We start from the raw sequence: 56,328 nt of genomic DNA on the forward strand, positions 1-56,328 counted from the left end.
TAGGGGTGCGCGGGGCGTTTCATCACGACCGATGCGGGTCCGGCTTCGACGATCTCGCCGAGATACATCACCACGACGCGGTCGGCGATGGCGCGGACGACTCCGAGGTCATGGGATATGAACAGGTAGGAGAGCTGCCGGGAGTGCTGGATCTCTTTCATCACCTTGAGCACCTGGGCTCGCACTGACACGTCGAGTGCCGACACGGCCTCATCAGCGATGATGAACCGCGGCTCCGAGGCCAGCGCACGGGCGATGGACACGCGCTGACGCTGACCGCCGGAAAGTTCGAGGGGGCTGCGATGCATGAATGTTCCCGGGGGTAGCCCGACGGTCTCCAGGAGCTCCCCGACCCGTCCCTGCACGGCCCGGCGGTCCAGACCGAGGTTGTACCGCAACGGCATCGCCACCGAGTCGCCGATGCTTCGGCGAGGGTTCAGCGACGAGCCGGTGTCCTGGAAGACCACCTGGACCTCGCGGCGGAATCGCCGCCACTGCGCCCTGTCGAGGGACCCGACGTCCTGGCCCCCGTACACGATCCGCCCCGTCGTGGGCTCGTCCAGCCCCAGCATCATGCGGCCCAGGGTCGACTTACCCGACCCCGACTCCCCGACCAGGGCGACCGTCTCGGCCGGTCCGATGCTGAGGGAGACGCCGTTGACCGCGGTCAGCAGTGCCCTGCGTCGGCCCTTGGCGTTGACCTTGAACGTGCGGAACACGTCCTCGGCCGCGAGCTGTGTGCCGGTCTCGTTACCGCTCATCGTTCGCCTCCACTTCTTCCGCGGCATCCTCGATCGGCAGCAGGTCCTCTTCGGGCAGTCGCCATGTCTCGGGCAGGCGGGGGTCGTCGTACCGCCAGCAGGCACTGAACCCCGTGGCGAGCGGCATTTCCGGGGGTTGCTGCTCACGGCACTGTGCGACCGCGAGCGGGCACCTCGGGTGGAACCGGCAGCCCTCGGGCATCGCCCGCGGGTCGGGCACCCTCCCAGGGATCGCGAAAAGCTCTTGCTCCTCCAGCTCGGGGGAGAGGGTGCCTGCGAGCAGACCGAGGGTGTACGGGTGCCGGGGGTCGTCGAAGATTTCCTGAACATCCCGCGCCTCGACGACTCTGCCGGCGTACATGACATAGACGCGATCGCACATCTGGGCCACGACGCCAAGGTCGTGGGTGATCATGAGGATGCTCAGTCCGAGTCGGTCGCGCAGGTCACGCAGCAGCACGAGGATCTCGGCCTGGACCGTGACGTCGAGCGCGGTGGACGGCTCGTCGGCGATGAGGAGGTCCGGTTCACCGGCGAGCGCGGCGGCGATGAGCACGCGTTGCCGCTGCCCGCCGGAGAGCTCGTGCGGGTAGCGTGTGGCGAGCTGAGCCGCATCCGGTAGCCCCATGAGGCCCAGCAGCTCCACGATGCGGGCCTGGTGATCGCCCCGGTACCCGTGCATCTGGAGTGCCTCGCCCACCTGACGCCCGACCGTCATCAGGGGGTCGAGGTAGGTTGAGGGGTCCTGAAAGACCATGCCGATACGAGCTCCGCGGACCTTGCGGAACTGACGGTCGCTGAGGTCGGTGAGGTCACCGGTGCCGTCCAGGAGCACCTCACCGCCGGAGATGTAGGCCGCAGTCGTGGGGAATAGGCGGCCGATGGCCGCTGCGGTCATCGACTTGCCGCATCCGGACTCGCCGACGAGCCCGATGATCTCGCCCTCGCCGATCTTCAGTGAGACGCGGTCTACCAGGGTGATGGGGCCACGACGAGATCTGACCGCGACGGACAGGTCACGCAGCTCGAGCAAGTTGACACCGTTCTCGCTCATCAGCCCTTGTCCTTCAGTCGTGGGTTGAGCGCATCGTTGAGTCCGTCACCGAGCACGTTGAAGGCGAGCACCACCAGCGCGATCGCCACACCCGGAAAGACGGCCATCCACCATGCGGATCGCAGGTACTGCTGGGCCTGTTGGAGCATGCCGCCCCACGAGACGACGTTCGGGTCACCGAGACCGAAGAAGCTCAGCGACGCCTCGGTGAGGATCGCGGTCGCGACGTCCAACGACGCGACGACCACCACCGGGGCCAGGACGTTGGGCAGAATCTCTCTGGCGATGATGCGCCAGGCGGGGACTCCACTCACGCGTGCGGCGTCGACGAAGGCGGCCGACCGTAAGGTCCGGAAACCCGACCGCACGACGCGCGCGGTCTGGGGCCAGGAGAGGATCGCGATGACGATGATGAGCTTGGTCAGTCCGCTGCCGAAGAGCGCCACGATGATCAGGGCGAGCACCAGCCGCGGCAGGGTCTGGAAGAACTCCGTCACCCGCATGAGGACGTTGTCCACCCACGACCCGTAGTAGCCGGCGACCGCGCCGATGACGACGCCGATCAGCGTTGCCGCAGCAGCCACGACGAACCCGACCAGCAGCGACACCCTCGCCCCGTGGATCACCTGCGAGAGCATGTCCCGGCCCAAGTGGTCGGTACCCAGGGGGTGATCCGGCGAGAAGGGGGGCAGCTGAGCAGGTCCGACACCGCTCATCGGGTCGTAGGGCGAGATCCACGTGGCCAGCGTCGCAACAATGATCGTCCCCACGACGAAGGCGAGGCAGATCACTGCCGCCTTGTTCCGCGAGAACCGGTACCAGAACTCGCCGAAGGGGTTCTCGCGCTTGGCCATCCCCGCCGTGTCGGCGCTCGAGTGGGCCTCGTACAGGGTCGGCGCGCTCATGTTCTCTCCAGCCGCGGGTCGAGGAGGGCGTGCACGATGTCGGTGAGGACATTCGCGATCACGACGGTCACGGAGATCACGAGGAGGATCGCCGTCATGACCGGATAGTCGCGGGCCGTGATGGACTCGTACAGCAGCCGCCCGATCCCGGGCCAGCCGAAGACGGTCTCCACCATGACCGAACCCGCGAGGATGAAGCCGAAGTTGTAGCCGATCACCGTGACTACCGGAGGCGCGGCGTTCTTCAGCGTGTGCCAGCGCAGGATGAGGGATTCGGACAGTCCGCGGGAACGAGCGGCCGTCACGAAGTCAGCACTGTTCACCTCGAGCAGGCTCGAACGGGTCATGCGGGCGATGAGGGCGACGTACCGGAACGAGAGTGCGATCGCCGGGAGCGCCAGGTAGTCGAGGTTCCACGGGACACCGCCGTCCCCACGGACCGGCGCGTCCCCGCCCAGGGGCAGCCAGCCGAGGGTGACCGCGAATAGCAGGATGAGGATCTGCCCCAGCCAGAACTCCGGCACCGAGAAACCCAGCAGCGTGGTCACCTGCGCCGACGTGTCGGGAGCACGGCCCCGGTAGTGCGCGGCGACTACACCGAGGATGACGCCGACGATCATGGCGAGGAGCATCGCGCTGAGCGTGAGCTTCAGCGTCGCCGGCGCCCGCTCGAGGAGCAGGGTGAGTACATCCTGACGCTTGGAGAAGGACATCCCGAGGTTGCCCTGGAGGACCTGGCTCAGGTAGGTCACCAGCTGCTCGAAGACCGATTTGTCCAACCCGTACTCGGCTCGGATCCGCTCGAGGTACTCCTCGGGCACGGGGAAGTCACCGACGAGGACGGTCGCCGGGTCACCCGGTGCGAGCTGGATGAGGAGGAAGTTGATGATGATGACGCCGAGCACGAGCGGGATTGCGTACAGCAACCTCTTCGCGGTGAAGAGTGGGATCCACCCAAGGCGCATGTGAAAACCTCTCGAAAAGTCAGCTGGGCGCAGCGGCGGGTTGGCCGGCTGGTGAACCGAGCCGGCCAACCCGCCGGCCGGACTAGTCGGTTACGGACACCTCACCCCAGCGGTCCACGGGGTTGACGCCGGCGAACAGCCCTTCCAACCGCGTGCTCATGGCATCGGCCTGCAGCTCGTCGTAGAGGATGAGCGTGGGGACGTCCTCGTTGAGGATGGCTTGCGCCTGCTTGTAGAACTCACCGCGTTCCTCAAGGTCGCTCACGGTCTCGGCCTGCGCGAGGAGCTCGTCGACCTCGGCGTTCGAGTAGCCCGTGGCGTTGACGTTCGGGTCGTTCGTGTCGTTCGTCCGGTAGATCCGGTGATAGCCGATCGCCGGGTCACCACTTGACGTGAACGACTGCAACGCCATGTCGAAGTCACGCTGGGCGTAGACGACGTCCCGGTACACCGACGTCTCGAACGGTTCGATGATCACCTCGATGCCCAGGGCACTCAGGTCGTCCCGGATGATCTGTGACGCGGCCTGGAACTGCGGCTTAGCGGCGTCGTAGGTGAGGCGGAACGTCGTGCCCTCGGGGACGCCGGCCGCGTCAAGCCGCTCCTTCGCCGCAGTCGGGTCCAGGGGGTAGAGGGAGTCGTAGGAGACATCCTCGTTGACCAGCCACGGGAAGCCTTCGCCGAAGGAGCCCACGGCCGGCAGGCCGAGTCCCGACATCGCTTGTTCGACGATGCGGGGCCGGTCGATCGCCTGCGCGATCGCCTGGCGGACCTCGACGTTCCCGAGGTACTCGTTCTCATGGTTGAACTGCACGAAGTGCAACGAAGGAATCGTGGTCTGCCGGCGGACCTCGACGCTGTCGAGGGAATCGAGACGTTCGACGTCCGCGCGGGGCAGGTAGAAGGCTCCGACGAAGTCGTACTCACCGGTCTCGAGTCCTGCAGAACGGTTCGCCGCGTCCGGGACGATCTGGTAGATCAGCTCTGACAGCTGGGGCTTGCCGTCGTCCCAGTAGTCCTCGTTCGCCACCAGTGTCAGAGAGCGCCCCGGGTCCCAGCTGGAGAACTGGAACGGCCCGGTCCCGACGGGCTCGCGGTTCGCGTCATGGTTCGCCAGGTCCCCGCCCTCGAAGACGTGCTTCGGCAGGATCGGCAGGTCGAAGACCTTGAGCTGCTGGAGGAGCGGCGCGTAGGGCTCGTTGAGCGTGATGACGACCTCGTCGTCCGCCGGTGCCTCCACCGACGCGATCTGCTCGATGACACCCTGAGCGCGGGAGTTGTTCGGCATGCCCTCCTCGATAGTCCACTTGACGTCCGCGGAGGTGAACGGCTCACCGTCATGCCAGGTCACGTCGTCACGCAAGGTGAAGGTGTAGACGAGCTCGTCATCGGAGACCTGCCAGTCCTCGGCGAGCAGTGGCTGTGGCTGGCCGTCGGGGTCGATCCAGATCAGTGCCTCGAAGATCTTCGCCGAAACGTCGAGCGTCTGGTTCGACGTCGTCATGCCCGGGTTGAGCGTCTCCGGGTCGGCGTCGGTGACGATGACGGCTACGCCATCACCTCCCGCCCCCTCCGCCTCGGGATCCGTCTCGCCTTCGGTGTCGCCGTCGGAGCTACACGCTGCGAGGGCCATTGCGGCCACCGCGGCGACTCCCACCAGTCGTCCGCGACGACGGCCCCCACGCCATCCGGCGCGGATTATTGACTTCGGCACAATCGCTCCTTAGTGATTGGGATCGAGACGACTCCTATGACGTCCCTCGCCTCGGCCGCCCTGCCGCCGGCAGCTACCCCGCGGGCGCACACCGCTGACACTCACGACCGTTCGGTTCTCAGTACCCGACGACTCGGGCAGGGGCCCACGTCCTCGTGTGCTGCAGTCGGCCGCCGTGTCGGAGCGCTCCGACCGCGCCGGCCAACTAGATCTTAAATTCAATTTGGATAGTGTGCAAGGTCACTGCGACGTCCACGGGCGAAGGAGCTCTGCGGTGCGCGCGAATCGACCGAGAGTGAGGACCAGATGGGCAGCGAAGGGCGGCGGTGGGTCTCGCTGGCCGTCTGCCTCACGGCTAGCTTCATGTCGCTCCTCGACGCCAACATCGTCAATGTCGCGCTGCCATCTATCGAAACCGGGCTCGGAGCCACGCAGGCGCACCTGCAGTGGATAGTCGCCGGCTACTCCCTCGCACTGGGCCTCGTCCTGATACCGAGCGGGCGCATCGGCGACATCTATGGGCGCCGGACCATGTTCATCGTCGGGGTGGGCATTTTCACCGCCGGGAGCATCCTGGCCGGCTTCGCGACCAGTGCCGGGGCTCTCGTGCTGGCACGCCTCTTCCAGGGGGTCGGGGGCGGCGTGCTCAATCCGCAGGTCTCAGGCATCATCCAGGACCTGTTCCGCGGTCGTGCCCGCGGTCGTGCCTTTGGGCTTCTCGGCACGGTGATCGCGGTCTCGAGCGCTATCGGGCCACTCGTCGGCGGCCTCATCCTGCAGGCGGCACCCGGCCCTCAGGGGTGGCGATGGGTCTTCTTCGTCAACGCGCCCATCGGTATCACCGCCATGCTCCTGGCGATCCGCCTGCTCCCCGAAGGGCGTCGTCGGCGCAACGCCGACCGGGGGCAGGACCCGTGGGGGATCCTCCTGCTCGGTCTGGCGACGTTGGCCATGCTCTTCCCGCTCGTCCAGCTGCGGCAGCTCGCGACCCCCGTACTCACCCTTCTGTTCGTCCTCGGCGCCATGTTCGCGGCGGCGTTCTTGTTGTGGGAACAGCGTCTTGCCCGTCGTGGTGGTCCAGTGCTGCTGGACCTCGCGCTCTTCCGCCTCCCCGGTTACGGCGTCGGCGTTCTGTTGGCGTTCCTGTTCTTCGTGGGGTCAACCGGCTTCATCTTCACCCTGACGCTCTACCTGCAGAACGGGTTGGGCCACTCCCCACTCGTCGCCGGCGTCATTCTCAGCCCGCTGGCGATCGGCGCGGCCGTCGCCTCGCCCATCGGTGGCACCGCGGTGCACCGCTTCGGCAACCGTGTAGTCCTCACAGGATTTGCTGCCATCCTGCTCGGCTTGGCGGGGATCGCCTCGCTCCTGACGGCGGACATCACAGCCGCCGGGGAGTGGCGTCTCGCTCTCTTCCTCCTGATCGTGGGGGTCGGGAACGGCTTGGTGGTCTCTCCCAACCAGGTCCAGACCCTGTCGAACGTCCCGGGATGGCGAGCGGGGATCGGCGGGGCCGTCATCACCACGGGCCAACGGGTGGGGGCCGCCCTGGGCGTGGCCATCACGGGCAGTGTCTACTTCACCATGCTCAGCACTGGCGCGGGGCAGGGTAGGGCCGTTCTGGTCGGCATGAGCACGACGCTGATCGCTGCGAGCCTCGCGCTGACGATTGGCACCATCACTGCGCGGCGGCGGCCTTGAGGGGTCTACCCCTTACCTCGCTCCGCGATCCTCGCCGACGGCAGCGCTCGGCCGGAAGCAGAGCCGCGAGGTCGTCGAGCTCCGGACCGCTCCCGCCCCACGAGCGGGGGAGCGCCGTCGTGCCGGTCCCACGCCCACGACGTGCTGACCCACTGCGACCGGGCGGTGGAGATGGTCGATAGCCGGCTCTCCGCGGCGTAGCGACCTCGGCGCTGGGCTCCCGGTTCTCCTCCGAGACCCTCGGTCCAACAGTGCTGAGTGAGGAGAACCGGGGAGGTCATGGAGCACGATCGGGGAGGAGAGCTCGCCGGGCTCGGCGCTGAGGCCCCTTTTTTCCACGGCCCAGCCGAGGGCGGGACAATGGCCTGCACCTCCGGATGTCCGCATCACGAGACGGGCGTCTCTCTGACTGGACGGGACCGCCTCGCGCCCGGACCCTTGTCAGTGGTCCACCGCGAGCACACCCCGCGAGCCGTGCGCCGCCACCAGACCCAGGAGGCCCGTTGATCGACCTTGAGGACGTGTCGAAGACCTTCCGCACCTCACGCGGCGAGGTCCATGCGCTCGACCACGTGAACCTCCGCGTCGAGCCGGGGGAGATCTTCGGGATCGTGGGCCAGTCGGGCGCGGGCAAGTCGACGCTCATCCGGACCGTCAACGCCCTGGAGAAGCCGGACTCCGGCACGGTGACGGTCGACGGCCGCACCATCTCCGAGCTGCGCGGCCGGGAGCTGCGCGAGGCCCGCCGTCGGGCCGGGATGATCTTCCAGCACTTCAACCTCCTCAGCTCGCGCACCGCTCAGGGCAACGTCGAGCTCGCCCTGGAGATCACCGGCGCGGGCCGCGCCGCCCGCCGTCAGCGCGCGCAGGAGATCCTCGACCTCGTGGGCCTCGCCGACCGCGCCGGCGCCTACCCGGCCCAGCTCTCCGGCGGGCAGAAGCAGCGCGTCGGCATCGCGCGCGCCCTCGCCGACAGCCCCGGCGTCCTGCTCTCCGACGAGGCCACCTCGGCGCTCGACCCCGAGACCACCCGCTCGGTCCTCGACCTCATCCGCAGGCTCAGTCGCGAGCTGGGCCTCACGGTCCTGCTCATCACCCACGAGATGGACGTCATCAAGCGCATCTGCGACTCCGCCGCCCTCATGGAGAACGGCCGGATCCTTGAGCGCGGCGAGATGGAGGAGCTGCTCACCACCCCGCGCTCGCGGCTGGCCGCCGAGCTGTTCCAGCTGGGGGAGCTGCCGCCCGAGCGGGGCACCCGCATCGTCGACATCACCTTTACCAAGCAGACGTCCTCCGAGCCCGTCATCGCCCGCCTCTCCCGTGAGCACGGCCTGGACGTCGCCATCCTCGGTGCCGCGATCGAGACGATCCATGACGGCACCCAGACCGGCCGCACGCGCCTGGAGATCCCGGGCACGGGCGAGCAGGTCGAGACGGCCCTCGGCTACCTGCGCTCGCAGGGGCTCTTCGTGGAGGTGGTCCGGTGATCGACCGCAACGACCCGGACTTCTGGTCCGACCTCATCGCCATCGTCACCGAGGCGACGTGGGAGACGCTCTACATGGTCTTCGCGTCGCTCGCGATCGTCGTCGTCGTCGGCATCGCCATCGGGCTGCTGCTCGTGACGACGGAGGCGGGCGGCCTGTACGCCAAGCCGTTCGGCTCGCGGGCGCTGGGCAGGGTGCTCAACCGGGTGCTGGACGTCGTCGTCAACATCGGGCGCTCGATCCCGTTCATCATCCTCATGTTCCTGCTCATCCCGTTCACCCGTTTCGTCGTCGGGTCCTTCATCGGCCCGACGGCGTCGATCGTGCCGCTGACGATCGCCGGCATCCCGTTCTTCGCGCGCCTCGTCGAGATCGCCATCCGCGAGGTGCCGCGCGGGGTCGTCGACGCTGCCGTCTCCCTCGGGGCGACGAAGCGCACGATCATGTTCAAGGTGCTCCTCGCCGAGGCCGTGCCCGCGCTGACCCTGGGCCTGTCGACCACCGTCGTCGGCCTCATCGGCTACTCCGCGATGGTCGGCGCCGTCGGTGGCGGCGGGCTCGGCGACGTGGCCTTCCGCTACGGGTACCAGCGCTACAGCCTCGAGTACATGCTCGTCGTCGTCGTGCTCCTCGTCCTCCTCGTCCAGATCCTCCAGTCCATCGGGAACCACGTCGCCCGACGCGCCTCCCACCGCTAGAAGGAAGTTCCATGCGCATCACCCGCACCCTGCCCATCGCCGTCGTCACGGCCCTCGCCCTCGCTGCCTGCGGCGGGGGAGGGGACGACGACGGCGCGACCTCCGGCGCCGACTCCGACACCATCCGCGTGGGAGCCCTGGCGGTCCCCGCGGGCGACATGCTCCGGTTCGTGTCCGAGGAGCTCGCCGCCGAGGAGGGGCTGACCGTCGAGTTCGTCGAGTTCAGCGACTACAACACGCCGAACCCCGCGCTCACCGACGGTGACATCGACGCCAACCTCTTCCAGAACACGACGTTCATGGAGACCTACAACGAGGCGAGCGGGGAGGACCTCATCTCCGTCGGCGAGGTCTACCTGCCGCGCATGGGCCTGTACTCCAACGACTACGCCTCGCTGGACGACCTGCCCGACGGCGCCTCGATCGCCATCCCGAACGACCCGACGAACGAGGGCAGGGCCCTCAAGCTGCTCGCCGCGCACGGCCTCATCGAGGTCACCGAGGAGCCGATCACCATCGGCGACATCACCGACAACCCGCGCGACATCGAGTTCGTCGAGATCGAGAACGCCACCCTCCCGCAGGCCGTCGACGACCAGGACGCCGCCATCGTCACCGCCGCGTTCGCGCTGCCCGCCGGGCTGAGCGAGGACAAGATGATCCTCGCCGAGGAGAGCGACAGCGAGTACTACAACGTGCTGTCCACCCGCGCCGAGCTGGCCGACGACCCGCGCGTCGCGACGCTCTACGAGCTCCTCACCTCCGACGAGATGGACCAGTTCATCGAGGAGGAGTACCAGGGCGTCATCATCCCCGTCGAGTGACCCGCAACAACTCCGCTCTCGGCGAGAAGGGGGGACGCGCGCGTCGCCCCTCCCTCTCCCGCCGAGAGCGGAGTTGTTGCGCGGCGCCGCCCGTTTATCCGTTGACGGGATGCCTACCTCCGGCGGGAGGATGACGACGACGTCGAGCCCGGCGTCGTGGTCCACCTCTGGAGAATTCATGACCGACCCGAAGGACACGCTCCACCTCTACCTCCGCGAGGCCCGCGAGGCCGTGCTGTGGAAGGTGCAGGGCCTGTCCGAGCGTGACCTGCGCTGGCCGCACACGCCCACCGGTACCAACCTCCTCGGCCTTGTCAAGCACCTCGCCGGGATCGAGTTCGACTACTTCGGGGAGACCTTCGGTCGGCCGCGTCCCGTCGACCTGCCGTGGATGGCGGAGGACGCCGAGGACAACGCGGACATGTGGGCGACCGAGGAGGAGTCCGCCGAGTCGATCATCGAGCTCTACCGCCAGGCCTGCGCGCACGCGGACGAGACGATCACCGCGCTCGACCTCGAGGCGCCGGGGCACGTGCCGTGGTGGGGCAACGGCGACGTGACGCTGCAGCGCATCCTCGTCCACGTCCTCGCGGAGACCTCCCGCCACGCGGGGCACGCCGACATCGTCCGCGAGCAGATCGACGGCGCGGCCGGGCTGCGGGTCGGCGCGACGAACCTGCCCGGCGGTGGCGAGCAGTGGTGGGCGGACTACGTCGCCAAGCTGCGCCGGGTGGCCGAGGCCGCGGGCTGAGGGAGTCGTCGTGACGCGACCGGACGTCGGGGACGTCGCGGACCTCCTGGCCCGCGACGACTCGGCGCGGCGGGCGCTGCAGAAGCGCGTGCTGACGGTCGTCGTCGTCAGCCAGGTGCTGGGCGGGGCGGGGCTCGCCGCGGGGATCACCGTGGGTGCCCTGCTCGCGGAGGAGATGCTCGGCACCAGCAGCCTGGCCGGCCTGCCGGTCGGCCTGTTCACCCTGGGCTCGGCGCTCTCCGCCTTCCTCGTCGGGCGGCTGTCCCAGCGGGCCGGTCGCCGCGTCGGGCTGGGCGCCGGGTTCGCCGCGGGCGGGCTCGGTGCGGCCGGGGTGGTGCTCGCCGCCGTGACCGCGAACGTCGTGCTGCTGTTCGCGTCCCTGTTCGTCTACGGCGCCGGGACGGCCACCAACCTGCAGGCGCGCTACGCGGGCACCGACCTGGCGCTGCCCGCGGAGCGGGGCAAGGCCATCAGCGTCGCGCTGGTCTCCACGACGTTCGGTGCGGTCGCCGGGCCGAACCTCGTCGAGCCGCTCGGCCGCTTCGCCACCACCCTCGGCATCCCACCGCTGGCCGGACCGTTCCTCCTCGCCGGGGCGGCCTTCCTCGCGGCCGGGGCCGTGCTCGTCGCGCTGCTGCGACCCGACCCGTTCCTCGTCGCCCGTCACCTGGCCGCGACGACGACGGCGCCCGAGTCCGAGCCCCCACGGGGCACCGGCGCCGGCGTTGCCGTCGGGGCGACGGTGATGCTGCTGACCCAGGTGGCCATGGTCGCGATCATGACGATGACGCCGGTGCACATGCGCGCCCACGGGCACGCCCTCGGGGCGGTGGGCCTGGTCATCGGCGTCCACGTCGGCGCGATGTTCCTGCCCTCGCCCCTCACCGGCGCGCTGGTCGACAAGGTCGGCCGGGTGCCCATGGCCGTGGCCTCCGGCGTCATCCTGCTGCTCGCCGGTGTGACGGCAGCGGTCGCGCCCGGCGACTCGCTCGGCCTCCTCATCCTCGCGCTGGCGCTGCTCGGGCTCGGCTGGAACGTCGGCGTCATCACCGGGACGGCGCTCGTCGTCGACGCCACAGTCCCGGAGAACCGCGCCCGCACCCAGGGCGCCGTCGACGTGCTCATCGCGCTCGGCGGGGCGGGCGGCGGCGCCATGTCCGGCGTCGTCGTCGCCGGTACGAGCTTCGCGGGGCTCGCCCTGGCCGGCGGGGTCCTCGCGCTCCTGCTCGTGCCCGCGGTGGTCGTCCACCGCCGGGCCGCGGCCCGACCCGCTCCTCTCCAGGCTGGCCCATCATGACCTTCGGGACCACCGACGACGGCGGAGCCACGCGCCTGGGCCTGGGCACCGGCCCGCTCGGGAACCTGTTCACCGCGGTCCCGGAGGAGCAGGCGCTCGCGACCGTCCGCGCGGCCTGGGAGCTGGGCATCCGCCACGTCGACACGGCCCCGCACTACGGGCTGGGCCTGGCGGAGGAGCGCCTGGGCCGGGCCCTGCGCGAGATCGGCGCGGCGCGCGACGAGCTCACCGTCTCGACCAAGGTCGGGCGCGTCCTGGAACCCAACTCCGGATACCGTCACGGGCAGCTGGATGACGCGTTCGCCGTGCCCGCCACGCTGCGCCGTCGGTGGGACCCGAGCGACGCCGGCGTCCGCCGCAGCCTGGAGGACTCGCTCGAGCGGCTCGGCCTCGACCACGTGGACACCCTGTACCTGCACGACCCCGAGGCCTACGACGTGGACGAGGGCATCGCCCGCGCGCTGCCCGCCCTCGTCCGGCTCCGTGAGGAGGGCCTGGTGCGGCGGGTCGGTGTGGGGTCGGGCGACCTCGACGTCCTGGTGCGGTGCGTGCGCGAGGCGGACCTGGACGAGGTCATCTGCGCCAACCGCTACACCCTCCTGGAGCAGCCGGCGGCCGAGCACCTCCTCCCGCTGTGCCTCGGGCGAGGAGTGGACGTCGTCGCCGCCGGGGTCTACAACTCCGGTGCGCTCGCGTCGGCCACCATGCCCGACGACGTCGTGTACGAGTACGCGCCCGCCCCCGACTCCGTGGTGGCACGGGTGCGCCGGCTCTACGACATCTGCCGGGCCCACGGTGTCGCCGTTCCCGCGGCCGCCGTCCAGTTCGCCGCCGGGCATCCCGCCGTCACCACCGTCCTCGTCGGTGCGCGTCACCCGGACGAGGTCACCGCCGCCGTCGCGCACGCGTCGGCCGAGATCCCGGACGCCCTGTGGACCGACCTGCTCGAGCAGGGCCTCATCGCCGCCGTCCCGCAGGGTCGCTGACGCGGGACGGGAACCGGGAACGGTGACGGCCACGGCGCGGAGGGTGCGACGTCGTCCTCCTCGCTCAGACGGCGACGGCGAGGAGGGCTGCTGCGGGCAGCACCGAGGAGGCGATGGTCCCCCTGATGCTTCCCCCACGCGGTAACCAGTAGCCGAGGGCGTCGGCCAGGGCCATGAACAGCGAGGAGAGCAGGAGGTAGACCAGGCACGCGACGACGAGCACGGTTCCCGCCGCCCGGTCGCCGAAGTTCACCATCGCCAGCCCGGCGAGCGTGCCCACGCCCACGAGCGCGTTGCGCGCGCCGATGCAGAACGACCACAGGTGGACGTTGGCGATGCCCTCCGACTCGATGCCGAGGAAACGTTGCACCCGCGGACGGTGGATGAGGAAGACCTCCGCCGGGGAGACGGCGATGACAATGACCGCGGCCAGCGCGGCGCAGATCTGGGCGAACGTGTTCATCGGTTCCTGCCTGGGACGGCTTCGACGAGCGAGACGCTCGAGATGGTGGGGATGACTCGCGTGGTGCGGAACCCGGCGTCGGCCAGGAGGGCGCGCCACTGCGGCTCGGTGCGCTCGCGTCCCCCGACGAACAGCATCATGTCGAGGTCGAGTGCCTTGGCGAAGTGCGGCGTGTTGCCAGGAGGGACGACGCCCTCGAGGACGAGCAAAGTCGCGTGCTCCGGCATGTGGCGGCGCAGGGTGGCCAGGACTGCGGCTGCCTGGTCGTCGTCGTAGTCGTGGAGCACGCGGCGCAGGACGTAGAGGTCCCCGTCCACGGGCGCCGTGTCGAAGAAGGAGCCGGCCTCGAACCGGCAGCGGTCGAGCACGCCGGCGTCGCCGAGCAGGCGCGTGGCACCGTCGGCCATCGCCGTGCGCTCGAGGAGTACGCCTACGGCCGACGGGGAAGCGGCGAGCATGAGGGCGAGGAGCTGCCCGTGCCCGCCACCGACGTCGACGATCCGGGAGAACCGGGTGAAGTCATAGACGGCGGCGACGGCCGGCCAGTCGAGGGCGGACAGACGGGTCATCGCGTCGTCGAACACCGCGCCGAACTCCCGGTCCTCCGCGAGGAGGTCCCACATGGACCGGCCGAGCGCCCGCTCGACGCCCGGATCACCGGTCCGCACGGTCTCGGCGAGCTCGCCCCACACCCGCTGGTAATCCGGGTCGCCGAGCATGAGCACGACGGGGCGCATGGAGTCGCGGGTGCCCGAGCTCAGCCGGTCGGCGAGGGGCGTCAGGGCGAAACGGCCGTCCGGGTCCTCGCGAAAGACGCCCCACGTCGCGCAGGCCCGGAGGAGGCGGTGCGTCGCGTCGGCGTCGAGCTCGAGCTCGGTGGCGATGTCGGCGGGGGAGCGGGGGCCGGCCACGAGCGTGTCCGGGATGCCGAGCCGTGTGGCGGCGTAGACGGCGTGCGTCGTCATGAAGCCGGAGGTCAGTTCGAGCACGCCGATCTCGGGCGGGACCATGCGCCGGACGAGCTTCTGGACGATGCTCCGGGCCGCGGAGCCGGCCCGCGCGACGCGCACGGGAGGGAGCCTGTTCATGGTGACCCCTATATGATCGTCAGTAATACTGACTAGTTTCCTCCGAGTCGGACCGCTGTCAAGGGGTGGATGCCATGGATCTTGCGACGCTGATGTTCATCTCCTACCGAGCGATGGACGAGCGGGTCGTCACAGCGATGCAGGACGCCGGGTTCGACATCACCCCGGCCCAGGCCCGGCTGGCCCAGCGCATCAGCGACGGCGGTTCCCGGCTTACGGACCTGGCTCGCCAGGCGCAGGTGACCAAGCAGACAGCGAGCGTGCTTGTCGCCGCGCTGGAGGTCAAGGGAGTGGTCGAGCGGGTGCCCGACCCGCAGGACGGGCGTGCCCGGCTCATCCGGTTCACGCCGGCCGGTCGAGCCGCGGCCCGGCGTGCGCAGGTGATCGTCGCGCGCGTCGAGCGGGAGTGGGCGGAGCACCTCGGGCCTGAGCTGACGGCGGGGCTCCGCGAGGCGCTGACCGTGCTGCGCGAGGTCACCGATCCTTACCGGTGAACGACCCGGCACGGACGAGCAGCGGCACCGCTCGGCGGACGAGCGTCCGACGTAGGACGGCGTGGTGACCCGGATCCTGCCCGACGCGCTGCACCTGAAGCGTCCGGCACTCCGACCAATCGCCCGGTCGCGCGCGCGTTGGTGGGAGCGCAGGCAGCGACCGTCGTCGTCGTCCACCCGAAGGCTCTATAGGCTGGGACTCATCATGACCGAGACCTCCTCCGCCCCCGCCCTTGCCGACGACGGCGCCCGCTCCGGCGCCGTCCGCGTCCGTTTCTGCCCCTCGCCGACGGGGACGCCGCACGTCGGGCTCATCCGCACCGCCCTGTTCAACTGGGCCTACGCGCGCCACGTCGGTGGGACCTTCGTGTTCCGCATCGAGGACACCGACGCCGCCCGCGACTCCGAGGAGAGCTACCAGCAGCTCCTCGACGCGATGCGCTGGCTCGGGCTCGACTGGGACGAGGGCGTGGAGGTCGGCGGCCCGCACGAGCCGTACCGGCAGTCGCAGCGGATGGAGCTGTACGCGGACGTGGCCAGGCGGCTGCTCGAGGCCGGCCACGCGTACGAGTCCTTCTCCACGCCGGAGGAGATCGAGGCACGCCACCGCGCCGCCGGGCGCGACCCCAAGCTGGGCTACGACGGCCACGACCGCACCCTGACCGAGGAGCAGAAGGCCGCCTACCGGGCCGAGGGCCGCCAGCCGGTGCTGCGCATCCGCATGCCCGAGGAGGACGTCTCCTTCGACGACCTCGTCCGCGGCGAGGTCACCTTCAAGGGCGGCTCGGTGCCGGACTTCGTCATCGTCCGCGGCAACGGCCAGCCGCTGTACACGCTGGTCAACCCGGTCGACGACGCCCTGATGAACATCACCCACGTGCTGCGCGGGGAGGACCTCCTCTCGAGCACCCCGCGCCAGGTGGTGCTCTACCGGGCGCTGCTCGACATCGGCGTCGCCTCCGTCATGCCGGTGTTCGGCCACCTGCCGTACGTCATGGGGGAGGGCAACAAGAAGCTCTCCAAGCGCGACCCGGAGTCCAACCTCTTCCTCCACCGCCAGCGCGGGTTCATCCCCGAGGGGCTGCTCAACTACCTCGCGCTGCTCGGCTGGGCCATCTCCCCGGACAACGACATCTTCAGCCGCGAGGAGATGGTCGCGGCCTTCGACGTCGCCGACGTCAACCCCAACCCGGCGAAGTTCGACCTCAAGAAGGCCGAGGCGATCAACGCCGCGCACCTGCGGCTGCTCGCCCCGGAGGACTTCCGGGCGCGGCTGGTGCCCTACCTCCACGACGCCGGCGTGCTGCCGGCAGCGTCCTTCGCGGACCTCTCGCCGGAGCACCAGGCGCTGCTGACCGCCGCGGCGCCGCTGGTCCAGGAGCGGATGACGCTGCTGGGTGAGGCGCCAGGGATGCTCGGGTTCCTGTTCGTGCGCGACGAGGACGTCGTGGTCGAGGAGGACGCGGCCTCGGCCCTGCGCCCCGAGGCCGCCGAGGTGCTCGACCGGTCGATCGATGTGCTCGACGGCCTGAGCGACTTCTCGCCGGAGGCCCAGCAGGAGGCCCTGCGGGCGGTGCTCGTCGAGGACATGGGCATCAAGCCGCGCTTCGCGTTCGCGCCGCTGCGGGTGGCCGTGACCGGCCGCCGCGTGTCCCCGCCGCTGTTCGAGTCGATGGAGATCCTCGGCAAGGACGCCTCGCTCGTGCGGCTGCGGAAGCTGCGCGCCTCGCTCCAGTAGGCGAGGAACTCCAGCTGTCGGCGCAGGAATCACCCGCGCCGACGAGGGGCCCGGGCGGGGGCCCCGGCGTGAAGGGTTCGGTTCTCATGGAGAACCGAACCCTTCACGTTGTTCCGGCACGTGGCGCACGATCTGGTCTCTCGCCGGAAGACGGACCGGCCCGGGGCCGCCTCGAGAACCACGCCGGGAACAACGTGTGGGGTTCGGGTCTCCAGGGGGCTCGAACCTCACACGTTGTTCCGGCACGTCCGCCGCCGGCGGCGGTGGTCAGCCCGTCGCGCCGGGCGCGGTCATCCCGCGGCGCCGGACCGCCAGCGCCGTTCCACCGCCCGCGAGCCCCACGGCGAGCAGCACCGCGCCGCCCACGGCTGCGCCCGTCGAGGCGAGCCCGCGGCCACCCGCGTCACTCCCGTTCCCGGGCCCGTTCCCGGGCCCGCTCCCCGGTCCGTCGCCCGGCACCGTCGGGGACCCCGACGGCGTCTCACCCGGCACCGTGGTCGGCCCCGGTGTCGTGGTCGGCCCCGGTGTCGTCGTCGGCTCGGGCCCGTCGGTCGGCCCGTCGGTCGGCTCAGCGGTCGGCGTCGGCTCCGGGTCGGTCGTCGGTTCCGGCTCGGTCGGCTCCTCGCCGCTGTCGGCGACGAGTTGCATGACGAACACGTCACCGGCACCAGCGTTCGTCGCCCCCGCCGGCGCCCCGAAGGTGAGCCCGGTGAGCCACGGCCCGTCGGTCCCGGCGGCGACCATGAGGTTCGCCTCGTCCCACTCGTCGGCGCCGTCACGCTCGCGGGAGCCGAGCTGCACGGCCTCGCCCGCCACACCGTCGGCAGTGAACGGCAGGGCGACGACGTCGACCCCGCCGTGCGCCTCACCCATGGCCCCGTACGTGGTCCCGACGACGATCGCGCCGCCGTCGGCGGTCGCCACGCCGGTGGCGCCGCGGTCGTCCGTCGACGTCCCGGCGCGCGTGGTCCACAGCTCCTCGCCGTCGGCCGCGAACGCCCGCACGACGATGTCGTTGTCCCCGAGCCCGGCACTCCCGAGCTCGCCCTTGCTGTGCCCGACCGCCAGCACCGTCCCGTCCTCGAGCGGCACGAGCCCGCTCACGAGGTCGTTCTCGGTGGAGGCGACCGACCGGACCCACTGCTGCTCGCCGTCGGCGGTGTACCGCGCGACCCAGCCGTCCCCGGAGCCCAGGTGCTCGGTCCCGGGAAGACCGGCGCCGGTCGTGCCACCGACGACGACGTCACCGTCGGCCGTCAGCGCGACCGTCATCGCCTTGTCCTCACCCGGGCCGCCGACCTGCACGCTCCACAGCAGCTCACCGTCGGACGACACGCGTGCGAGCACGGCGTCCTTGTCCCCGGCGCTCGGCGTGCCCGCGAAGCTGCCGCTGGTGTACCCGGCGACGTACGCGCCGCTCTCGCCGTCCGGTGCGACGCCGTAGAAGCGGTCGGCGGCGGCCGGGTCGCCGACCTCCAGCGTCCACGCCCGCTCGCCCGCGGCGTCGACGCCGACGACGAACCCGTCGTCCTGCGTGTCCGCCTCACCCGTCGCGAGCGTGCCGCGCGTGTACCCGCCGACGACGAGGCCGCCGTCGGCCCCGGTCACGACGCCGTAGGCGCGGTCGTTGGCGGCCGTCGCGACGGCGTGCCGCCACGTCTCCGTCCCGTCCGCGGCGCGCCGCAGCACGACGGCGTCCATCCCGCCCGCGGGCTCGTACCCGTCCCACGCCCCGGCGAGATTGACGACGACGGCGGTCCCGCCGTCGTCGGTCCCGACGATCCCTCCGGCGCGGTCGTCACCCGCTGACCCGATGAGCTCGGCGTCCCACGGGGTGACCGGCTCGGTGCGCAGCCGCTGCCCGACGTCGAGGATCGCCTCGCGGAAGGCGGGCTGCCACACGTCCCAGTCGTGGCCGCCGTCGAGGACCCGCAGCTCGGCGGTCACGCCGGGCACCCGCCGGGCGGTGTTGTACAGCTGCGCGGACTCGAAGTCGATGTCGTGGCGCGCGTCGGCGGGGTCCGGGTTGGGCCACTCGTCGTCGCCGACGGCGACGAACAGGTGGACCGGCAGCGCCGGGTCGAGCCCGGCCAGCGCCGTCGGGTAGGAGAGCGCGGTGTACCGGTCGGTGTCGTACAGCGCGTCCCCGACGCCGTAGGCGCCGTAGTCCCGGACCGAGGAGTCGGCCGGTGGCTCGGGCACGTACGACGCGGGGCTGAGCACGATGCCCGCGGAGAAGTCCTCCTGGTGCGCGAGGGAGAAGCGCAGCGCCCCGGCCCCGCCCATGGAGTAGCCGCCGACGGCGCGCGCCTCGCGGTGCGCGACCGTCCGGTAGGTGGCGTCGACGTGGTCGACGAGGTCCTCGGCCAGCGCGGTCTCCACGGCCACTCCGGGACCGGATGCCGCGTCGCCGGTGTAGCGGGAGTCGGTGTACCAGCTGCCGCGCTCGTTCCACGGGGCGTCGGGCATGACGGCGATGAGCGGCTGGAGCTCGCCGGAGCCGATGAGCTCGTCGAGGTCCCCGGCCACGCGCTGCCAGGCGGCCTGCGTGTCGCCACGTCCGTGGAGCAGGTAGACGGTGGGGTAGCGCTGCTCGGCCGCGGCGTCGTAGCCGGGTGGCAGGTAGACGGTGTAGTCCACCGGGCCGGCGGCGGTGTCCGCGGCCTGCCCGGGCACCAGCGTGCCGCTCTCGGCGGCGAGCGCCGGGAGCGAGAGGGACACTCCGACGGCGGCGGTCACGGCGATGGTCGCCGTCACCGCCGCTCGCCGGAGGAGGCGTCGTTGCGTCATCGTTCTCCTTCGGTTGTGACCGCGGGCGTCGTCGCCCGCAGTGACCGGCACGACGTGCCGGAGCTCGTGTGCTCAGCCGCCCCCGTGCAGCTCGGCCAGCGCGATCGTCGCCCGCGCCCGCTCGACCATCGCGACGTCGAGGAAGGTCCCGTCGGGCAGCGCGAGCGCGCCGGTCCCGGCGGCGACGGCCTCGCCGACCCGCTCGACGACGGTCCGCGCCTGCTCGACCTCGCCGGCCGACGGCAGGAACGCCTCACGGATCGGGCCGAGCTGTGCCGGGTGGATCGCCGCTCGACCGACGAACCCGAGCGCCCGTCCGGCCCGGCAGGACGCGGCCAGGCCGGCGAGGTCGCGGACGTCGGGGTAGACCGACATCGCGGGGGAGGGCAGTCCTGCGGCGCGGGCCGCGACCACGACGCGGCTGCGCGCCCAGCCGAGGCCGGCGTCGTCGTCGACACGCAGGTCCGAGCGCAGGTCCGCCTCCCCGAGCCCGAGGGACGCCACCCCGGGGGCGGCGCCGGCCAGCTCGAAGGCTCGCTCCACCCCGAGCGCGGACTCGACGAGCAGGTGGAGCGCGCGTCCGCCGAGCCGGGTGGACACCGCCCGCACCGTCTCCACGTCCTCGGCCTTGGGTAGCCGCACCCCGGCCGCCCCGGGGAGGGCGGAGGCCATGGCGAGGTCCTCGTCGTGCCACGGCGTCCCGACGGCGTTGACGCGCACCTGGACGACCCGCTCCTCGGCGTGGGCGGCCAGCATGAGCTCCGTCGTCGTGCGCGCCGCGTCCTTGCTCGCCGGGGCGACGGCGTCCTCGAGGTCGACGATGACGACGTCGGCGGACGAGGCCAGCGCCTTCTCCACCCGGTCGGGGCGGTCGGCCGGGACGTAGAGGAGCGTGAGGGGCGGGACGGTGCTCATACCGCGCCGTCCTCGCGCAGCCGGGCGACGTCCTCGGCGGTGTAGCCGAGCTCGCCGAGCACCTCCTCGGTGTCCGCGCCGTGCGGACGGCCGGTGAAGCGGATGACGCCGTCGGCGCCGGAGAGCCGGAACAGCGGGCCCTGCATGAGCATCGGCCCCAGCTCCTCGTCCTCGATCTCGTGGAGCGTGCCCAGGGCCTGGAACTGCGGGTCGGCGACGATGTCCTCGGCGTCGTAGACGGGCGCGACGGCGGCCTGGGCCTCCTCGAACGCGGCGACGACCTCGTCTCGGGTGTGCCGGGCGATCCAGCCGCCCACGGCGTCGTCGAGCACGTCGGCGTGCCGTGCCCGGTCGGCGCCGCGCGCGAACCACGGCTCGGCGATGAGCTCGGGGCGGCCGACGAGCCGCATCACCCGCTCGGCGATGGACTGCGCGGACGTGGAGACCGCCACCCACTGCCCGTCACCGGTCCGGTAGGTGTTGCGTGGGGCGTTGTTCGCCGAGCGGTTGCCGGTGCGCGGCTGCACCGTGCGCAGCTGGTCCCACCGGGTGATCTGCGGGCCGAGCATCGCGAGGATCGGCTCGATGATCGCCAGGTCGACCACCTGCCCGGCGCCGGTGCGCTCGCGGGCCTGCAGCGCGACCATGACGGCGAAGGCGGTGGCGAGGGACGCGACGCCGTCGGCCAGGCCGAAAGGTGGCAGCGTCGGGGGGCCGTCCGGCTCACCGGTCATCGCGGCGAAGCCGCTCATCGCCTCGGCGAGCGTCCCGAAGCCGGGGCGCGTTCGGTAGGGCCCCACCTGCCCGAAGCCGCTCACCCGCGCGAGCACGAGCCGCGGGTTGCGCGCGGAGAGCTCCTCGTACCCCAGGCCCCACCGCTCGAGGGTGCCGGGGCGGAAGTTCTCGATGACGACGTCGGAGTGCTCGGCCAGCCGCAGGAACGCCTCGCGCCCGCCGTCCGAGCCGAGGTCGAGCGTCACCGTGCGCTTGTTGCGGCCCAGCGTCTTCCACCAGAGGTTGACGCCGTCCTTCGCGGCGCCGTGGCCGCGCGAGGGGTCGGGCTTGCTCGGGTGCTCGACCTTGACGACGTCGGCGCCCATGTCGCCCAGGTGCATCGCGGCCATCGGCCCGGCGAAGAGGGTCGAGGCGTCGACGACGCGGAGCCCCGCCAGCGCGCCGGCCTGCGGGTCGCGGGACACGCTCACCGGGCCACCTCCGTGGCGAGACCGGGGGTCGCGTCGGGGGACACGTCCCACGCGCAGCGGAACCCGACGGTCGCGCCGCGGGCCAGCCCCAGCCCGGGCAGGAGGTACTTCACGGAGTGGTCCGGGGCGTGCACGCCGCCCTCGACGTACCACTCCGAGCCCTCGGCCCGGTAGTCGCTGCCGCCCTTGAGCATGACGAACCGGGTGCGGCCGTCGCTGTGCTCGCTCTCGGTCCAGTTCCACACGGCCGGGCGCCCGCGGTGGAGCGTCCCGAGCTCGCCGGCGAGCTGCCACTCGTCCTCGCTCGGCAGCCGCCCGCCGGCCCAGGCGGCGTAGGCGCGCGCGTCGTCGAGGTCGACGAAGGTCACCGGCCGGCCCTCGCTGCCGGGGGCGGGACGCCCGTCGGACCAGTGGGCGAGGAAGCGGTGGTCGTCCGCCGGCCGGTAGCCGGTGACGTCGAGGAAGCGGGCGAACTCCCCGTTGGTCACCTCGGTGGCCCCGACCGCCACCGGGCCGGCGAGCCGGACCTCCCGCTGGAGGGTCCGCGCGTCGTGCAGCCTGGGTGGCAGCGGCTTCCACTCGTCGACGTAGGGCGCACCCTGGTACATCCCCGTCTCGCGCGCCCGGTAGCGCACGGTGAGGACGTGCTCGCCCGCGGGGACGACGACGGCGGGGGCCGGCTCGGCCCCGGCAACAACTCCGCTGTCGGCGGGGAGGGGGGTGGCGGGGGCGGGGGTCAGCCGCTCGGCCACCCGGTGGCGGAACCGGGCGTCGGGCACGTGCGGCACGCGGGCGAGCTCGGCCCGGATGTCCGCCAGCCACCCCGGCTCGGCGACCCCCTCGGCGACGTGGAGCAGCGCGGCGATGCCGCGGCCCGGGACCAGCAGCGTCGCGCCGTCGTCGTCGGTCTCGGTGAGCGGGACGAGCGTGCCCGACGCGGGGGCCTCGGCGAGCAGCGGCCCGGCGTAGTCGGCCTCGCCGCGGTTGACCAGGGTCCACAGCGTGAGCCCGTCCAGCTCCCACCGGGAGGCGTAGACCCGGGCCTCCTCGGCGGCGGGGGCCAGCTCGGCGAGCGGCGTCCACTCGCCGTCGAGCAGGAGGTCACCCGCGGCTCGCTGGACGGTGACCATCCGGCGCACGGTCGCGGCGTCGCGCGGGGTCCAGCCGACCCACACGCCGAAGACGACCTCCCACACCATGACGCCCACCCCGTTGAGCCACGCGGACTGCAGCTCCTCGGAGTGGTCCCGGTGCCAGCGGCGCACGTGGTGCTGCATGTGGCGGCGCTCGTACCAGTGCGCGCGCAGCACCCCGGGAACGGGGGAGTCGGCGAAGAACTGCGCCCACGAGGAGGAGTGGTCCTCGATGCGCTCGACCGCCAGCTTGGACTCGCCCTCGAGGACGATGCCGGGGCGCGCCTCCTCCAGGCGGGTGACGAGCTCGGGCTCGGCCTTCTTCAGGGTGTCGAGGAAGACGCCGTCGGCCGGCAGGTCACCGACGAGCGCAGCGAGCTCGGTGACGTCGTCGCGGCCGCGACGTGTCCCGGTGTCCCACGGGTTGTAGTCGACGAACACGTGGAGCCCGGCGGCGTGCAGGTCGCGCACCAGCTCGCCCAGCCCCGGCACGTCGCGGTAGAAGTCCCACTGGTTGCGCTCGTCGATCCCGATGACGGGGTAGGCGTGCCACAGCACGACGGCGTCGAGCCCGCCGAAGCGCTCGCGGGCGTCGGCGAGGAACCGCTCGGGCGTGAAGCGGTGCTCGGCGAAGGAGTAGAGCAGCTCGTCCCACAGCCACACCTGCGCGACCGTGTGGCAGCGTGCCGCCCACCGTGCCTCCGGCCGCTCGTACGCGGCGCCCGTGTAGCCGTGGCGCTCGCGGGCGTCCCGTCGCCACCGGTGGAGCGTCGCGCGCCACGCCGGCCGGTCGGCCGGGTCCGCCGGCCCGGCGACGATCTTCGCCTCGTCCAGCGCGAGGCTCACCTCCGGCGTCAGCTCACCCGGCGGGACCTGCGTGGGCAGGTCGATCGGGCGGGGGACGAGCGGGTCGAAGGTGTCCATGGTGCCTTTCTCTGGGGGTCAGTCCTGGCCGGCGAGCGCGGCGACGGCGGCGGCCGTGGGCACGGCCTCCTGCGCGCCGGCGGCGGTGGTCGCCAGTGCACCGGCGGCGGCGGCGAGCCGGGCGGCGGCCGGCAGCCCGGCGCCACGCGCCAGGGCCGCGGCGAGCACGCCGCAGTAGGTGTCGCCGGCGCCGGTCGTGTCGACGGGCTCGACGGGGAAGGCGGCGACGGTCACCGGGTCGCGGTCGCGCTCGGCGACGAGGCTGCCCTGCGCGCCGAGCGTGACGACGACGGCACCGACGTGGGCCAGCAGGTCGGCGGCCAGCGCGGCGGGCTCGTCCTGCCGGCCGGCGAGGTCGGCGGCCTCGTGCTCGTTGACGACGAGGACGTCGACGGCGTCCCACACCTCCGGCGGCAGCTCCCGGGACGGCGCGGCGTTGAGGACGAACAGGGCCCCGGGCCGCCGCGCGGCGGCGGCCGCGGTGATGACGTCGAGCGGCACCTCGAGCTGGGCGAGCACGACGTCCGCCTCCGCGAGCCGCTCGGCCTGGGCGCCGCCGACCTCGACGAGGGAGTTCGCCCCCGGCGCGACGATGATCGTGTTCTCGCCGTCCGTGGAGACGGAGATGAGCGCCGTCCCCGTCGCTCCGGGCACCCGTGCGACGAGGTCCGTGCGCACCCCGGCGCCGTCCAGCGACGCGAGGAGCAGGTCACCCGACTCGTCCCGCCCGACGGCCCCGATGAAGGTGGTCTCGGCGCCACCCGCACGCGCGGCGGCAACGGCCTGGTTCGCCCCCTTCCCGCCCGCGTGGCGGGTGAGGTCTCCGCCGAGGATCGTCTCGCCGCCCGCCGGGTGGCGCGGGACGGGCACGACGAGGTCGACGTTCGCCGACCCGACGACGACGACGCGGCCCCGGTCCTCACTCATCGCCGGCTCCCGTCGTCGCTCCGGCCAGCGCGACGGTGCGCGCGGCAAGGTCGGTGATGCGCTGCTCGCCGCCGGGCAGCGACGTGGCGATCCGGCCCTCGAGCGGCCGGGTCCACTGCTCGCCGATCCCGTCGACGCCGCGCAGCCCGCCGACGACGGCGCCGACGGTCGCGCCGGCGGAGTCGGTGTCCCAACCGGCGGTGACGGCGAGCGAGACGCTGGCGCTGAAGTCGCCGCGCCCGGCCGTGAGGGCGAACGCGATGGTGGCGGCGTTGTTGAGGGTGTGCACCCAGTGGAGGGTGCCATAGGCGGCGTGCAACCCGTCCAGCGCCTCCCGCACCGCCGGCTTGCTGCCGTCACAGGCGGCGCCGAGCTCGCGGCCGAGCCGGACCGCCTCGGCCAGCCGGCTGCGGGGTGGGACGACGGCCGACGCCGCGTCGAGCACGTCCTCGACGCCGTCGCAGACCGTCGTCGCCGCGCCGAGCGCCGCGGCCCACATGGCGCCGTAGACGCCGTTGCGGGTGTGGCTCAGCCGCGCGTCGGTCCACGCGAGTCGGGCGGCGGCGCGGACGTCCCCGGGCCGGACCCAGCCGAGGACGTCGGTGCGGATGAGCGCGCCGATCCACTCGCGGAAGGGGTTGAGGTACGTCGCGGTCTCCGGGACGGGCCGTGCGTCGAGGATGTTGCGGTAGGCGGCGCGCTCGGCGGTGAAGACCCGGCCTGCGGGGAGGTGGTCGAGCCAGAGCTGAGCGACGTCGTCGGTGGTGAACCCGGTGCCGTGCTGCTCGAGGAGGAGGAGCGCGAGGATCGGGTAGTTGAGGTCGTCGTCCTCCGGCATGCCGGAGATGTTCTCCTCCAGCGACGTCGGGCGGGAGCGGCGGTTCCACGGCCAGCGCGCGGCGACGTCGTCGGGCAGGCCGACGGCGGTGAACCAGCGGTCCAGCGGCCAGCGCCCGGTCGCCCGCAGGATCTCCTCGATTCCCTGCCGCGGGATCTTCTCCACCGGCTTGCCGAGCAGGCAGCCGGCGGCGCGGCCGGTCCACGCGCCGAGGACGCGCCCGGTGAGGTCCGTCGGGGCGGGCAGTGACGGGGCCGGCGGAAGCAGTGCCGCGACGGCCTCCCAGTCGTCGGGCTCGTCCGGGTGCGGCGCCGCCGGCAGGGCGGCGAGCTCCTCGAGCAGCTCACGGGCCAGCGCCCGCAGCTCCGGTGTGGCCGGCACGGGGCCGGCGCCGCTCACCGCGGGGACCGGGTCACCGCCGGCGGCGACCCAGTGCTCGTGTACGGCGGCGACGTCCCGGCCCTCGGCCGCGGACTGGACGAGCTCGTGGGCGAGCAGGTCCTCGGGCTGCGCCCAGGTCAGTCTCACCGCACGCCCTCCGCCTCGCTCAGCGACTCCAGGGCCGCCAGCCGGGCGCGGGTGCGCTCACGGTCGGCGCGCACGATGTCGGCTGCCGCGTCGGCCATGAGGCGGCCGGTGGCGCGGATGTCCATCCTGCTCGCGCGCTCGATCTCGTCGAGCCACTCGCTCGGGACGACCTCGCTGCCGCCCAGGCCGGCGCACACGGCACCGGCCATGACGGCGATCGAGTCCGCGTCGCGGCCGTAGTTGACGGCCCCGAGCACGGCGCCGCGGTAGTCGCCGCGGTGGCCCAGGACGAAGCCGAGCGCGGCCGGCAGCTCCTCGATGGCCTTCGTCCGGGAGGGGCGGCGGGCGTCCATGGACATCTGCCGGTACTCGGGCCCGACGGAGTCGAAGGGGGCCACGGCGTCGCGGACCACGCGGGCCAGGGCGCGCTCGGCGTCGTCGTCGGTGGGGACGGGGACGTCGCGGACGGCGTCGGCGACGGCGTGCAGGGCGGCGGCCGTGCCGTCGTGGGCGACGGCGAGGGCGGCGGCGAGGACGTCCTCGACGCTCGCCCCGGGGGCGACGGCGGCGGCGACCATGGCGGCGAAGACGCCGGCGGCCTCCCGGCCGTAGGAGGACTGGTGGGCGCCGGTGAGGTCGATGGCCTCGGCGTAGGCGGCGTCGGGGTCCCCGGGGTTGGCGAGGCCGACGGGCGGGACGTACATCGCGGCGCCGCAGTTGACGACGTTGCCGACGCCGGCCTCGCGCGGGTCGACGTGCCCGTAGTGGAGCCGCGCGACGATCCACTTCTCCGCGAGGAACACCCGCTGGAGGAGGAGGGCCTCGGACTCGAGCTCGGGGATCCACGTCGGCTCGCCGATCATCAGCGGGACGAAGTCCTCGGCGACGGCGTAGGCGTCCAGGTGGGTGCGCCGCTTGGCGTAGACCTCGACCAGCGCCCGCGTCATCAGGGTGTCGTCGGTGATGTGGCCGTCGCCCTTGTGGTACGGCGCGATGGGGCGCGCGGTGCGCCAGTCCTCGTACCAGGGCCCGACGATGCCGCGGACGCGGCCGCCGTGGCGCTCCTCGATCTGCTCGGGGGTCCACCCCTCCGTCGCGCCGCCCAGGGCGTCACCGACGGCGGCGCCGGTGATCACCGCCACGCACCGATCTTCCAGCCAGCTCACAGCGTCCACTCCCTGCTCTTGTCCTGCGTGCACATCATCCGCGCGTCCGGCGGCCGGTGCGGGTGGTGGCCTCGGCGGCCACCACCCGCAGCGACGTCATCCGGTGATCTCGGTCCAGCCGTCCTCCAGCTGGGCGGCGAGGCCCTCGGCGTCGATCTCCTGCGCGAGGTAGCGCTGGAACGCCGGGGTCGCCACGGTGTCCTTCCACTGCGCGTAGGCGTCGACGAACAGGTACGGCGCTGAGACGAGGTGCTGGCCGGAGGACAGGATGGTCGCCCAGCCGTTCTCGTCACCGAGCTCCTCGGCCATCAGCTCCTGGGCGGAGGTCGTCGCCGGGATGAGGGCGTCGGCCTCGTTGAGCGCCGCGAGGTTCTCCGTCTCGGTGAAGAACTCGATGAACTCCGCGGACTCCTCGACGTACTCGGAGTCGATGTTGACGGACAGCGTCTGCGGGTTGGCGGCCTGGCCGGCGCCCTCGGGTCCCTCGAGCGGGGGCAGCACGGTCCACTCGAAGCCCTCGGGGGCGTCGGTGGCGATGTTCGCGGCCTGGAAGGAGCCCTGGATCGTCAGCGCGATCTGCTCGCCGTAGAAGGAGGCGAGCGTCTCGGAGCCGGACTGGGTGAGGGTGACCGGCAGGACCGTCTGGTCCTCGAAGGCCATCGTGTGGACCAGCTGGGGAACCGCCAGCTCGCCCTCTCCGATGGTGATCGTCGCGTCGGTGCCGGTGCCCTCGAAGAAGGTGCCGCCGAACCCGGGGGCGAAGGACATGAACGCCGCCGTCGGGCTCGCCAGGCCCCAGCCGAGGCCGTGGACGCCGTCGGTGGTCGTGGCCTGGGCGAGCTCGCGCAGCTCGTCCCACGTCATCGTCTCGCCGGAGGGGATCTCGACGCCGGCCTCCTCGAGCATCGTCGTGTTCGCGAAGACCATGTAGGACTGCAGCTCGGTCGGGTAGGCGATGAGCTGGTCGTCCACGGTCACCGAGTCCAGGATGCCCTCGGGGATGTCGGCGCGACGCTCGTCGGACATGTACTCCGACAGGTCGGCGAGGTAGCCGTCCCGGGCGAAGGGCACGATGCTCGCGGCCTCGTAGTGGATGATGTCCGGCGCGGCGCCGCCGTTGAACTGGGTGATGAGCTTGTCGTAGATGCCGTCCCAGCCCGCCGGGACGATCTCGACCTGGACGTCGGCGTTGGCCTCGTTCCACTCCGCGACGATCGACTCGGTCGCCTCGATGGCGGCCGGCTGGTCGGACAGGGACTGGAAGGTGAGCGTCACGGGCCCGTCCGCGCTGGCGCCGCCGTCATCGTCCCCGCCGCCACAGGCGGCGAGGGTGAGCGCGGCGATCGTGAGGCATGCGGCTGTGGAGGCTCCACGGATCTTCATTGGTCGACCTTTCGAGGGGGATGGGTTGGGGTTCTGGGTCAGCCCTTGACGGCGCCGGACATGAGGCCGCCGACGAGCTTGCGCTGCATGATCGAGAAGAAGGCGATGCTCGGGATCGCGGCCAGGACCGATCCGGCCGCCAGGGGACCGAGCGCGACCTTGCCCTCACCACCGATGAACATCTTCAGCGTGATGGGCAGGGTGTAGTTCTCCGGGGACTGGAGCAGGACGAGGGCGAAGAAGAACTCGTTCCACGAGGAGACGAAGGAGAACATCGCGGTCGCGACGACGCCGGGGACGAGCAGCGGGAAGACGATCGACCGCAGCACCCGCAGCCGAGCGGCGCCGTCCATCGAGCCGGCCTCCTCGAGGTCCACCGGGATGCCGGTGACGTAGCCCTGCAGCATCCACAGCGCGAACGGCAGCGTGTAGGTCGTGTGGACCAGGGTGAGGCCGACGAGGCTGTCGGTGAGGCCGAGGGTCCGCAGGATGAGGAACAGCGGCAGGATGATGAGGATGACGGGGAAGACCTGGCTCACCAGGATCCAGCCGATCCCAGCCGCCCGGATCTTGCCCTTGAGGCGGGCCAGGACGTACGCCGTCGGCATCGCGATCACGATGACGAGCAGCGTGGACACGAGGGCGACCGCGGCGCTGTTCGCGGCCGACCGGACGAGCCCCTGCCGGGCGAGCGCGTTGGAGTAGTTGTCCCAGTGCCACTCCTGGGGGAGCAGGCTGATGCTCAGCGAGTTGAGCTCGCCCGAGGACTTCAGCGACGCCGAGATGAGCCACAGCAGCGGGAAGCCGAGGAAGACGATGTACGCCACGAGGGCGGCGTACTGGGCGGGTCGGATCAGGGTGCGCATCGCCTCAGCCCTTCTTCACGGGTCGGTCCTCGCGGAACTGCGACCACAGGTAGACGGTGAGCAGGATGACGACGACGACGACGAGGACGACGCCCATCGCCGCGGCGTAGCCGATGTTCCGGTTCTTGAACGCCTCGAGGTAGGTGAAGAGCATCGGGAGCATCGTCCGGCCGCCCGGCCCGCCCTCGGTGAGGACGTAGACCAGGGAGAAGGAATTGAAGTTCCAGATGAAGTTCAGCGAGGTGATCGAGGTGACGATCGGACGCAGGCTGGGCCACGTGACGGCCGTGAACCGGCGCCACGCGTTCGCGCCGTCCATCGACGCGGCCTCGTGCAGCTCGCCGGGGATCTGCTGGAGGCCCGCCAGCAGCGTGACGGTGGTCTGCGGCATGCCGACCCAGACGCCGACGACGATGACGGCGGGCAGGGCGGTGGAGAAGTCCGCGAGCCAGTTGATGTTGTCCGGCAGGCCGACGCCCCCGAGGACCGCGTTGAGCGGGCCCGCGTTCGGCGAGTAGATCATCTGCCACATGATCGCCACGACCACCGGCGGCATCGCCCACGGGATGAGGGCGAGGACGCGGGTGAGGCCCTGGAGCCGCAGGCCGGAGTTGAGCAGCAGCGCCAGGCCCATCGCGGCGAGCAGCTGGAGCAGGGTCACCGACACCGCCCACACCATGCCGATGCGGAACGAGTCCCAGAAGAAGGAGTTGTCCATCAGCCGGGCGAAGTTGTCGGCGCCGACGAACGCGTACTCCGGCTGCCGCACCAGGCGGGCGTCGGTGAAGGCCAGCGCGACGCCGATGAGGAGCGGTGCGACGCTGAGCACGAGGATCGGGATGAGCGAGGGGATGACCAGTGCGGCCGCCTCCCGGCGGCGAGCCCGCTCGAGCCCGCTGCGGCGCCGTTGGGGACGCCGGTCGGGCCGGGGTGCCGGTGCGCTGGGGGTGGCGCCCGCGGCGAGGGTCGGTGCCGTCATGCGTCCTCCTGACGGGTAGGGGCGGTGCTCGTGCCGGCCGCGGGGACCGAGGACTCGCGCACGACGAGCTCGGGGCGGACGGTGAGGTGCTGGCCCTGCTCGGCCCCGCCGTCGAGCAGGCCGAGGACGAGCTCGGCCGCCAGCCGGCCGCGTCGTGCCGAGTCGAGCGAGACGCTGGTGAGGCTGGGCTGGAAGACACGGCCGATCTCGGTGTCGTCCATGCCGGTGACGGCGAGGTCGCCGGGGACCGAGAGGCCCCGTTCGCGCGCCGCGCGGATGGCCCCGATGGCGAGGAGGTCGTTCGCGGCGACGATCGCGTCGAGCGCGGTCCCCGCGCTCGCGACGCGGTCGAGGAGCCGGCGGGCAGCGTCGACGCCGGCGGCCACGGTGAAGTCCTCGGCGAGCTCGGTCTCGGTGAGCTCGGCGCTGAAGCCGGCGGCCGTGGTCGCCGCGTCGAAGCCGCGCTGCCGGGACTCGCCCGGCGTCGTGTCGAGCGGGCCGTTGAGGAAACCGATGCGCCGCCGGCCGGCAGCGAGCAGGTGGGTGACGGCCGCGCCGATCCCCCCGGCGGAGTCGGTCGAGACGGAGTCGATGCCGTGGGCGGCCAGGGCGCGTCCGATGACGACGACGGGCACGGCGGCCTCGCGGACGGCCCGGACGAACCCGTCGTCGACACGGAGCGGGCTGATGACCATGCCGTCGACGAAGCCGCTGTCCAGGCTCCGCACGAGGTCGACCGTCGAGGCGACGGTGTCCCCGGTGCTCGTGACGACGATGCGGTAGCCGTGGGGGGAGAGGACCTCGTGGATCGCGGTGAGCATCTCGACGTAGACCGGGTTGCCGATGTCGGCGACGGCGAAGGCGACCTGGAAGGTGCGCTGCATCCGCAGCGACCGCCCGGTGGCGTGCGGCCGGTAGCCGAGCTCGGCGGCGGCGGTGCGGACGCGCTCGACCATCTCGCTGCTCGCGCCGGTGCCGTGCAGGGCCCGCGACGTCGAGGCCAGCGAGACGCCGGCACGCTGGGCGACCTGGACGAGGGTGGTGCGCGGTGGTGTCACTGTCCCTGCCCTTCGTCGCTGAAGTCGTGTCGTCCGCGGGGGCGCCGCGGAGGGTGGCGGATCCGGCCTCGGAAACGTTTCCAGGCCAGTGATCACCTGTGTTGGAAACGATTCCGGGGTGGCGACACCCTGGCAGCGGCCCCACGCGCTTGTCAACCGAGCACGGCGGACGCCGTCGCGGGCGGGAAATAGGGCGGACAGCGCCCCTGCCTCGGTGCCAGCCTCGTCGGACATCCCCGTCGCATGGCGCGGGACGGTCGAGGCAGAGGAGCAGCGGTGAACCAGTCCAGCACCTGGTACGAGGAGTTCAAGGTCTCGGGCGACGAGCTCGTCACGAAGGTCCGGGAGCTCATCCGCGAGGGCAACGTCCGGCGGGTCTTCATCAAGAACGAGAAGGGCGAGACCCTCCTCGAGATCCCGCTGACCGCGGGCGTCGCGGTCACCGCGATCACCGCGGCCGTCGCGCCGGTGCTCGTCGCCGTCGGGGCGGTCGCCGCGTTGTTGACGCGGGCGACCATCGGCGTCGAGCGCGAGGAGCGCCCGGGCGACGGTGCCCCGGGGTCGGCCGTCGTGCGCCCGGCCGAGGAGTGAGGAACGGGTGGCCTCCGGTGGGTCTGACCCGGCGGAGGCCGCCCCGGCGGCTCGTCGCCGCCGTCGTGCGTTCGCCGCGAGTTGACCCGGTGGTGGTGGGACGTTCACCCGCGGCTCCTAGCGTCGCAGTACCCGCATGTCGCGGGTACCGAGCGAGCTGAGAGTGAGGACCACATGGGTCACCGAGCCTGCGGCTGGACGCGCCGCGGACTGATCACCACAGGTCTGGTCGCGCTGGCACTGCCAGCCGGCGCCGCCGTGGCGGCGCCGAGCACGGCCCCCGCCGGACCGGACAACGTCATCGTCTTCATCGGAGACGGGATGGGCTACAACCACGTGGCGAGCACCAACCTCTTCGAGACCGGCCAGACCGACTACCAGGTCTCCACCGACGCCAGCGGTGGTGTGCGGGCGCTCCCGGGCGAGGCGGTGCAGGTGTACGAGACGTGGGACGCGGTGGCCATGGCCACCCACCAGTACGGCAACTCCTACGACCCGCAGCGCGCGTGGGCGGACTTCGGTTATGTCCGGGAGAACGCCACCGACTCCGCCGCGGCGGGCACCGCGCTCGCCACGGGGGTCAAGACCCTCAACGGTGTCATCGGCCTGGACCACGAGGGCAACCGCATCGAGAACCTCAGCGAGCGCGCGATCGCCACGGGCCGCTCCGCCGGGGTCGTGTCGTCGGTGCCGTTCAGCCACGCCACCCCGGCCAGCTACGTGGCGCACAACGCCGACCGGAACGACTACCACGGCGTTGCCACCGAGATGCTCGACAGCGACCTCTCGGTGATCATGGGCGCCGGCCACCCGGAGTTCGACGACTCCAACAACCGTCTCGCCGCGCCGAGCTACACCTATCTGACCGAGGCGGACTACGCCCGGGCGAAGGACGGCAGGACGGGACTCACCTTCATCGAGGACGAGGCCGCCTTCGAGGCGCTGGCCGCCGGCGAGGACGTGCCCGAGCGGGTGTTCGGCCTCGCGCAGGTCGCCTCCACCCTCCAGCAGGGCCGCGCCGTCCAGGGGGAGGAGAACCTCCCGTACGACACGCCGCTCAACGCGGGCGTCCCCGACCTCCCCACGATGACCGAGGGGGCGATCAACGTCCTCGAGCAGGACGACGACGGATTCTTCCTCATGGTCGAGGGCGGGGCGATCGACTGGACCGGCCACGCCAACGACACCGCGCGGAACATCGAGGAGACACAGGACTTCAACGCCGCCGTCGAGGCGGCGGTGGAGTGGGTGGAGTCCGCGGAGTCGGAGGCCGCCTGGGAGGACACGCTCATCATCGTCACCGCGGACCACGAGACCGGCTACCTCGCCGGCGCGGACTCCGACCCCACGTGGACGCCGATGACGGGCGCGGCCGGAGAGCTGCCCGTCGTCGACTGGTACTCCGGCAACCACACCAACGCGCTCGTCCCCGTCTTCGCCAAGGGCATCGGCGCCGACACGCTGCTTGCCCGCGCGACCGGCACGGACGAGGTTCGCGGCGCGTACCTCGACAACACCGACCTGGCGAACGTCCTGCTCGAGGAGCTGTGGGCACCGTCCCCCGCCTCCGCCGCGGCGGAGCTCTCGGCCTCCGTCCGGGGCTACGTGTCCGCCGGTGAGGTGGCGGGGCCGATCGCCCACCAGCTGCAGAGCTCGGCGGACCAGGCGCAGCGGCACCTCGAGGGAGGGCGGACCGCTCCGGCCGCCGCCGCGCTCGAGCGCTTCACCCGTCACCTCGACACCCCGAAACGGCCCGACACACTGACCGACGAGGCTCGGGAGGACCTGCGCACCCGGGCGAGCGACGTCGTCGCGCGCCTGGGCTGAGTCGCCGGCACCGATGGGCGGGTGCCCCTCGTCCGACGAGGGGCACCCGCTGCGCCGTTCGGCGATCGTCGACCGCCTGTCGGCCCCGACCTACCCGCGGAGCAGGGTGAGGATCGCCGCGGCCTGGTCACCGAGGTCGTCGGCGGCGCGGTCGCTCAGCGTGTCCGGCGGGGCCGGGTGCTCCAGGTGCCGGGTGAAGCGCTCGACGGCGCGGGCCGCCGGGGTGAGCCGCTCGCCCGCGAGGTGGTGTCCGGCCTGGGCGACCGCGTTCGCGAGCCGGTGCGTCAGGGGACCGGCGACCTCCCCGTCCGCGACGTAGCCGTCCAGCGAGCCGGCGAGCTCCCCGACGAGCGCCGCCGCGGACGCCGGGGAGTCGTCCTCGTCGCAGGCCGCCTGCTCGTCCGCCGTGGGCGTCCAGCGCAGCCAGGCGAAGGAGGCCTCGATCTCCGGGGCGTCGGTCGCCCCGCGCATGGCGAAGGGGCCGACGGCCACGGGGGCCAGGGCGTCCAGGTCGACCGGGCGGCCCCACGGCGCGAAGGTCTCACCGTCGAAGGACACGGACGCGACCGCGGTGCTGCCGTCACTCGTCAGCCGCAGCCAGAACGTCTCGCCCAGCTGGGCGCCTGGGGCGATCGAGTCGAAGCCGGTGTTCCGGTCGCTGCCGTTGCGCCGCAGGATGTACTCCAGGCGCAGGCCGGCCGACCCGTGGACGAGGTCGAGCTTGGCGTAGTTGCTGTCGTCGGCGTACAGGAGCAGCCCGGCCTGCTGGAACCGCTCCGTCGGGTCGACCGTCACCTCGGTCGTCACCTCCCAGGCGCCCTCCGGCAGGTCCTGGAGCAGGAGCGGGGCGCCGTTGACGCCGGCGCGGTAGGTCGGCAGCACGAGGGAGCCGTCGCGCAGCTCGTGCCGGCTCGCGTCGCCGCGGATCGTGGAGCTCCACAGGTTCTCGTCGAGGGCGTCGGCCTGGAACTCGTCGGACGCCGCGCCGCTGCACTGCTGGCGCAGCGGGTCGGGGTCCGGCTGCGGGCCGGGGTCCCGGACGGCGTCGGGGTCGAGCTGCGCGTACATGATCGTGGCGCCGAGCCGGTCGCCCGACTCGTAGAAGAGGTAGGTCCCGGTCTCGCCGGAGACGATGTCGGGCGCTGCCACGCGGCCGGTGTCCTCACCGACGCCGGTGGACTCGTGCAGCGTCCAGGTCGGGCCCGTCTCCGTCAGCGAGTCGTTCACGGTGCGGGCGTGGATCTTGCCCGACGACGCGTGGTAGATGACGTAGAGCTGGCCCTCCCACTCCCAGAGGTTCGCGCTGGAGACGTTCTGCCCCTCGGCGGCACCCGGGACGACGAGCGGGTCGGGGCGCACGTCCCACTCACGGCCGTCGTGGGACTCCGCCACGCGGATCCGGCGGATGTTCTGCGGGGTGTTGTCCATGTAGAACATGGCGTAGTCGTAGGCAGAGTCGGGGTCCGGGTGCTCGAACACCCGCGCGTAGGAGGTCTCCGAGATGCCCTCTCCGCCGTCGGCCGCCGTCACGGCGACGCCGCCGTAGTCGAAGGAGACGCCGTCGGACGACGTCGCGTAGCGGGTGGTGGTGTTCTCCCCGTGGAAGTACAGGTAGAGCCGCTCCTCGGTCGGGTGCCAGAACGGCTCCGGCGTGGAGACGTGGGAGACGGAGTAGTGCGGTGCCCACTCGTTGGCGATGAGCGGGCTGCCCGGGTGCTCGGTCCACGGGCCGGCGAGCGAGTCGGCGTACATGAGCACGATCCCGCCCGGCGCGTCGTGCGGTGCGAGGTAGAGGTACCACTCGCCGAGCGGGTCCTCCAGGTGCGCACCGGCGTGGAAGACGCCGGGGAAGATGTACTCGTCCGTCGGGTTGTAAGCCATCGCCTCCTTGTCGGTGACGATCCCCTGGTACTCGAAGACGGGCAGGTCCTGCTGGCTCGGTGTCGTCGCCGACCCGTCCTCATCCGGTGCGGCAGCCGCGGGAAGGGCGGCCAGTCCGGCACCGCCCAGCAGCAGGGCCAGGGCCGCCGCGGTGAGCGACGGCCGCCGGGTGTGTCGTGTCCTCATGCCGTGACCTCCTGCGCCGTCCGCATCGGTGCGGGCCGGCTCGATAGTCCTCGGTGACGGGCGCCGTGGTGGGGCGCCTGCGCCGCGCCGCGAGGCCCGACGCCCTCGTGGGGCCGGCCGCGCAAGCGGGAGCGCATACCAGCGCAGTGAAATGAGTTGTGCGTAAAACAGCAAGAGGTCCCGGCGGGCAAATCAGATCCTACGCCAAACGCACGACGCGCACCGCCGATGGACCGTGCTTGTAGTTTTACGCAAAACCCAGTTGCCTGGGCCACCACACGGTCGAAGGGGACGAGATGGTGGTCAAGGGACGGCGCGCGACGCAGGCGGATGTCGCGCGCCTGGCGGGCGTCAGCCAGACGACCGTCTCGATGGTGCTCAACGGCACCGGCCTCGCCCAGCGCCGGGTGAGCGCGGAGGTGCGCGAGCGCGTGCTCGACGCCATCGCCGTCACCGGCTACGCCGCCAACCCGAGCGCCCAGCGGCTCGCCGGCGGGCGGAGCTCGATCGTCGGCGTCTACACCTACGAGCCGGTCTTCCCGCACGCGGCCGGCGACTTCTACTACCCGTTCATGGAGGGCGTCGAGGACGAGGCCGAGCGCTCCGGGGTCGACCTCCTCATGTTCACCTCGATGTCCGGCCGGACGGGCAAGAGCCTCGTGTCCACCGGGCGGGTGGCGCGGCTGAGGGTGGCCGACGGCTGCGTCCTCCTCGGACGCCGAAGCTATCCCGAGGACCTCGCCGAGCTGCTCCGCCAGGACTTCCCGTTCGCCTTCGTCGGCCGCCGCGAGGCTCCCGGCGGGCAGGCGCCGTACGCCGCCGCGGCCTACGGGGACGCCACCCGGGCGGTCGTCGAGAGGCTGCTCGACCTGGGGCACCGGCGGATCGTGCTGGTCAACGAGTTCACGGGCCACGAGTCGATCGAGGACCGGGCGCGTGGCTACCGCGACGGCATGGCCGCCGCCGGGCTCCAGCCGGTCACCTTCGACGCCCCCGAGCTCGACTCGGGCCAGCTGCTCGACACGTTCCGGGGATCGGGGGTGACCGCGGCGCTCGTCACCTCCGACCTCGGTGCGCCGCTGCGTCGCGCCGCGATCGCCCGCGGCCTGCGCGTCCCGGAGGACCTGTCGATCGCCCGCCTCGGCGACCCGGAACGGCCCAACGGTGAGGACATCGACTGGAGCGGCTTCCTCATCCCGCGGTGGGAGATGGGCGCACAGGCCCTGCGGATCGTGCTCCGCCAGCTCGCCGCGGACCCGCCGGACCCCTCGGCCCTGCAGGTGAGCATCCCCTGCACCCTCACTCCCGGGGCGACGGTCGCCCCGTGCACGTCGCCGGAGTCCCGGCCCAAGAGCAACGGAAAGGCATAAGTGGTGGAACTACGTACCCAGGTCCTCGTCGTCGGTGGCGGGCTCGGTGGTGTGGCGGCGGCGCTCGGCGCCGCGCGGCACGGAGCCGAGGTCGTCCTCACCGAGGAGTTCGCCTGGCTCGGCGGCCAGTCGACGTCGCAGGCCGTCCCGCCGGACGAGCACCCGTGGATCGAGGACTTCGGCTGCACAGCCAGCTACCGCCGGTTCCGCGACGGCATCCGTGACTACTACCGCCGGAACTACCCGCTCAAGGCGGCCGCACGTCAGAAGAGCGACCTCAACCCGGGCGCCGGGTGGGTGAGCAAGCTCTGCCACGAGCCGCGCGTCGGCGTGGCCGTCCTGGACGAGATGCTCGCGCCCTACGTCTCCGGCGGGAAGATCCGCATCCTCCTGGAGCACCGACCGGTCGCCTGCGAGATGGACGGGGACGCTATCCGCGCCGTCACCGTCGAGGACCTGCGCACCGGGGACCGCACGGTGATCGCCGCCGACTACGTGCTGGACGCCACCGAGACCGGTGACCTCCTGCCGCTGTCCGGCACCGAGTACGTCACCGGGTTCGAGTCCTCCGCCGAGACCGGGGAGCCCAGCGCACCGGCCCAGGCGCAGCCGGACAACGTCCAGGCGCTGTCGATCTGCTTCGCGGTGGACCACGTCGAGGGTGACCACACCATCGACAAGCCCGCCCAGTACGACCACTGGCGCTCGGTCCGCCCGGACTTCTGGGGCGGCAACCTGCTCAGCTGGACCGCACCGCACCCCCGGACGCTGGAGATCACCGAACGGCACTTCGAGCCGAACCCCGGCGACCAGGCGCTGTCCGTCTTCGCCGACCAGAGCCTCAACCCGGGTGACGGCAACCTGTGGACGTTCCGGCGCATCGCGGCCAAGGACCTGTTCGAGCCGGGGACCTACGGCAGCGACATCACCCTGGTGAACTGGCCCAGCATCGACTACTTCGAGGAGCACGTCCTCGACGTGGACGAGGACGTGGCCGCGGCCCGCCTCGCGGACGCCCGCCAGCTGAGCCTGTCGATGTTCTACTGGATGCAGACCGAGGCGCCGCGCCCCGACGGTGGCCACGGCTGGCCCGGGCTGCGCCTGCGGCCCGACGTCATGGGCACCGAGGACGGCCTGGCGATGGCCCCCTACCACCGCGAGGGCCGGCGGATCCGGGCCCTGGAGACCATCCGCGAGCAGGACGTCTCGCTCGCGATCCGCGGCGACCAGGGGTCGCGGCGGTACCCGGACAGCGTCGGCGTGGGCATGTACCGCATCGACCTGCACCCCTCCACCGGCGGCGACAACTACATCGACGTCGGCTCCGCGCCCTTCGAGATCCCGCTCGGCGCGCTCATCCCGCAGCGGGTGACGAACCTGCTCGCGGCGGCGAAGAACATCGGGACCACCCACATCACCAACGGCTGCTACCGCCTGCACCCGGTGGAGTGGAACATCGGCGAGGTCGCCGGCGTGCTCGCCGCCACCTCGCTCACCGACCGCACCACCCCCCACGAGGTCCACGGCACCCCCGCCCTCGTCGACCAGCTCCAGTCGCGGCTCGTCGCCGACGGCGTGGAGCTCCACTGGCCGGACGGTGTCTATGGCTACTGACCCGGCACGGTCCCGCAGCACCGTCCTCCGACGCCGTCCGGCGCTCGGCACACCCCGGAAAGAAGGAGAGAAGATGGTTCACCGTCGAACTCTTGTCACGACTCTCGCCGTCCTCGTCGTCGGGTCGCTCGCGGCCTGCGGCAGCGCCGACGACGACGGCGACACCGGCGGGTCGGACGCCGCCCCCGACTCGCCCGTCGACCTGCGCATGACCGTGTGGACCGCCGACGAGAGCCAGCTGGCCCTCTTCGACGAGATCGCGGCCGACTACATCGAGGAGAACCCGGACAAGGTCGCCAGCGTGACCTTCGAGCCGCTGCCCTTCGAGGACTACACCACCACCCTGACCACGCAGCTGGCCGGCGGCAACGCGCCGGACCTCGCCTGGATCTTCGAGAGCTCGGCCCCCGAGTTCGTCGAGAGCGGCGCCCTCGCCGACATCAGGCCGACGCTCGAGGGCACCGAGGGCTACGAGTACGACGACCTCCTCGACTCCGCCCTCGAGCTGTGGTCCGCCGACGACGGCCTGTTCGCCTACCCGTTCTCGAACTCGCCGTTCGTCATGTTCGTCAACACCGACCGCATCGCGGAGTCGGGCCAGGACAACCCGGGCGACCTGCTCGCCGCGGGGGAGTGGACCTTCGACGCCGCCCGCGACATCTCCGCGGCCAGCGCCGAGCAGCTCGGCGGCTCCGGGATGGTCGTGCGTGACTTCGACTACGCCGGGTGGGGCAACCTCGCCACCGTGTGGGGCGGCTGGGACGCCGCTCCCTGGTCGGAGGACGGCACCCAGTGCACCTTCACCGACCCCGCCATGGTCGAGGCGATGACCTGGTTCCACGACGCCGCCTTCGAGCAGGGCGCCATGCCGGGCCCGGGCACGAGTGCGGACTTCTTCGCCGGTGACGTGACGATGACGATCACCCAGATCTCCCGCGCCGCCTCCCTCGACGGCTCCTTCGAGTGGGACGTCCTCCCGCTCCCGGCCGGCCCTGCCGGTCAGCAGAACGTCATCGGCCAGGCCGGCATCGGCGTCCTCGAGAACGCCGAGAACCCGGAGGTCGCGGCGGACTTCCTCGCCTACTTCACCAGCCCGGAGAGCGCCGAGAAGCTCGCGGCCTACTTCCCGCCGCCGCGTGAGTCGCTGCTCACCACCGAGGTGCTCGGCGACGCGAACCCGGCCTTCTCGCCCGAACAGCTCGAGTCGGCCGTGGTCGAGGGGATCGTGGGGGCGCAGGCCAAGCCGGCGCACCGCAACTTCGCCCAGCTCGACGCCGCTGTCCGCGGCGAGCTCGACGCGCTGTGGAACCCGTCCGCCGATGTCGAGAGCGTGCTCGGCGACGTCTGCTCGGCGATCGAGCCGCTCCTCGCGGACTGATGGCTGTCCTCACCCGGAGCCAGGCGGGCCGGCCACAGCGCCGGTCCGCCTGGCGGCGGCGCGACGCCGCCTGGGGCTACGCCTTCACCGCGCCCGTCGTCCTCGGCGGTCTGGCGTTCGTCATCGGTCCGCTCGTCGCGGTCATCTGGTACTCGCTGCACGAGTGGAACGTCCTGGCCAATACCTTCACCTTCGCCGGGGCCGAGAACTACGAGCGCATGCTCGCGGACGCCTCCCTGCACGACTCGCTCGTCGCGAGCGCGTGGTTCTCCGTGGGCGTCGTCGTCCTCAACATCAGCCTCGCGCTGTTCCTTGCGGTGCTGCTCAACCAGAAGCTGCCCGGGACCACCTTCTTCCGCGTCGCGTTCTTCTCCCCGGTCGTCGTCTCCCTCGTCGCGTGGACCATCGTGTGGGGCTTCCTGCTCCAGGCCGACGGCGGCATCAACTCCTTCCTCGGGATGCTCGGCGCCGACGGCCCCAACTGGCTGCGCAACAACGTCACGGCGATGGTCGCCGTCGTCGTCGTCCAGGTCTTCAAGAACGTCGGCCTCAACATGATCCTGTTCCTCTCGGCGCTCCAGGGCGTGCCGGAGGAGATCCAGGAGGCGGCCACGCTCGACGGCGCGGGCGCGTGGCGGCGGTTCTGGTCGATCACCATCCCGATGATCTCCCCGACGCTGCTGCTCGTCTCGATCCTCACCATCGTCGGGTCGCTGGAGACCTTCGCGCTCATCGACGTGCTCACCCAGGGCGGGCCGGGGAGCTCGACGACGGTGCTCGTGTACTACCTGTACCGCCAGGCCTTCGAGTTCAACCAGTTCGGGTACGCCAGCGCGATCGCCGTCCTGCTCTTCGTCATCGTGCTCGCCCTGACCCTCGTGCAGTGGCAGACCAGAAAGCGGTGGGTGTTCCATGAAGTCTGACGTGGTCGACCGAGCCGTGGGGGACACGACCTTCGCCCCGGAACCGGACACGACGCCGGAGCGGCGACCCTCCCGACGGCGTCCGTGGCGCTGGGTGCTGGTGGCCGTCATGGCCGTCGCGGCGGTGCCGTTCGTCTTCCCGACGTGGTGGATGGCGACGTCGAGCATGAAGACGACGAGCGAGATCCTGCGGGTCCCGCCGACGCTGTGGCCCGCCGCACCCTCGCTCGAGCCCTACCGACAGGTCTTCGAGCTGCAGCCCTTCGCCCAGCAGTACTGGAACAGCCTGTACATCGCGACGCTCGTGACTGTCGGGACGATCCTGTTCTCCTCGATGGCCGGCTACGCCTTCGCCCGGGTGCGGTTCCCGGGCGCGAACGTGCTGTTCGTGCTCGTCCTCGTGGGGCTGCTCGTGCCCATCGAGGTGACGATCGTGCCGCTGTTCCGGATGGTCAACTCCGCCGGGCTCATCGACACGCACTGGCCCCTGGTGCTCATCCCGATCTTTGGGGCACCGAGCGTGCTGGCGACGTTCATCATGCGCCAGTTCTTCCTCGCGCTGCCGGGGGAGCTGGAGGAGGCGGGCCGGATGGACGGCCTCAGCCGGTTCGGGATCTTCTGGCGGATCGCCTTCCCGCTCGCCCGCCCGGCCGTGGCCGCCGTCGCGATCTTCATGTTCCTCAAGTCGTGGAACATGTACCTCGAACCGATCGTGTTCCTTTCCAGCCGGGAGAACTTCACGCTGCCGCAGGCGCTGACCCAGTACGTCGACGCCTACGGAGGCCCGATCTGGAACGTCCAGCTGGCGGCGACGACCCTCACGGTGATCCCGGTGCTCGTCGTGTTCATCTTCGCCCAGCGGCAGTTCATCCAGGGGCTGGCCCAGACCGGGCTCAAGGGCTGAGGCGGGACCGGCACCGGCACGACCCCGTCCCGCGAGGCCGAGGGGTGCGGCAGCGTGTGCTGCCCGACGACGACGGCGCGGCCTGGGTGCCGTCGTCGTCCTCGCTGCGGGAGCCGCGTCCTACCCGCCGCGGCGCGCCGACGGGCGCTCCCGGACGGCCTCAGCGGGGGACGACGCGGTACCGGCGCAGGTCCAGGGCCGGGTTGACGGTGCGGACCTGGTCCAGGCGCTCACGCTCGACGACGGCGACGCCCAGTCCCTGCACCTCGCCCACCCCGGCGAGCGCGACACCCATCGGGTCGACGACGGCGCTGTTGCCCGCCCCGGTGGGCGCGCACTGGTCGGCGGCGAGCACGTAGACGGTGTTCTCGATCGCCCGCGCGCGCACGAGGGTGTTCCAGTGGTACTCCTTGAGCGGCCCGGGGACCCACTCGGCCGGGAGTGCGACGACGTCCGCGCCGGCGTCCACGAGCGTGCGTGTGACCTCCGGGAAGCGCAGGTCGTAACAGGTCTGCATCCCGACGGTGAAACCGTCGACCTCGAGCAGCTCGGGCCGGCCGAGGTCGGACGCGATGACGCGGTCGGACTCCTTGTAGCCGAAGGCGTCGTACAGGTGGGTCTTGCGGTAGACGGCCTTGAGCTCGCCGGCCTGCAGACCGACGAGCGTGTTGCGCATGCGGTCGGCGTCACCGGTCTCGTTGACGCCGGCGACGACCGTGAGGTCGAGCTCGCGGCTGAGCTCGGCCAGACGTGCGACGGTGGGGCCGTCGAGCGGCTCGGCGCTCTCGACGAAGCGCTCGTCCATTGCCGGGACGGTGAAGACGGAGTACTCGGGGAGCACGACGAGGCGGGCTCCTCGCCGGGACGCCTGCCGCAGGAGGTCCGCGATGACGGACAGGTTGGCGGCCTTGTCGGCGGTCGGCGCGAACTGCGCGACGGCGACGGTCAGCGACATGTCGGCTGCTCCTCTGGCTCTCTCGATCGACGTCAGGTGACGGCGGTGGGCGGTCGTGCGGTCCGCGACCATCGACCCGTCCCGGCACCAATGGTCGCAGGATCTCCTCGACCGTGCGCCGGCGGCCGGATGCGGAGACGCCCCGCGGCCCGCCGCAGCTGGCCGGCCGGCGTGTCAGCCGCGGCTGGCGGCCTGCGCCTTGAGCAGCGCCACGACCTCCATCAGCTCGGCACGGTCCTGTGACTCGGTGCCTGCGGCGTCGTCGGAGGTGCTCTCGCCCGTCAGGACGGCGTTGTAGTACAGGCCGTCACCGATGAGCATGATCGCCCGGGCGACGGCGCGGTCGCCGACCTCGTCGAGGATGAGGGAGTACCAGGCGCGGTGGACCGCCAGCATCGTCTCGCGCGCGTGCGGTGCCTCCTGCACGAGCCGCGCCGTGGCGACGAGGGCGTGGTCGAGCGCAGACCCTGCCCAGACCGACGTGTCCACGTAGTACGCCGAGGGTCCGCGCGGGTCGGCGCGCATGGCGTCGGCGTCGGCCGCCGCGAGCTGCGTGAGCCGGTCGAGGAGCCCCTCGACGAGCGCGTCCTTGCTCTTGAAGTGGTAGAGCAGGCCGCCCTTGGACACCGTGGCCCGCGCAGCGACGGCGTCGAGGGTCGCCGCCCGCTCACCGTCCTCGACGAGGAGGTTCTCGAAGGCGTCCAGGATCGTGTCTCGTGCCGACATGTGTGTGACGGTACTCATCCGCGCGCTGTACCGTCCAGACGGTACAGTTCCGACGGCGCAGATTGCTGCCCGTCGTACGCCCCCGGAGGAGTCCTTGGCTTCCACCTCAGTCCCGCGCGTCCAGTCGCCCGCCTCGCCGGCTCGCCGTCCCTGGGCGGCGCTGGTCGTGCTCATGCTGCCCGTGCTGCTGGTCGCGGTGGACAACACCGTGCTCGCGTTCGCCGTCCCGGCGATCTCGGAGTCGCTGCGGCCCGGCGGCACCGAGCTGCTGTGGATCGTGGACGTCTACCCGCTGGTCCTCGCCGGCCTCCTCGTCCCGATGGGCAGCCTGGGGGACCGGGTGGGCCGCCGGCGGCTGCTGCTCGTCGGGGCCAGTGGCTTCGCGGTCGTCTCCGCGGTCGCGGCCTTCGCGCCGAGCGCGCCGCTGCTCATCACCGCCCGGGCGGCGCTGGGCTTCTTCGGTGCGATGCTCATGCCGGCGACGCTCTCGCTGATCCGGAACATCTTCGTCGACCCGGTGCAGCGCCGGACGGCGATCGCCATCTGGGCGGCGGGCTTCTCCGGAGGTGCGGCCCTCGGGCCGATCGTCGGCGGCTTCCTGCTCGAGCACTACTGGTGGGGCTCGGTGTTCCTCCTCGCCGTCCCGGTGCTCGTGCCGCTCCTGCTGCTCGGGCCCGTCGTCGTCCCGGAGTCGCGCGACCCGCATCCGGGACCGGTCGACCCGGTGAGCATCGCACTGTCGCTCGGGACGATGGTGCCGCTGGTCTACGGGATCAAGCGGCTCGCCGAGCACGGGTGGGGACCCGGCGGGCTCGTGCCGATCCTGCTCGCGCTGCTCGTCGGGTACGGCTTCGTCAGGCGCCAGCTGCGCCGGCCGGTGCCGCTGCTCGACGTGCGGCTCTTCACCAACCCGGTGTTCAGCGGCTCGGTCGCTGCGAACCTGCTCAGCGTCTTCTCGTTGGTCGGGTTCATCTTCTTCGTCTCCCAGCACCTCCAGCTGGTGAGCGGGCGGAGCCCGATGGAGGCCGGGTTCTTCCTCGTCCCGGGACTCGTGGTGACCGTCGTGGCCGGGCTGGCGGTGGTGCGGGTCGTGCGGCACGTGCGGCCGGCGCTGGTGGTCGCGGGTGGGCTGCTCCTCAACGCCGTCGGCTACGGGGTGGTTCTCGCGAGCGGGACCGCCGGCTCCGACGTCGGGCTGCTCGTCGCCTTCGTCGTCCTGGGGGCGGGCGTGGGGGCGGCGGAGACGATCTCCAACGACCTCATCCTGTCCAGCGTCCCCGCCGCGAAGGCCGGTGCGGCGTCCGCCGTCTCGGAGACCGCGTACGAGCTCGGTTCGGTGCTCGGCACCGCGGTGCTGGGCAGCATCCTCACCGCGGTCTACCGGACGAACGTGGCGGTGCCGGACGGGCTGCCTGCCGGTGACGCCCGGGCGGCGGGGGAGACGCTGGGCGGTGCGACCGAGGTCGCGGGCGGGCTGCCGGACGGGCTCGCCCGGACGCTGCTCGACTCCGCGCAGCACGCCTTCGACTCCGGCGTCGTCATCACCTCGGCGATCGGCGTCGTCCTCATGGTGGTCGCCGCGCTCATCGCCCTGCGCGCCCTCCGCACCGCGCGCTGAGCCCGGCCGATTGCCCTCCCTGCCGAAAGGGCGGTGAGCGCTGGCGCCCGGCGGTCCGGGGCCCTCAGACCGGGGCGGTCCTCGCGTCCGTGGCGTGCCGGTGGGGGTAGCCGGCCGTGACGATGTTGAAGGCGTCCTCGAGCATGTCGCGGAGGCGTGTCTCCGGGAGGTCGCTGCGCGTCCAGAGGATGAGGGCGGTCATGATCGCCGACACGGCGGCCGACGCGACCAGGGCGGGGTAGAGGTCGGTCTCGTCGTCGATCCCGACGCGGCTGGCAACGCGTTCGCGCAGGAGGTCCTCGAACTCCGCCTGTCGGGCCGCCCGGACCGGCTTGAGGGACGGGTTGTCCGCCTCCAGCTCGATGAGCTGCGCCATGTGCCGCAGGTGGTCGGGATGGGCGCCGGCGTAGTCGCTCACGAGCCGGCAGAGCAGCTGGAGGGGCGGTTCCTCGCCGTTGTCGGCGCTGAACTGGTCGAGGACCTCCATGACGCCCGCGGTTCCTGCCGCGAGGACGGCGTCCTCCTTCGACGGGAAGTAGTTGGAGAACGTCCGGGGAGAGACGAAGGCCTCTCGCGCGATCTCCTCGACCGTGACGGTGCCGATGCCGCGTTCGACCGTGAGCTTGAGCGCCGCGTTCGCGATGGCCTCCCGCGTCATCTGCTTCTTGAGCTCGCGCAGTCCCACCTCGGCGTCCATGCCGCGAGCGTAGCCAAGAAGATGCCCGCCGAGAACCCTTACATCCTTCGCAACCTTGCCGATGAGGAATGTAGGACACCGAGAGTTCTCACTACGGCAAGCGACCGTCCCTGCGGGGAGGGCCGCCAATAGATGCATGACCGGCAAAAATGCCGACTAGGCAAAATCCTCCTAAGGGAGGATTGCCGAGTCGGCAAGTAGGGGTGAGGGTGGTACCAGCGCCCGACCCCACGACCGGGAGCACCAGTGGGCCGGCCCGGCCCGACGCACTCACACGAAGGAACCACCATGAACCGTGCAAGCGCCTACATCGCCACCCTCGTCGCGCTCGTCGGCGACCGCTTCGAGGACCGCAAGGACCGTGGCGCCACCGCCGTCGAGTACGGCCTCATCGTCGGCCTCATCGCCGTCGTCATCATCGGAGCGGTCGTCGTCCTCGGCGACACCCTTAGCGGACTGTTCACGGACGTCAACACTGAGATCATCGAGAACGCTCCTGACGCCCCCGCCGTCGAGGGCGGCAACTGACCCGCTCCACCCCCCGCCGGTGGCGCATGACCTCCACACATGCGCCACCGGCGGCCTTTCCCGCCCGTCACCACCACCGAGGGAAGGCTCCTGGACGTGACCGGACGCTCAGCCCGACGAGCACCGCGTGACCGCGGCGCCGCCGCGGTCGAGTTCGCCATCGTCCTGCCGGTCCTCGTCGCCCTGGTGCTCGGGATCATCGCCTACGGGCACGCCTTCCACGTCCAGTCCGTCCTCTCCAACGCCGCTCGCGACGCGGTGCGCGTCGTGGCCCTGCACCAGGGCGCCGACAGCGCCGCGTCGGCGCGGGAGGCGGCGGTCGCCGCCGCCTCGCCCTCCATCACCCTCGACGACTCCCAGATCGCCATCACGCCGTCGACCTGCGCCGGCGGGACGGGACCGCGGTCGGCGACGGTGACCATCACCTACCCGATGGAGCTGCTCGGCGGCATCGGGGACATCACGCTCACCGGTAGAGGAACCATGCGATGCAACGGCTGAGGAACAACGACAGGGGCGCGACCGCCGCCATCGTCGCGCTCCTCATGGTGCCCCTCGTGGCCGTCGCGGCGATCGCCATCGACGTCGCGGCCATGTACGCCGACGAGCAGCAGCTGCAGACCGGCGCCGACGCCGGCGCGATCGCTGCCGCGCAGGACTGTGCGCGCGGGGAGTGCGAGCTGGCCCCGGCGACCGCCCAGGCGATGGCCGTGGCCAACATCAACGACGGCGACGCGACCGGCACCGTCGTCGCGCTCGACGAGGCCGCCGGCACGGTGACCGTGGAGACGACGACGGTCCGCGAGCACTGGTTCGCCCCGGTGCTCGGGATCGACCAGACCCCGATCGCCGCCCGGGCCAGCGCCCGCTGGGGCTACCCGACCGGCGGCCAGGCGATGCTCCCGCTCATCTTCTCCCGCTGCGAACTCACCACCCAGCTCGGCGGCGACCTCGAGGCGGGCACCGTCGACTCCAGCCCGCGCACGATCCTGTTCCCCAAGCACTCCGGCAGCGACTGCTACGGCCAGTCCGGCAACCCCATCCCCGGCGGCTTCGGCTGGCTGCGGCCCAGCGGCGAGTGCGGACAGACCGTGACGGTGATCGACGGCTGGGCGTCCTCGGACACCGGCAACACCCCGCCGAGCGACTGCGTCCCCGAGGACTTCGGCAAGTGGGTGGGGCAGACCGTCTTCCTCCCGGTCTTCGACGACATGAGCGGCACCGGCGCGAACGGCGCCTACCGCGTCTACGGCTACGCCGCGTTCGAGCTCACCTCCTACTACTTCGCCGGCCAGTACCGCTTCCCGTACACGGACGCGCCCTGCGACGGCAGCGACAGGTGCATCGGCGGACGGTTCACCCGCTTCGTCGACCTGTCCGACGACTTCGACTTCAGTCCCGACGCCCCCAACCTCGGGGCCGCCGTCGTGGCCCTCACCGAGTAAGGCAGCACAGTGTCCCGTCGACTCATCGCCGGCCTCGTGGCGACCCTCCTCGCCGCGGTCGCCGCCGTCCTCGTCATCGCCTACGTCGCCCGCGCCGACCAGCGCGCGATGGCGGAGATGTCCCCCGTCTCCGTCCTCGTCGTCACCCAGCCGGTCCCGGAGGGCACCCCGGCCGAGGCGCTCACCGACCACCTCGCCGTGGAGGAGGTCCCCGCCACCGCGGTCGTCCCGGGCGGCGTCACCTCCCTCGAGCAGGTGGAGAACCAGCTGACGACGACGGCGCTGCAGCCGGGCGAGCAGCTCCTCGCCTCCCGTTTCGCGCCGCCCGAGGAGGAGGACGCCGACGGCGAGGTCGCGGTCCCGGAGGGCTACCACCAGGTCACCGTGCAGCTCCCCGTCGCGCGTGTCCTCGGTGGGCACATCGCGGCCGGGGACACGGTGGGCCTGTTCGTCAGCTCCGACGGCGAGACGCACCTGCGGCTCCACAAGGTGCTGGTCACTCGGGTCCAGGGCGGCGTCGCCGTCGTGCAGAACGAGGACGGCAGCGAGACGACCCAGGCAGCGGCGGACAGCCTCATGGTGACGGTCGCCGTTCCCACCACCGACGCGGAGATCGTCGTCAACGCCGCCGAGTTCTCCGGCATCTGGCTCTCGCTGGAACCAAAAGACGCACCTGAGGACGGGACGCGCGTGGTCAACCGGGAGGACCTGCTGCCATGACGCGCATCGTGCTGGCGGGAGCGGCCCCCGACGTCGAGCGCACCTTCTCCGAGGCGACGGGCGGCGCCCATCTCACCCTCCCGGGACCTGTCGACTTGCGGCCCGCAGACCTCCTCGGGCGGCTCGGTGGGGCGCCCGCACCCGACCTCCTCGTCGTCGACGCCCGGCCCGACCCCGAGGCGACTCTCTCCCTCGCCCAGCAGTTCCACGGCGCCCTTCCGGGCATCGGCCTGCTGCTGCTCACCGACCGGCCCGAGGCGCTGAGCCTGCCGGCGATGCGCGCCGGAGTGCGTGACCTCATCCCGGCCGGCGCCGAGCCCGCCGAGATCCGCAGGCTGCTCGACCACGCGGCCGCCGGGGTCGCCCGGCTGGCGCCGAGCGCCACGACACCCGGCACCGCGCCGGGACGGAGCGGACGGGTCATCACCGTCGCGTCCCCGAAGGGGGGCGTCGGCAAGACGACCGTGGCGACGAACATCGCCGTCGCCCTCGCGCGCACGCTGCCGCACTCCACCGTCATCGTCGACCTCGACCTGCAGTTCGGGGACGTCGCGACGGCGCTCAACCTCACCCCGGAGTACTCCGTGCCCGACGCGCTCCAGAGTGCTGCCGCCGGGGACACCATCGCGCTCAAGACCTACCTCACGCTCCACCCGACGGGGCTGTACGTGCTCGCGGCACCGGAGCACCCGGCCGCCGCCGACGGGATCACCAGCGAGCAGGTGAGCGGGCTGATCCAGGCGCTCGCCGCGGAGTTCGCCTTCGTCGTCGTCGACACCTCGCCGGGGCTGTCGGACCACACGCTCGCGGCGCTGGACCGCACGACCGACCCGCTGCTCATCACGGCGCTGAGCGTGCCGGGTGTGCGCGGCATGCGGAAGGTCGTCGACGCGCTGGACCAGCTGCAGATGTTCGCCGACGGGCACCACGTCGTCGTCAACTTCGCCGACGGGGACCACGGGCTTACCCGCGCCGACGTCGAGGCGAACCTCGGCATGCCGGTCGGGACGTCCCTGCCGACGTCGAAGGCCGCGCCGGCCTCCCTCAACCTGGGGATCCCGCTCATGCAGTCCCAGATGCGCGACCCGCTCTCCCGGGCGCTGGCGCCGCTGGTCGACGACCTGCTGCCCGACGGCGTGAGCGTCCCGCGCGGCGGGCGGCACCTGCGCGCGAGGAAGGGGCAGCGATGAGCCTGACCGAACGGCTGCGCGCCGCGCAGGCCCCCGCCACCCCGGCCGCCGGGATACCCACGCCCGTACCCGTGGCGGCCCCCGAGCCGCCGGAAGCCGCGACGGCCCCACCTCAGGCAGCCGCCCCCAGGGTCACCACCCCCGCGCGCGAGCGGTCCGAGCCCGCGGACGACGCGGTGCGGCGGCTCAAGGACCGCGCGGCCGACGCCCTCTTCGAGCGCATCGGCGCCCGCCTCAACGACCCCTCCCTCGAGGAGGACAAGCTCCACGCCCTCGTGCGGAGCGAGCTGAACGCCGTCGTCGAGGAGGCGTCGGTCCCGCTCAGCCGGGAGGAGCGCCTCCGGCTCATCGAGGAGGTCCGGGACGACGTCCTCGGCTACGGGCCCCTCCAGCGGCTGCTCGACGACCCGGCCGTCACCGAGATCATGGTCAACGGGGCGGACATGATCTACGTCGAGCGGGCCGGCCGCCTCCAGCGGACGACCAGCCGGTTCACCTCCGAGGAGCACCTGCGGCGTGTCATCGAGCGCATCGTCTCCCGGGTCGGACGGCGCATCGACGAGTCCTCCCCGATGGTGGACGCCCGCCTCTCCGACGGGTCGCGCGTCAACGCCGTCATCCCACCGCTCGCCTTCAACGGCTCGTCGCTGACGATCCGGAAGTTCGCGGCGGACCCCTTCACCGTCGACGACCTCATCGGCTTCGGCACCCTCACCCCCGAGATGGCGGAGCTGCTCCACGCCTGTGTCGAGGCACGCCTCAACATCATCGTCTCGGGGGGCACGGGCACCGGGAAGACGACGCTGCTCAACGTGCTGTCCTCCTTCATCCCCGCGGGGGAGCGGATCGTCACCATCGAGGACGCCGTCGAGCTCCAGCTCCAGCAGGACCACGTCGTCCGCCTCGAGTCACGGCCGCCCAACATCGAGGGCAAGGGCGAGATCAGCATCCGTGACCTCGTGCGCAACTCGCTGCGCATGCGGCCCGACCGCATCGTCGTCGGTGAGGTCCGCGGCGGGGAGAGCCTGGACATGCTCCAGGCGATGAACACCGGCCACGACGGGTCGCTGTCCACCGTGCACGCCAACTCCCCGCGTGACGCGATCGCCCGGCTCGAGACCCTCGTCCTCATGGCCGGCATGGACCTGCCGCTGCGCGCGATCCGCGAGCAGATCTCCTCGGCGGTCGACCTCCTCGTCCAGCTCACCCGGCTCCGGGACGGGAGCCGCCGCGTCACGGCGGTCACCGAGGTGCACGGCATGGAGGGCCAGACCGTGACCCTCCAGGACGTTTTCCTCTTCGACTACGCCGCCGGCGTCGACCCGAGCGGCCGCTTCCGCGGCCGACCGGTGTCGACCGGCATCCGTCCCCGGTTCACCGACCGGTTCGCCGAGCTCGGCATCACCGTCTCACCGCACATCTTCGCCCAGCCGGCGACGGGTTTCGCGCGATGATCGCCAGCCTCCTCGGGCATCCCGTGCTCGCCGTGGGCGTGCTGGCCGCCGCGGCGGCCGCGGCCATCTCCGGGTGGCTGCTGCTCGGCCCACGGCCGGTGCGGATCCCCGTGGAGCGCCGCCGTCCCGGCGTGGCACCCGAGCCGGGCCTCCTCGAGCGCGGTGCCGCCGGTGCGACGGCGGTGGTCGGACGGGTGATGCGCCGGCGCGGGACGCCGGTGGGAGCCTCGACCCTCGAGCTGGCCGCCGTGCGGATGCGCCCGCAGGACGTCGTCTTCCTCGTCCTGGTCGCCTCGCTCGTCGGGGCGGCGATCGGGATGCTGCTCGGCGGTCTGCTGCTCGTCGTGGTCCTCGCCGCGCTCCCTCCGGTCGTGTGGCGGATCCACCTGGGACGGCGGATCAGCAAGCGGCAGAAGCAGTTCGCCGAGCAGCTCGACGACTCCCTCCAGCTCATGGCCTCCAACCTCCGCGCCGGCCACAGCCTCCCGCAGGCGCTCGCGTCGGTCGCCCGGGAGGCGGACAGCCCGACGGCCGAGGAGTTCGCCCGCGTCGTCAACGAGACCCGGGTCGGACGCGACCTCGGCGACGCGCTGGGGCTCACCGCCGTGCGGATGGCCAGCGACGACTTCTCCTGGGTCACCCAGGCCATTGCCATCAACCGTGAGGTCGGTGGCAACCTCGCCGAGGTGCTCGACGGCGTGGCCGACACCATCCGGCAGCGGGGCGAGATCCGCCGTCAGGTCGCCACGCTCAGCGCCGAGGGCCGGCTCTCCGCCATCATCCTGATGATCCTGCCCTTCGGTGTCGCCGGGTTCCTCCTCCTCACCAACCCGGGCTACCTCGCGCCGTTCACCGAGGGTCCGATCGGCTACGCCATGATCGTCGTCGGCGGCATCCTGCTCGTCGCGGGCGGGCTGTGGCTCAAGAAGTCCGTCGAGATCAAGTTCTGACCATGTCCGCGACCGTCCTCACCGCCGCCGTGCTCACGGCTCTCGCCGTCGGCCTCGCCACCTGGGCCGTGTGGCCCGCCCTCGACCCCGACCGCCGGCGGGTGCTCGCCAACCTCAACCGGGTGAGCGCCGTCGCCGTGCCCGACGGGGAGCAGCCGGAGGAGGAGCGGCGCAGCGCGCTCACGGCGCTCGCCCGCCGGCTCACACCCGACCTCGTCGTGCGCGTGCTCGACCGCCAGCACGTGCTCGCCGGTCGTCCGGCCCGCTGGTCGCTCGACGCCCTGCTCACCCTCAAGCTCGTGTGGGTCCCGGCGGCCGTGCTGCTCAACGTGCTCGTGCTCGCCAGCAGCCCGTCGCCGCTGCTCAGCGTCGTCTGGGTGCTCGTCACCGTGGTCGTCTACTTCCTCCCCGAGCTGCTGCTCAACAGCACCGGGCAGAAGCGCAACGAGCAGATCGAGCTCTCGCTCGCCGATACGCTCGACCAGATGACCATCGCGGTGGAGGCGGGCCTCGGGTTCGACTCCGCGATGTCGCGGGCCGCCCACAACGGCCGCGGGGCGCTCGCGGACGAGCTGGCCCGGACCCTCCAGGACGTCCAGATGGGCCGCTCGCGCCGGCAGGCCTTCGAGGCGTTGACCGAGCGCACGACCGTCCCGGACCTGCGCCGCTTCGTGCGTGCCGTCATCCAGGCCGACGCCTACGGCATCTCCATCGCGGACGTGCTGCGGACCCAGGCCGACGAGATGCGCCTCAAGCGGCGCCAGCGAGCCGAGGAGAAGGCCCAGAAGATCCCGGTCAAGGTGCTCGCCCCGCTCATGCTCTGCATCCTTCCGGTGCTGTTCATCGTCGTCATGGGACCGGCGGTCATGAGCATGGTCGCGGCGTTCGGTGCCATGTGAGCGAGCCGTCCTGGGCCGTGGCACTGGGGACCGCGCTTGTCGCGGCTGCCGCCGCGTGGCTGCTCACCCCGCGGGTGGCGCTCCTCGTGCCGGCCGGCTCCTGGGCGGTGCGGTCCCGGCCCCACGTGCTCCTCGCCGGGGCGGCGGGGCTCGGAGCCGGCGTCCTGGCCGACGGCGTCGCCGAGCTGGTCGCGTTCACGGCCGCGGGGGTGGGGTGCGCGCTGCTCGCCGTCGTCGACCTGGCCGTCCGCCGGCTGCCCGACCGGCTGGTCGCGGGGACGCTGCTCGTGCTGCTGGCGCCGCTGGTCGTGGCGGCCGCGTCCGGCGCGGGGTGGGGGGCGCTGGGTCGGGCGCTGCTCGCTGCCGTCGTGCTCGTCGTCGGCTACTTCGTGCTCGCGTTCATCTCTCCGTCGGGTCTGGGTCTGGGCGACGTGAAGTTCGCGGCGGTCGTCGGGGTGTTCCTCGGCTGGTTCGGGTGGCCGTACGTCGCGGTCGGCACGTTGCTCGCCTTCGTGCTCAACGCGGCCGTGGCGGTGCTCGTCCTGCTGAGCCGGCGCGGGACGCGCGAGTCCCAGATCCCCTTCGGCCCAGCGATGATGCTGGGAGCCACCCTCGCCGTCATCACCCTCGGCCCGTAAACCGCTCATGCGCCGAGAGCGGGGTTGTTGCTCGTCCGCTGCGATCAGCCACCCCCTTATTCGCCGAGAGCGGAGTTGTTGTTCGTCCGCCGCGACCAGCCACCCCCCACCCCTTTACTCGCCGAGAGCGGGGTTGTTGTTTGTCCAGTGCGACCAGCCACCCCGTGTCACCCGGTGCCCGGTCGGCTGTCAGCCGGGCGTGCGGCGACGTGTGGGCGGGCGCACCTCAGCTGCCGGGACGGTGGCGGGTCGCCCGGCGCCGGGCGTCGTCGTGCGCCTCTCGCAGCAGGTCGAGCACGGTCGGCAGGGTGGCGTTTCCGGGAGTGACGACCGCGAGCCAGCCGAGGGAGGCATACACGGGGTGCGGCAGGAGCACGTCCGCCTCCGCGTAGTCGACACCGGGTGGGATCTCCCGGGGGCCGTACCCGAGCAGGGCGGTGAGACGCCCGCGGCCGACGTGGACGTTCACCCGCCAGCGGTCGGGACCGTCGAGGTCGGAGGAGTCGTCGTCGGGGTAGTTCTTCGTGACGACGGTGGCGTACGGCTGGCCGGATGGGAGCTCGCCGTCGGGCGCGTAGTAGAAGAAGTGATCACCCCACGCGAGGGAAGGGGCGTTGCTGCCGGCCGTGGGCGCGAGCTCGAGCACACCGGCGAACTCCCGCACGGCGTCGAGGATCTCGTTCATACTCATGGTTCAAGTGTGAGGTTGAAGTGCTTATGGGGGGTTGGTCGTGCCCGGAGAGGACATCGGCAGCCTGGGGACCGTCGAGGTCGCAGCTTCGACCGGGTACTCCGAGCAGCAGGTGCGGGACCTGGAGACTGCCGGCGTCATTACGGCAGCCGAACGGTCCGGCTCTGGTTACCGCCGCTTCACACGGCAGCACGTCCGCGAGCTTCGCGCGTACCGGGACCTTGCGACGGCGGTGGGGCCGGTCGAGGCCCGCCGGGTGATGAGCGAGGTCCGGGACCTCACGGCAGCCGAGGGTGTGGCGCTGGTCCTCTCGTTGCACACGGGTCTGAACGGGGAGCGCGACGAGGCGATTGTCGCCCGGCGGGCCCTGCGTGCGATCCGGGACGAGGAGGGCGGGGAGGAGCCGGTCGCCGACGACGCGATGACGATCCGCGAGCTCGCCGAGGCGCTGCGGGTACGCGCGTCGACGCTGCGGTTCTGGGAGACCTCCGGCCTGGTGGCGCCAGAGCGGATCCGCACGGCGTCCGGCAGCCCGCGGCTCTACCGGGCCCCGGCGATCCGGGAGGCGCGCATCACCGCCGCCCTGCGCGCGGCTGGCTACCGCATCCCCGAGGTCCGCGCGGCGATCGATGCGCTGCGGAAGCACCGGGACGTCGAGCGACCGCTCGAGGCACTGGATGCACGAATCGAGCACATCGCCCGGCGCGGCCTCGCGCTGCTGCGGGCGGACGCGGTGCTCGGCACGCTCATCGAGACCGGCAGCGGGCAGAGAACGCCGGCGGGTGACCGGTGACGCGGACGGACGTAAGCACCCGATGGCCGCGGCGTGCTCGTGGGTCAGGGTCGGATGCCACCGATGGCAGTTGGGAGGCGCCGGTGGAAGTCGAGCAGACCCACCCACGTGGGGCGTACCGCGATGCGGACCATCCGCAGGCCGGGCTGATCGGCCTCGGCGAGGAGCCATGCGGCGACCTCCTCCCCGACGTACCGGTGCATCGCCGCCGCGTACTCCGGCACCATCCCGTCGACATCGCGGACCGTGGCCCGGCCGCGGATCTGCAGGATGGTCGGCGGGAAGCCCTCCGTGTCGATCGTGATCGCCACGTCCGGACGTGCCCGCAGGGCCGAGATCCGTAGTGCGCGGGCGTAGGTGCCCATGACCACCTCTCGTCCGTCCCAGACGAAGTGCGTCGGGACGACGCGCGGAGTGCCGTCTCGTGCGACGTACGCGAGCCGTGCGGGCACCCGCGAGGTGAGGAGCGCCCTCCCCTCCGCGGTCGCGAGCAGGGCGAGGTCACCCTGCGGCAGGAGGCGACCCGCCAGCTCGGACGACGCCGCGGATGCCGGCGTCATCGCGTGACCTCCGGCCGGACGTCGATCGTGCCGCCGTGAGGAAGCTCCGGCCAGCCCGCGGTCAACGCGGTCGCGGCGTCGAGGTCCGGGACGTCGACCACGCTGACCCCGAAGACCTCGTCGTCCGCCGGAGTCGCACCCTCGCCGCT

52 protein-coding genes (2 of these 52 running past the window's edge) are annotated in these 56,328 nt (G+C 72.0%); 27 read left to right on the forward strand and 25 right to left on the reverse strand.

Going from position 1 to position 56,328, the window contains the following annotated elements; genetic code table 11:
* The 5 genes from VR894_RS04295 to VR894_RS04315 form a co-directional block, all read right to left on the reverse strand.
* Positions 1-761: the 5' portion of an ABC transporter ATP-binding protein gene (locus tag VR894_RS04295; RefSeq protein WP_324650108.1), read on the reverse strand. The gene continues 304 nt to the left of window position 1, outside the view; the window shows 761 of its 1,065 coding nt (coding positions 1-761); its start codon is at positions 759-761; its stop codon lies beyond the left edge, outside the window.
* Positions 751-1,815, reverse strand: coding sequence for an ABC transporter ATP-binding protein (locus VR894_RS04300; protein WP_324650109.1), 1,065 nt, complete (start codon positions 1,813-1,815; stop codon positions 751-753). Before VR894_RS04300 ends, VR894_RS04295 begins: the two co-directional genes overlap by 11 nt.
* Positions 1,815-2,720 (reverse strand): ABC transporter permease, encoded by a 906-nt coding sequence (locus VR894_RS04305; protein ID WP_324650110.1) that lies wholly within the window; start codon positions 2,718-2,720, stop codon positions 1,815-1,817. Before VR894_RS04305 ends, VR894_RS04300 begins: the two co-directional genes overlap by 1 nt.
* Positions 2,717-3,685, reverse strand: coding sequence for an ABC transporter permease (locus VR894_RS04310; protein WP_324650111.1), 969 nt, complete (start codon positions 3,683-3,685; stop codon positions 2,717-2,719). Before VR894_RS04310 ends, VR894_RS04305 begins: the two co-directional genes overlap by 4 nt.
* 82 nt (positions 3,686-3,767) lie before the next feature.
* Positions 3,768-5,318, reverse strand: a complete 1,551-nt coding sequence (locus VR894_RS04315; protein WP_324650112.1) for an ABC transporter substrate-binding protein — start codon at positions 5,316-5,318, stop codon at positions 3,768-3,770.
* Positions 5,319-5,705: 387 nt separating this feature from the next.
* Here VR894_RS04315 and VR894_RS04320 point away from each other — a divergent pair, with 387 nt between their 5' ends.
* The 7 genes from VR894_RS04320 (at position 5,706) to VR894_RS04350 (ending at position 13,146) form a co-directional block, all read left to right on the forward strand.
* On the forward strand, positions 5,706-7,100 hold the full coding sequence (locus tag VR894_RS04320) for an MFS transporter (RefSeq protein WP_324650113.1): 1,395 nt from the start codon (positions 5,706-5,708) through the stop codon (positions 7,098-7,100).
* Positions 7,101-7,603: 503 nt separating this feature from the next.
* The gene (locus VR894_RS04325; RefSeq protein WP_324650114.1) at positions 7,604-8,590 is read left to right on the forward strand and encodes a methionine ABC transporter ATP-binding protein; all 987 of its coding nucleotides are present in this window, start codon (positions 7,604-7,606) and stop codon (positions 8,588-8,590) included.
* On the forward strand, positions 8,587-9,288 hold the full coding sequence (locus tag VR894_RS04330; protein WP_324650115.1) for a methionine ABC transporter permease: 702 nt from the start codon (positions 8,587-8,589) through the stop codon (positions 9,286-9,288). The genes VR894_RS04325 and VR894_RS04330 overlap by 4 nt, the downstream gene beginning before the upstream one ends.
* Positions 9,289-9,299: 11 nt before the next feature.
* Positions 9,300-10,112: a MetQ/NlpA family ABC transporter substrate-binding protein gene (locus VR894_RS04335; RefSeq protein WP_324650116.1), complete on the forward strand. Its 813-nt coding sequence runs from the start codon at positions 9,300-9,302 to the stop codon at positions 10,110-10,112.
* 178 nt (positions 10,113-10,290) lie between these two features.
* Complete coding sequence (locus tag VR894_RS04340; protein WP_324650117.1) at positions 10,291-10,863, forward strand: DinB family protein; 573 nt, start codon at positions 10,291-10,293, stop codon at positions 10,861-10,863.
* Positions 10,864-10,873: 10 nt separating this feature from the next.
* Positions 10,874-12,160, forward strand: a complete 1,287-nt coding sequence (locus tag VR894_RS04345) for an MFS transporter (RefSeq protein ID WP_324650118.1) — start codon at positions 10,874-10,876, stop codon at positions 12,158-12,160.
* Positions 12,157-13,146, forward strand: a complete 990-nt coding sequence (locus VR894_RS04350) for an aldo/keto reductase (protein WP_324650119.1) — start codon at positions 12,157-12,159, stop codon at positions 13,144-13,146. Before VR894_RS04345 ends, VR894_RS04350 begins: the two co-directional genes overlap by 4 nt.
* A gap of 64 nt (positions 13,147-13,210) precedes the next feature.
* Here the strand turns inward: VR894_RS04350 and VR894_RS04355 are convergent, their stop codons facing one another.
* Positions 13,211-13,609, reverse strand: a complete 399-nt coding sequence (locus tag VR894_RS04355) for a DUF1304 family protein (protein ID WP_324650120.1) — start codon at positions 13,607-13,609, stop codon at positions 13,211-13,213.
* The gene (locus VR894_RS04360; RefSeq protein WP_324650121.1) at positions 13,606-14,697 is read right to left on the reverse strand and encodes a methyltransferase; all 1,092 of its coding nucleotides are present in this window, start codon (positions 14,695-14,697) and stop codon (positions 13,606-13,608) included. The genes VR894_RS04355 and VR894_RS04360 overlap by 4 nt, the downstream gene beginning before the upstream one ends.
* Positions 14,698-14,771: 74 nt before the next feature.
* Between VR894_RS04360 and VR894_RS04365 the strand changes: the two genes are divergently transcribed.
* Entirely contained in the window at positions 14,772-15,191 is a 420-nt protein-coding gene (locus VR894_RS04365; RefSeq protein WP_324650122.1) for a MarR family winged helix-turn-helix transcriptional regulator, read from the forward strand.
* Positions 15,192-15,396: 205 nt separating this feature from the next.
* The gene (gltX, locus tag VR894_RS04370; RefSeq protein WP_324650123.1) at positions 15,397-16,929 is read left to right on the forward strand and encodes a glutamate--tRNA ligase; all 1,533 of its coding nucleotides are present in this window, start codon (positions 15,397-15,399) and stop codon (positions 16,927-16,929) included.
* Between the two features lie 267 nt (positions 16,930-17,196).
* On the opposite strand, the gene VR894_RS04375 is transcribed toward gltX, so the two are convergent.
* The 11 genes from VR894_RS04375 to VR894_RS04425 form a co-directional block, all read right to left on the reverse strand.
* Entirely contained in the window at positions 17,197-19,719 is a 2,523-nt protein-coding gene (locus tag VR894_RS04375) for an alpha/beta hydrolase (protein ID WP_324650124.1), read from the reverse strand.
* A 72-nt stretch (positions 19,720-19,791) separates the two neighbouring features.
* A complete protein-coding gene (locus VR894_RS04380; RefSeq protein ID WP_324650125.1) occupies positions 19,792-20,634 on the reverse strand; it encodes a CoA ester lyase in 843 nt (280 codons plus the stop codon).
* The gene (locus tag VR894_RS04385) at positions 20,631-21,839 is read right to left on the reverse strand and encodes a CoA transferase (protein WP_324650126.1); all 1,209 of its coding nucleotides are present in this window, start codon (positions 21,837-21,839) and stop codon (positions 20,631-20,633) included. The genes VR894_RS04380 and VR894_RS04385 overlap by 4 nt, the downstream gene beginning before the upstream one ends.
* Positions 21,836-23,896, reverse strand: coding sequence for an SUMF1/EgtB/PvdO family nonheme iron enzyme (locus VR894_RS04390; RefSeq protein WP_324650127.1), 2,061 nt, complete (start codon positions 23,894-23,896; stop codon positions 21,836-21,838). Before VR894_RS04390 ends, VR894_RS04385 begins: the two co-directional genes overlap by 4 nt.
* An 18-nt stretch (positions 23,897-23,914) precedes the next feature.
* Positions 23,915-24,823, reverse strand: coding sequence for a ribokinase (locus VR894_RS04395; RefSeq protein WP_324650128.1), 909 nt, complete (start codon positions 24,821-24,823; stop codon positions 23,915-23,917).
* Positions 24,816-26,189, reverse strand: coding sequence for an ADP-ribosylglycohydrolase family protein (locus tag VR894_RS04400; protein ID WP_324650130.1), 1,374 nt, complete (start codon positions 26,187-26,189; stop codon positions 24,816-24,818). Before VR894_RS04400 ends, VR894_RS04395 begins: the two co-directional genes overlap by 8 nt.
* The gene (locus tag VR894_RS04405) at positions 26,186-27,331 is read right to left on the reverse strand and encodes an ADP-ribosylglycohydrolase family protein (RefSeq protein WP_324650131.1); all 1,146 of its coding nucleotides are present in this window, start codon (positions 27,329-27,331) and stop codon (positions 26,186-26,188) included. The genes VR894_RS04400 and VR894_RS04405 overlap by 4 nt, the downstream gene beginning before the upstream one ends.
* Before the next feature lie 120 nt (positions 27,332-27,451).
* Entirely contained in the window at positions 27,452-28,738 is a 1,287-nt protein-coding gene (locus VR894_RS04410) for an ABC transporter substrate-binding protein (RefSeq protein WP_324650132.1), read from the reverse strand.
* A 38-nt stretch (positions 28,739-28,776) separates the two neighbouring features.
* Positions 28,777-29,604 carry a carbohydrate ABC transporter permease gene (locus VR894_RS04415; RefSeq protein ID WP_324650133.1) on the reverse strand — a complete coding sequence of 276 codons (828 nt, stop codon included), beginning with the start codon at positions 29,602-29,604 and terminating at the stop codon, positions 28,777-28,779.
* A 4-nt stretch (positions 29,605-29,608) separates the two neighbouring features.
* Positions 29,609-30,583 carry a sugar ABC transporter permease gene (locus tag VR894_RS04420; RefSeq protein WP_324650134.1) on the reverse strand — a complete coding sequence of 325 codons (975 nt, stop codon included), beginning with the start codon at positions 30,581-30,583 and terminating at the stop codon, positions 29,609-29,611.
* Entirely contained in the window at positions 30,580-31,641 is a 1,062-nt protein-coding gene (locus VR894_RS04425) for a LacI family DNA-binding transcriptional regulator (RefSeq protein ID WP_324650135.1), read from the reverse strand. The genes VR894_RS04420 and VR894_RS04425 overlap by 4 nt, the downstream gene beginning before the upstream one ends.
* A 276-nt stretch (positions 31,642-31,917) precedes the next feature.
* Between VR894_RS04425 and VR894_RS04430 the strand changes: the two genes are divergently transcribed.
* Both VR894_RS04430 and VR894_RS04435 read left to right on the forward strand, forming a co-directional pair.
* Complete coding sequence (locus tag VR894_RS04430) at positions 31,918-32,232, forward strand: DUF4342 domain-containing protein (protein WP_324650137.1); 315 nt, start codon at positions 31,918-31,920, stop codon at positions 32,230-32,232.
* A gap of 174 nt (positions 32,233-32,406) precedes the next feature.
* Positions 32,407-34,059 carry an alkaline phosphatase gene (locus VR894_RS04435; protein WP_324650138.1) on the forward strand — a complete coding sequence of 551 codons (1,653 nt, stop codon included), beginning with the start codon at positions 32,407-32,409 and terminating at the stop codon, positions 34,057-34,059.
* Between the two features lie 90 nt (positions 34,060-34,149).
* Here the strand turns inward: VR894_RS04435 and VR894_RS04440 are convergent, their stop codons facing one another.
* Positions 34,150-36,126 (reverse strand): DUF1349 domain-containing protein, encoded by a 1,977-nt coding sequence (locus tag VR894_RS04440; RefSeq protein ID WP_324650140.1) that lies wholly within the window; start codon positions 36,124-36,126, stop codon positions 34,150-34,152.
* Between the two features lie 296 nt (positions 36,127-36,422).
* On the opposite strand from VR894_RS04440, the gene VR894_RS04445 reads away from it, so the two are divergent.
* From VR894_RS04445 to VR894_RS04465, 5 genes are all read left to right on the forward strand, one after another.
* The gene (locus VR894_RS04445; protein ID WP_324650141.1) at positions 36,423-37,496 is read left to right on the forward strand and encodes a LacI family DNA-binding transcriptional regulator; all 1,074 of its coding nucleotides are present in this window, start codon (positions 36,423-36,425) and stop codon (positions 37,494-37,496) included.
* A gap of 3 nt (positions 37,497-37,499) precedes the next feature.
* Entirely contained in the window at positions 37,500-39,110 is a 1,611-nt protein-coding gene (locus tag VR894_RS04450) for an FAD-dependent oxidoreductase (protein ID WP_324650142.1), read from the forward strand.
* Positions 39,111-39,183: 73 nt separating this feature from the next.
* Complete coding sequence (locus tag VR894_RS04455; protein ID WP_324650143.1) at positions 39,184-40,488, forward strand: sugar ABC transporter substrate-binding protein; 1,305 nt, start codon at positions 39,184-39,186, stop codon at positions 40,486-40,488.
* Positions 40,488-41,411, forward strand: a complete 924-nt coding sequence (locus tag VR894_RS04460; RefSeq protein ID WP_324650144.1) for a sugar ABC transporter permease — start codon at positions 40,488-40,490, stop codon at positions 41,409-41,411. Before VR894_RS04455 ends, VR894_RS04460 begins: the two co-directional genes overlap by 1 nt.
* On the forward strand, positions 41,401-42,315 hold the full coding sequence (locus tag VR894_RS04465; protein ID WP_324650145.1) for a carbohydrate ABC transporter permease: 915 nt from the start codon (positions 41,401-41,403) through the stop codon (positions 42,313-42,315). Before VR894_RS04460 ends, VR894_RS04465 begins: the two co-directional genes overlap by 11 nt.
* A 160-nt stretch (positions 42,316-42,475) precedes the next feature.
* Here VR894_RS04465 and VR894_RS04470 read toward each other — a convergent pair whose 3' ends face one another.
* Together VR894_RS04470 and VR894_RS04475 are read right to left on the reverse strand one after the other, a co-directional pair.
* Positions 42,476-43,270 (reverse strand): carbon-nitrogen hydrolase family protein, encoded by a 795-nt coding sequence (locus tag VR894_RS04470; RefSeq protein WP_324650146.1) that lies wholly within the window; start codon positions 43,268-43,270, stop codon positions 42,476-42,478.
* A gap of 174 nt (positions 43,271-43,444) precedes the next feature.
* Complete coding sequence (locus tag VR894_RS04475) at positions 43,445-43,996, reverse strand: helix-turn-helix domain-containing protein (protein ID WP_324650147.1); 552 nt, start codon at positions 43,994-43,996, stop codon at positions 43,445-43,447.
* 172 nt (positions 43,997-44,168) lie between these two features.
* Between VR894_RS04475 and VR894_RS04480 the strand changes: the two genes are divergently transcribed.
* Entirely contained in the window at positions 44,169-45,614 is a 1,446-nt protein-coding gene (locus tag VR894_RS04480; protein ID WP_324650167.1) for an MFS transporter, read from the forward strand.
* Between the two features lie 64 nt (positions 45,615-45,678).
* Here VR894_RS04480 and VR894_RS04485 read toward each other — a convergent pair whose 3' ends face one another.
* On the reverse strand, positions 45,679-46,311 hold the full coding sequence (locus VR894_RS04485; protein WP_324650148.1) for a TetR/AcrR family transcriptional regulator: 633 nt from the start codon (positions 46,309-46,311) through the stop codon (positions 45,679-45,681).
* 288 nt (positions 46,312-46,599) lie between these two features.
* Between VR894_RS04485 and VR894_RS04490 the strand changes: the two genes are divergently transcribed.
* From VR894_RS04490 to VR894_RS04530, 9 genes are all read left to right on the forward strand, one after another.
* Positions 46,600-46,839, forward strand: a complete 240-nt coding sequence (locus tag VR894_RS04490) for a Flp family type IVb pilin (RefSeq protein ID WP_324650149.1) — start codon at positions 46,600-46,602, stop codon at positions 46,837-46,839.
* 96 nt (positions 46,840-46,935) lie between these two features.
* Entirely contained in the window at positions 46,936-47,340 is a 405-nt protein-coding gene (locus VR894_RS04495; protein WP_324650150.1) for a TadE family protein, read from the forward strand.
* The gene (locus VR894_RS04500) at positions 47,328-48,284 is read left to right on the forward strand and encodes a pilus assembly protein TadG-related protein (RefSeq protein WP_324650151.1); all 957 of its coding nucleotides are present in this window, start codon (positions 47,328-47,330) and stop codon (positions 48,282-48,284) included. Before VR894_RS04495 ends, VR894_RS04500 begins: the two co-directional genes overlap by 13 nt.
* Positions 48,285-48,293: 9 nt before the next feature.
* Positions 48,294-49,004, forward strand: coding sequence for a Flp pilus assembly protein CpaB (gene cpaB, locus VR894_RS04505; protein WP_324650152.1), 711 nt, complete (start codon positions 48,294-48,296; stop codon positions 49,002-49,004).
* On the forward strand, positions 49,001-50,194 hold the full coding sequence (locus VR894_RS04510; RefSeq protein ID WP_324650153.1) for an AAA family ATPase: 1,194 nt from the start codon (positions 49,001-49,003) through the stop codon (positions 50,192-50,194). The genes cpaB and VR894_RS04510 overlap by 4 nt, the downstream gene beginning before the upstream one ends.
* Positions 50,191-51,648 (forward strand): CpaF family protein, encoded by a 1,458-nt coding sequence (locus tag VR894_RS04515; protein WP_324650154.1) that lies wholly within the window; start codon positions 50,191-50,193, stop codon positions 51,646-51,648. Before VR894_RS04510 ends, VR894_RS04515 begins: the two co-directional genes overlap by 4 nt.
* Positions 51,645-52,598: a type II secretion system F family protein gene (locus VR894_RS04520; RefSeq protein WP_324650155.1), complete on the forward strand. Its 954-nt coding sequence runs from the start codon at positions 51,645-51,647 to the stop codon at positions 52,596-52,598. The genes VR894_RS04515 and VR894_RS04520 overlap by 4 nt, the downstream gene beginning before the upstream one ends.
* A gap of 2 nt (positions 52,599-52,600) precedes the next feature.
* Positions 52,601-53,497 (forward strand): type II secretion system F family protein, encoded by an 897-nt coding sequence (locus VR894_RS04525; protein ID WP_324650156.1) that lies wholly within the window; start codon positions 52,601-52,603, stop codon positions 53,495-53,497.
* Positions 53,494-54,135 (forward strand): A24 family peptidase, encoded by a 642-nt coding sequence (locus VR894_RS04530; protein ID WP_324650157.1) that lies wholly within the window; start codon positions 53,494-53,496, stop codon positions 54,133-54,135. Before VR894_RS04525 ends, VR894_RS04530 begins: the two co-directional genes overlap by 4 nt.
* A gap of 226 nt (positions 54,136-54,361) precedes the next feature.
* Here the strand turns inward: VR894_RS04530 and VR894_RS04535 are convergent, their stop codons facing one another.
* Complete coding sequence (locus VR894_RS04535) at positions 54,362-54,826, reverse strand: DUF6194 family protein (protein WP_324650158.1); 465 nt, start codon at positions 54,824-54,826, stop codon at positions 54,362-54,364.
* Positions 54,827-54,866: 40 nt separating this feature from the next.
* Here VR894_RS04535 and VR894_RS04540 point away from each other — a divergent pair, with 40 nt between their 5' ends.
* Complete coding sequence (locus VR894_RS04540) at positions 54,867-55,619, forward strand: MerR family transcriptional regulator (protein ID WP_324650159.1); 753 nt, start codon at positions 54,867-54,869, stop codon at positions 55,617-55,619.
* Positions 55,620-55,663: 44 nt separating this feature from the next.
* Here the strand turns inward: VR894_RS04540 and VR894_RS04545 are convergent, their stop codons facing one another.
* Positions 55,664-56,179, reverse strand: coding sequence for a pyridoxamine 5'-phosphate oxidase family protein (locus tag VR894_RS04545; RefSeq protein WP_324650160.1), 516 nt, complete (start codon positions 56,177-56,179; stop codon positions 55,664-55,666).
* Positions 56,176-56,328, reverse strand: partial view of a YciI family protein gene (locus tag VR894_RS04550; RefSeq protein ID WP_324650161.1) — the 3' portion only. 147 nt of this gene lie beyond the right edge of the window; the window shows 153 of its 300 coding nt (coding positions 148-300); its start codon lies beyond the right edge, outside the window; its stop codon occupies positions 56,176-56,178. The genes VR894_RS04545 and VR894_RS04550 overlap by 4 nt, the downstream gene beginning before the upstream one ends.

The organism is Georgenia sp. H159, from assembly GCF_035607575.1.
Taxonomy (GTDB): domain Bacteria; phylum Actinomycetota; class Actinomycetes; order Actinomycetales; family Actinomycetaceae; genus Oceanitalea.

Bases quoted from the DNA above. Each gene is read 5' to 3' on its own strand.
- VR894_RS04395 (WP_324650128.1), bottom strand. From the start codon at position 24,823: ATGAGTGAGGACCGGGGCCGCGTCGTCGTCGTCGGGTCGGCGAACGTC.
- VR894_RS04340 (WP_324650117.1), top strand. From the start codon at position 10,291: ATGACCGACCCGAAGGACACGCTCCACCTCTACCTCCGCGAGGCCCGC.
- VR894_RS04475 (WP_324650147.1), bottom strand. From the start codon at position 43,996: ATGTCGGCACGAGACACGATCCTGGACGCCTTCGAGAACCTCCTCGTC.
- VR894_RS04315 (WP_324650112.1), bottom strand. From the start codon at position 5,318: ATGGCCCTCGCAGCGTGTAGCTCCGACGGCGACACCGAAGGCGAGACG.
- VR894_RS04350 (WP_324650119.1), top strand. From the start codon at position 12,157: ATGACCTTCGGGACCACCGACGACGGCGGAGCCACGCGCCTGGGCCTG.
- VR894_RS04525 (WP_324650156.1), top strand. From the start codon at position 52,601: ATGTCCGCGACCGTCCTCACCGCCGCCGTGCTCACGGCTCTCGCCGTC.
- VR894_RS04310 (WP_324650111.1), bottom strand. From the start codon at position 3,685: ATGCGCCTTGGGTGGATCCCACTCTTCACCGCGAAGAGGTTGCTGTAC.
- VR894_RS04355 (WP_324650120.1), bottom strand. From the start codon at position 13,609: ATGAACACGTTCGCCCAGATCTGCGCCGCGCTGGCCGCGGTCATTGTC.
- gltX (WP_324650123.1), top strand. From the start codon at position 15,397: ATGACCGAGACCTCCTCCGCCCCCGCCCTTGCCGACGACGGCGCCCGC.
- VR894_RS04515 (WP_324650154.1), top strand. From the start codon at position 50,191: ATGAGCCTGACCGAACGGCTGCGCGCCGCGCAGGCCCCCGCCACCCCG.
- VR894_RS04445 (WP_324650141.1), top strand. From the start codon at position 36,423: ATGGTGGTCAAGGGACGGCGCGCGACGCAGGCGGATGTCGCGCGCCTG.
- VR894_RS04420 (WP_324650134.1), bottom strand. From the start codon at position 30,583: ATGACGGCACCGACCCTCGCCGCGGGCGCCACCCCCAGCGCACCGGCA.
- VR894_RS04375 (WP_324650124.1), bottom strand. From the start codon at position 19,719: ATGACGCAACGACGCCTCCTCCGGCGAGCGGCGGTGACGGCGACCATC.
- VR894_RS04305 (WP_324650110.1), bottom strand. From the start codon at position 2,720: ATGAGCGCGCCGACCCTGTACGAGGCCCACTCGAGCGCCGACACGGCG.
- VR894_RS04390 (WP_324650127.1), bottom strand. From the start codon at position 23,896: ATGGACACCTTCGACCCGCTCGTCCCCCGCCCGATCGACCTGCCCACG.
- VR894_RS04335 (WP_324650116.1), top strand. From the start codon at position 9,300: ATGCGCATCACCCGCACCCTGCCCATCGCCGTCGTCACGGCCCTCGCC.
- VR894_RS04360 (WP_324650121.1), bottom strand. From the start codon at position 14,697: ATGAACAGGCTCCCTCCCGTGCGCGTCGCGCGGGCCGGCTCCGCGGCC.
- VR894_RS04490 (WP_324650149.1), top strand. From the start codon at position 46,600: ATGAACCGTGCAAGCGCCTACATCGCCACCCTCGTCGCGCTCGTCGGC.
- VR894_RS04410 (WP_324650132.1), bottom strand. From the start codon at position 28,738: ATGAAGATCCGTGGAGCCTCCACAGCCGCATGCCTCACGATCGCCGCG.
- VR894_RS04440 (WP_324650140.1), bottom strand. From the start codon at position 36,126: ATGAGGACACGACACACCCGGCGGCCGTCGCTCACCGCGGCGGCCCTG.
- VR894_RS04460 (WP_324650144.1), top strand. From the start codon at position 40,488: ATGGCTGTCCTCACCCGGAGCCAGGCGGGCCGGCCACAGCGCCGGTCC.
- VR894_RS04455 (WP_324650143.1), top strand. From the start codon at position 39,184: ATGGTTCACCGTCGAACTCTTGTCACGACTCTCGCCGTCCTCGTCGTC.
- VR894_RS04480 (WP_324650167.1), top strand. From the start codon at position 44,169: ATGCTGCCCGTGCTGCTGGTCGCGGTGGACAACACCGTGCTCGCGTTC.
- VR894_RS04300 (WP_324650109.1), bottom strand. From the start codon at position 1,815: ATGAGCGAGAACGGTGTCAACTTGCTCGAGCTGCGTGACCTGTCCGTC.
- VR894_RS04535 (WP_324650158.1), bottom strand. From the start codon at position 54,826: ATGAGTATGAACGAGATCCTCGACGCCGTGCGGGAGTTCGCCGGTGTG.
- VR894_RS04500 (WP_324650151.1), top strand. From the start codon at position 47,328: ATGCAACGGCTGAGGAACAACGACAGGGGCGCGACCGCCGCCATCGTC.
- VR894_RS04365 (WP_324650122.1), top strand. From the start codon at position 14,772: ATGGATCTTGCGACGCTGATGTTCATCTCCTACCGAGCGATGGACGAG.
- VR894_RS04415 (WP_324650133.1), bottom strand. From the start codon at position 29,604: ATGCGCACCCTGATCCGACCCGCCCAGTACGCCGCCCTCGTGGCGTAC.
- VR894_RS04435 (WP_324650138.1), top strand. From the start codon at position 32,407: ATGGGTCACCGAGCCTGCGGCTGGACGCGCCGCGGACTGATCACCACA.
- VR894_RS04485 (WP_324650148.1), bottom strand. From the start codon at position 46,311: ATGGACGCCGAGGTGGGACTGCGCGAGCTCAAGAAGCAGATGACGCGG.
- VR894_RS04545 (WP_324650160.1), bottom strand. From the start codon at position 56,179: ATGACGCCGGCATCCGCGGCGTCGTCCGAGCTGGCGGGTCGCCTCCTG.
- VR894_RS04320 (WP_324650113.1), top strand. From the start codon at position 5,706: ATGGGCAGCGAAGGGCGGCGGTGGGTCTCGCTGGCCGTCTGCCTCACG.
- VR894_RS04510 (WP_324650153.1), top strand. From the start codon at position 49,001: ATGACGCGCATCGTGCTGGCGGGAGCGGCCCCCGACGTCGAGCGCACC.
- VR894_RS04380 (WP_324650125.1), bottom strand. From the start codon at position 20,634: ATGAGCACCGTCCCGCCCCTCACGCTCCTCTACGTCCCGGCCGACCGC.
- VR894_RS04470 (WP_324650146.1), bottom strand. From the start codon at position 43,270: ATGTCGCTGACCGTCGCCGTCGCGCAGTTCGCGCCGACCGCCGACAAG.
- VR894_RS04520 (WP_324650155.1), top strand. From the start codon at position 51,645: ATGATCGCCAGCCTCCTCGGGCATCCCGTGCTCGCCGTGGGCGTGCTG.
- VR894_RS04465 (WP_324650145.1), top strand. From the start codon at position 41,401: ATGAAGTCTGACGTGGTCGACCGAGCCGTGGGGGACACGACCTTCGCC.